Raw genomic sequence first — 57,671 nt, 5'->3', positions numbered from 1 at the left:
TTGAAATCGACGAGATCACCTTTGTGCCACAAACGCACATTGAGATCACCGACGAAGACGATATCGCCAACTTCGAGAAGTTTATGAACATGCTTGAAGACTGCGACGATGTGCAGAACGTGTATCACAATGCCATTGTGAACAAGTAAGCGCAGCAACTAAGCCAAAAAAGAAAAGCCGGATTAATATCCGGCTTTTTTGTGTAAAGGGGCTTTACACTTCTTACGACTCTTCCTTAAACAGGCGACGATAGAGGTGCAACAGTGGCTCGGTATAGCCACTGGGCTGCTCGCAGCCTTTAAATACCAGCTCCAGCGCCGCCTGGAACGCAAGACTTGCATCAAGGGATTGTTCATCCCCAGCCATGGCGAGATAGTTGGGATCACCGGCATTTTGCTCATCCACCACCTTGGCCATGCGCGCCATGGTATTACGCACTTGCTCTTCGCTGCAGACGCCATGATGTAGCCAGTTGGCAATATGTTGGCTGGAGATCCGCAACGTTGCCCTGTCTTCCATCAAGCCCACATTGTTAATGTCCGGTACCTTAGAGCAACCTATGCCTTGCTCGACCCAACGCACCACATAGCCGAGAATTCCCTGGGCATTGTTATCGAGCTCCAGTTGAATATCTTCCGGACTCAGTTGCTGGGTATTATCTATGGGCGGCGTCAACAAGGCCGCTAAAGATTCGGCACCAAGTGTTGGCAAGGATTTTTGCACCGCAAACACATCGACCGCATGATAGTGCAGGGCATGCAAGGTTGCCGCGGTAGGGGAGGGTACCCAGGCGGTATTGGCCCCGGATTGCACATGACCCACTTTCTGTTCCATCATCAAGGCCAGCTTATCGGGAATAGGCCACATGCCCTTACCGATTTGCGCCTTGCCGCTAAGACCGCATTCCAAGCCTATGCTCACATTACGCTTTTCATAGGCATCAATCCAAGGTTGCTCTTTGATCTTGGCCTTAGGTAAGACGATACCGCCTTCCATTGCCGTGTGAATTTCATCGCCGGTTCTATCCAAAAAGCCGGTATTAATAAACACCACCCTGTGTTTGGCGTTGGCAATACAAGCTTTTAAATTAACCGAGGTACGGCGCTCCTCATCCATAATGCCCATTTTAATGGTGTATGGCTCAAGCCCAAGTAAACGCTCCACCTCGGTGAACAGTTGCTCAGTAAAGGCCACTTCTTCGGGGCCGTGCATCTTGGGCTTAACAATATAAATGCTCTTGGTTCGGGAGTTCGCTAATTGACCGCGGCCATGATATTCGGGTAGCGCACACAAAGTTGTGAAGATGGCGTCCATGATACCTTCAAACACCTCGTTGCCGTCGCTATCGAGGATCGCCGGGTTGGTCATCAGGTGGCCGACATTACGAACAAACATCAGGCTGCGCCCGTGCAGGGTTAATTGCGAGCCATCCAGCTTGGTAAAGTGCTGATCCGGGCTCAATGTACGCTCAAGCTGCTCGCCGCCTTTGTTAAAGCTGCAGCTCAGCTGTCCCATCATGAGGCCAAACCAATTGCGATACACATTGGTTTTATCTTCACCGTCGACCGCCGCGACCGAATCCTCACAGTCCATAATAGTGGTGAGCGCCGCTTCCATAATGATGTCTTTAATACCGGCCTTATCATCACGACCAATGCGATGATGCGGGTCGATGGCAATAATAAAATGCAAACCATGATGGCAGAAAAGCAAGGCCGAAGGGCGTTGGGGCTGACCCTGAAAACCAAGCAACTGGGCCGGGTTTTGCAAGCTCACCTGCTGAGAATCCCCCAGGGTCACAACCAGCTCACCATTGTTAATGGCGTACTCGGTACTTTCGATATGCGAGCCGCTGCTTAGCGGCAGGGCCTGATCGAGAAACTGACGAGCATAAGCCATCACCTTAAAGCCGCGCACCGGGTTATAACCACCGCCTTGCTCGGCGCCTTCCTGCTCGGCAATCACATCGCTGCCGTAGAGGGCATCGTAAAGAGAGCCCCAGCGGGCATTGGCGGCATTCAGGGCAAAACGGGCGTTGCTCACCGGCACCACCAGTTGCGGGCCGGCCATGGTAGCAATTTCGGCGTCCACATTGGTGGTTTCTATGCTCACGGACTCGGGGGGATCAACTAAATAACCTATCTCGCGCAAAAACGCCGTGTATTCATCAAGATTATGCTCGGTATTGCCCTGATAGTAGGAATCTATCTGCTGCTGCAGCGTCTCACGCTTGGCCAGTAAGGCTCTGTTGATGGGAGTAAGTCGCTTGATAATATCGGCAACACCGGAGAACAAGGTATCGCCGTCTATATCGGTCTGGGGCAGTACCTCTTGAGTAATAAACTCATAGAGCGTGGCGTCAATAGACAGGCCGCTGTGCGAGATGCGCTGAGTCATGAGCAATTCCTTTAAACGAACAAGTGTTATTTCACTGTAAACGAAAATATGTGAATGTGAACACCAAACCTATTCACTCAGAATATAGCGGTAATAATAACTATAAATTTAATAAATCCTCAAAAAACGGCCTAGGGTAAAAATACAACGCGGCAACCTCTCACATGTTGTCGTTAAACATAACCACCTACTCGTTCAAAGGATACCGACAATGAAACAGTACAACGCACAGATCGACAGTTTAGCGACGCTATGCCAACACAATGGTCAACGCTGGAGCAGCATCAGCCCTGTGTATGCGGCGCGTATGCAACTGCAAAACCGTTTTAAAACCGGTTTGGATATTGCCAAATACACCGCCAAAATCATGCGTGAAGACATGGCCGCTTATGATGCGGATTCGAGCCAATACACTCAGTCTCTGGGTTGCTGGCATGGTTTCACGGCGCAGCAAATGATGATGGCCATTAAGCGTCATCAAAAGACCACCAAACGCAGTTATGTGTATCTGAGCGGCTGGATGGTTGCGGCGCTGCGCTCCGAGTTCGGTCCACTTCCCGATCAAAGTATGCACGAGAAAACCTCGGTTCCGGCACTGATTGAAGAGATCTACACCTTCTTAAAACAGGCCGATGCCCGTGAGCTGGACCACCTTTATAAAGCCCTGGACGCGGCGCAGCAAAGCGGCGCAGACACCTCGGCTATCGAAGCTCAAATCGATAACTTTGAAACCCATGTGGTGCCTATTATCGCCGATATTGATGCCGGTTTTGGTAACGAAGAAGCCACCTATTTGCTGGCCAAGAAGATGATTGAAGCGGGCGCCTGTGCCATTCAAATCGAAAACCAGGTATCCGATGCCAAACAATGTGGTCACCAGGCGGGTAAGGTGACCGTACCGCACGAAGACTTCCTGGCGAAAATCAACGCCGTACGTTATGCCTTCCTAGAACTGGGTGTGGAAGACGGCATTATCGTCGCCCGTACCGATTCATTGGGTGCCAGCTTGACGCAAAAAATCCCGGTCAGTAAAGAGCCGGGCGATCTCGCCAGCCAGTACATCGACTTCCTAGACGCTCAGCCTATTAGCGGCGCCGATGACCTGGAAGACAACGAAATGGCGATTAAGCTTAACGGCCAGCTGTGCAAGCCGGTACGTTTAGACAACGGCCTCTACCAGTTCCGTGCTGGAACCGAGAAAGACCGCGTGGTACTGGACTGTGTCACCAGCTTGCAGCATGGCGCCGACCTGCTGTGGATTGAAACCGAAAAACCGAATGTGCAGCAAATTGCCGAACTGGTAAACCGAGTGCGCGAGCAAGTACCAAACGCCAAGCTGGTGTATAACAACTCTCCGTCATTCAATTGGACATTGAAGTTCCGTGAGCAGGTTTTCGCACAATGGCAGGCTGAAGGCCGCGATCTAAGCGCCTACCCAGATCCAACAGCGGATGCCAAGGTATTAATGGATGCGAGCCTGGATAGCTCGGAGCTGGCGGTTGCTGCCGATGAGCTTGTACGTAACTTCCAGCGTGACGGTGCCCGTGAAGCAGGTATCTTCCACCACCTGATCACCTTGCCAACTTACCATACGGCGGCGCTAAGCACGGATATTCTCGCCGAAGGCTACTTCGGAGAGCTGGGTATGCTGGCCTATGTACGCGACGTTCAACGTCAGGAGATCCGCCGCGAGCAGGCCTCGGTTAAACACCAGGATCTGGCCGGTTCGAACATAGGTGATACCCATAAAGAGTACTTCTCCGGTGAAAATGCGCTTAAGGCAGGCGGTGAAGCCAATACCATGAATCAGTTCTAACCACTGTGTGTTGCAAGCAAAAGGGCCGAATGGCCCTTTTTTATTGGGATCAGCTTTTAACCAGGTCAAGCTATGCCCGAAGCAAAGGGGCACAAAAAGGGCTAAATAGCCCCTCAAATGAGGCCTAAAGCAAAATTTTACCAAGTGTCTTGATATAATTTTTAGGAACAAACCAAGATTTTACTAACTGCTCAGGGGATCCCGGAACATTTTTTTACTAACCCAAACGCCGGGCATTAAAAAAGGCCGTACGAATGACGACCTTTTGGTTCAGTGCAAGTGGTAACTTAGGCTTGATGGCGACGCAGGGGCACCACTGAGTTATCGTCGGAGTCCTCAGACTTTGGGCTATCGTCGCCCTGAGCAAGCGCATTAAGGCGCTCACGTACGCTCTGAGCTTCTTGCGCCGCGGTTTTTTGTGCCGCTTGGTTTAAACGAGCGCGTACGGAATCAAGCTGTTGTTGCTGTGGATCCTGCGGGGCGATATGGTCTACCGACACACCTTCCTGAGCCATCATATCGGCCAGAGAGTCTGAGGGCAGGTTGAGCGCCATCACAGCAATATCCAAGGTTTCTTTACAGCTAATTTTCTCGGCCAGGCTCAACTGCTCAAGCGCCTGCTTAAGCTTAGAGTAATCAAGAAATAGCTGACTTAAATGATTTTGCAGAATCGACTGTGAAGTAAGGTGATCCGGCTTCGACAGTGGCGCAGAGAGTGCGCCCAGCAAGCCTTCTTCACGCATTTTTTCAATCAGTGCGGCGGAGGGCATGTTGAGGTCGGTAAAAACCTGATCCACATTACGCTTGACGCGAATAGCTTCCAGCATGCTTAAGCGCGCAAAGGCACGACTAAGATTATGATGATCCGTTAGTATTGCAAACATAAGCCCTCCTGTTTTGAGTCGCCAGTCTAGCAGACGACTGTTAAACTTTTATTACAAAACCCACACTTCTACACGGCGGTTGCGTTCACGACCTTGTACAGAACTGTTATTGGCAACTGGCAAGGCTTCACCAAAGCCCTGGGTATCGAATACCTGAATACCACGCGCATTCAGTTCGGTGGCTACCGAGCGAGCACGTTGGGTAGATAAGGTTTTGTTTTTCGCGTCGTCGCCGGAATTATCCGAGAAGCCCATTAGTACTACGCGCTTTTGCGGATGCTCTTCCAGGAAGCCCAACAGACGCTGTAAGTCGCGCTTACCCTTGTTATCAAGCTGGCCGCTGCCGAACTCGAAACGGAACGTCAGAGACAGACGCTGGCCTTGGCTGGCATATTGCTTGTACAGCGCAGGAGCCGTTAGTGGTGCCTGTACCTGCTCAACATGGATATTCTGTGAAATGAGACCCGTGTCGGCAACGATTTCCTGACCAGGGTAAGAAATAGCGTAATGAGCAAAGTTCTTAACGAACATATTGGCCGTGGTCGGTGTATACAGATACAAACGACGTGATAACGCATAGTCCTCGGTACCTATGGTAAAGCGGGTAGGGTAGATAGGCGCAGTTTGCTCACCCTCAGAGATAGCCACCGCTTTATTGTGCACTATGTAGTTAAGGCCGATAAAACCGATACTGTGCTCGTCTTGCGACACCAATTGCGATAGTTCAGAGCTTGATTCAAAGCGCTGGGCATTATTGCTTAATTTAGCGCTGTGCTTTTTCAATACCAGGTTTTTAAAGGTATCCCAGGTGCCAGATTTAGCATCACGTGCATACAGGTTAATCGCCGCAGATGCACCGCCTAGCTCACGCCAGTTGCTGATTTTGCCGGAAAAAATATCCGCTAACTGCTGCGTGGTTAAATGGCTGATGGGGTTGTTTTGGTTCACGATCACCGCCAGACCATCCAGGCCGATAATGTGCTCATTACCCACCTGACTGAAGTCACCATATTGTTCTTTTAGGCTGGCCACTTCTTTGTCTTTTACCTTACGCGAAGCCATGGCTACATCGGCCTCGGCCGCCTTCACATCGGCAAAGCCGGTGCTTGAGCCGTGCGCATGCAATTCGATATAGTAAGGTTTATCGGCCAAACGGTAGTGAAGCTCGCGCTCTACCGCCACATCGCCTTGCTGCCACTCAAAGTCGCTCGCACCTTGCTCTGTTAGATAACCTTCGATTAGCGCCGGAGCCAGCTTTTCGCCTATGGTGTTAGAACCATGAATACGAAATGCCAGTTGCGCCTGCACCTCAGCCGGCATTTGGGCAGCAGGGGCTGCGCTTACCGTCGTGGTGTTTTGTGTTTGTACCGGTGCTTGCTCGGTGCTTTGCACCGGCGCCTGTGTCACCACCACCTCGGGCTTGCCCGCAAACATGGTGTAACTGGCCACGCCAAGCGCTATGGCCGCTGTGATTGAAGTAAAGATGAGAGCCAGTGGCTTCTTACCGTCCGTCTTTGGCTCGGCCTGGGTGGCTGCAGCGGCGGGTTGTTTAAGTGCGCTAATAACGGCATTAAGTTCGCTGTCGCCAAGCAAACCCAGTTCGTTAAGTACGAGATCACGGTAATTATCATCATTGATAAATTTTTCCGTAGCGATATCAATGCCAAATTTACTTTGCGCCAAATTTTGCAACTGCTTTAGCTGTGCAATGAAGTTCTGTTGATGTGCTGATGTCATGTGTTAAGCCCATGTTCAATTTTGGGCTAAGAATAAAACAGAAAAATGACAGTTTTATGAAACGTAAAGGGGGTTTACGTTTCTCTCTTTTTATTGATAATCAGACATTTACCCAATAAAAGTACATTTTCAAGGAAAGAGGATGGTGTAAATCTCTGGATGCTTATTTATTGGCAGCGCCCTGGCGTTTGCCACCACCGGCTATCTCGGCGACGTAGGGTTTTTGTATATTGTCTCCGGAGCCTTCCTGCTCCTTGGCATCATGCAGTTACGCCGCCCCAACCAAAACGGCTAGGACGGATAAAAACTAGTCGCAGTGTTTTAGCTCGAGCTCGGCTTTATCCCGCAAGGACTCGGGTAGCTCCTTTTGCACCGCCACACCCAGCTCTTTAAACTCATTGGCTTGTTTAATTAAATTGCCCTTACCGCTGTAGAGCTGTGAAAACGCCTTATCATACGTTTCCCGCGCTTTATCAAGCTGCTTGCCGACCCCTTCCATGGACACCAAAAAGGCGTTGAGCTTGTTGTAGAAACGCTCCGCTCGTTTAGCCAACTCCTGTGTGTGTTTGGATTGATCTTCAAAGCGCCATAACTGCTTCACTATATTCAAACTGGTCAGCAAGGTGGTGGGCGTGGCCACCAGAATATTCTTTTCAATGGCGCGCTGATACAGATCGGGCTGAAACTTAAGGGCTTCGACAAACGCGCTTTCGATGGGCATAAACATGATCACCACCTCGGGCGAATTCAATTGCTCAAGGCGGTGATAGTCCTTGCCAGCCAACTCATTGATACGATCGTTCACCGCCTGCACATGCTCACCCAGAGCCTGTTGGGCTTCGAGTTCGGTTTGCGCGTTAACATAACGGGTGTAGGCATTGAGCGAGGTTTTCGCATCTATAACAATATGACGCTGTTGCGGCAGGTACACCACCACATCGGGGCGCAAACGGCCAACCGGAGAGTCAAAGCTGACCTCACGGCGATAGTCCTGATTAAGGCGCAGTCCCGCACTGTCGAGCACGTTCTCCAACATTAGTTCGCCCCAGTTACCCTGAGTCTTCTTTTGCCCTTGTAGTGCCGTAGAGAGCTGCTGTGCCTGTTCGGTGATCGATTGATTCAGTTTTTGCAGATGTTGCAACTCGGTTTTCAGCGCGGCGCGTTGCTGCAATTCCTGGGCATGAATGTGCTCCATCTTATCGCGAAAGCCTTTGAGTTCCCCTTGCACCGGCTTCAGCAGCTGCTCCATATTTTCCTGGTTAAGGTGTTTAAACTGTTGCGACTTATCTTCAAAAACCTGATTGGCGAGCAGGGCAAATTCCTTTTTCAGGCTTTCCTTGGAGTCCTGCAACAGCGAGAGCTGCTGCTGAAAATGCGTTTCCTTTTGTTCCAGGGTCGCCTTAAGGGATTCGTAGCGGCCATGCAATAAGGTCACTTTTTGCTGCAATTGATCGACCTTTTCGCGCTCGTTTACCACCTGCAGCGCCAGCTCAGTGCTGCGCACCTCGGCACTTTGCACCTTCTGCTGCAGCTCATTATTATTTGCTTGGGCAGCGCGTACACGGCCTTGACTGCGTAACAACAGGATGACGAGGGTAAGCGTAGATAAGGCAAGCACCGCAAGTGCACTTAACAGCGCCGGCGGGCTTTGAGAAAACAAGGCGAACATACTGATCTCGCAATAGTTATTGTTATGAATAAATGATAATACCAATTGTATCAGGAAAGTAATCAATTATAGTGGCGCGGATGTTCGACCTGATGCTCCTGCATTGTCTACTGCCGCCATCCCTGGCGGCTTTTCGACAAGGTGCTCCTGCATTGTCTACTACCGCCGTCCCTGGCGGCAAATTTCAGGCAAAAAAAAGCCAGCGAATCAAGCTGGCCTTAGAATCATAATAATCAGGGAAATCAACATAGGGTGCTTGCATCACAAGCATAATAGTAGAGTCCCGGCTGCCGAGAAAGTTCAGGAAAATTTAAACTTTTTCTTCTTTTTCTAGATTCAACATTTCAAGCAACTGATTATCATCTATTTTTTTATCCGATAATAAACTGCCATTGAGGAACTCATCCACCAGGTGACGCTTCTTCTCCGCCAAGGCCTGTACCTGCTGTTCAACGGAGTCGGCAACGATCAGCTTATAGACAAACACCGAACGATCTTGCCCCATACGATAGGCGCGGTCGGTGGCCTGATGCTCCACCGCCGGATTCCACCAGGGATCGAAATGGATAACCGTATCCGCCTGAGTCAGGTTTAAGCCGCTGCCACCGGCCTTAAGGCTGATCAAAAATACCTGCTTACGCCCTTGCTGGAAGTCATCAACCTGGCGCTGACGATCTCGAGTTTGGCCGGTCAGCAGCGCATAGTCTATGCCCATACGCTGAAGCTGCTCCCCTATCAGGCTGAGCATGGAGGTAAACTGACTGAAGATAATCACATGGTGCTGCTGAGCCAACATCACGGGTAAATGGGTTTGCAGCCAGAGCAACTTAGCGCTGTCGCCCTCATAAGCTGGGTCAACGAGGCGAGGGTGGCAGCAAATTTGCCTTAGCTTTAACAGGGCATCCAAAAACTGCAGCTTGCTTTTGCCAATCCCCTGGGTCGAGACCAGGTGACTGAGTTTTTGATGCAAAGCACTGTGATAGCCCTGGTACACATGAGCTTGATCCTCAAGCATCTCAAGCTGTTTAACTAACTCGGTTTTGCTCGGCAGCTCACTGAGTACATCGGCCTTGGCACGGCGCAGCAAATAGGGACGCACCGCTTCTTTAAGGGCACTTTTTCCGACTTGCTCTAGCTCTAAAAAGTTGGCCTTAAACTGGCTATCGGAACCAAGCAGACCTGGCATGGCAAAATCGAACACCGACTTAAGTTCGAGCAGATTGTTTTCAAAGGGAGTGCCGCTTAGCGCCAGACGGAATTGCCCCCTTAGTTGCTTCACCTTTTGGCTAAGCTGTGACTGCGCGTTCTTAATGGCCTGAGCCTCGTCCAATACCAGGGTGTGATACTCAACCCCATGATAAAAGGCAAAGTCCCTTTTAAACAGGGTGTAGGTGGTGATGATCACCTCATAGCTGGCCAACTGCTGCAACATGGCGGTGCGGTTATTACCAGCGACGACCTGCACCGACAATTGTGGACAAAAGCGCTGTATCTCATTACACCAGTTGCCTATCAAACTGGTGGGGCAAATGATCAGATGAGGATGGCCGGCTCGTGGCTTTAGGGTGCTGAGATAAGCAATCACCTGCAGGGTTTTGCCCAACCCCATATCGTCCGCGAGTACGCCACCCAGACCCTGCAAAGACAGTAATTGCAGCCAGTTTACGCCGGCCTGCTGATACTCTCGCAACTGTACATCGGGTGCGAGTTTCGCCGGTTGCAAAGAGCTCAGGGTCGGCTTTTGCAATAGCAGTTCCAGGGATTTGGCAACCCGCAGTTGCCAATAGGGCAGGCCGGTTAGCTGGGCATATAAGCTGCGAGGGATGGAGCACGTATTCCTGTCTTTACCACTGGCAAAACGCTGCAGATATCGATGCATTTCGTTGGCGACGCTGGCATCTATCACACACAGCTGACCGTCGCATTCTAGATAGCAATAATGGGCACTGTAGTTGGCGTTATTCGCCAGTTGCTCGGCGCTTAAAATAGACACCTTGTTGCCATGGTGCAACTCGAAGCGCACCAAGAAACGGTGCCCCTGTAACTTGTCGATAACCAAGTTTGGGGTGAGCGTATGAGTGCATTTTAGGCGCGCCGTTGGCAACCCTATCACCTCGCCCCCCAAATGCTGTACCTGCTGCTCAAGTTCAAACAACCATTGCTGCTCGCGCAGGGGATCGGGAATGACCACTTGATATTGTTGCTGTAAAGGTCCTTTACAGGGTTCTAGACCTAAATTGGCCAGGCTGGCGCTGGTCGGAGCTTGGCCGTCAACGGCGATTAAATAGGGTGGAGTGGTGCGTATAAAGCGCAGCGAAAAGCCTAGCTTAGGCTTTTTTTTTTCGCCTTCGCTTAAAGACAGGGCGAGCTCACTATCAAGACGCTGAGACAAGGCGGCGATGTCCTGCTCGTTCACTTGTGGGAAGCGGGCTAATTGTTTGATCTGTGTACCAGACAAATGGGTATGCAGGGCGACCAGCTGATTGTTGGCACTATCAAGGTAGTAGGGCGGGGCGGTATTAAACACCCGGTCGGCATTAAAGTCAGGGATATTGGCGACCAGTCGCGCTTTGCCCTCATGACTTTGCCAACGGTATTGCAACGGCTGGGGTTTGCCCAGAGTCAATGGCTGGCGCTGTTTCTCAAAGAATAGACGAGCGCGGCCTAGCAACTGCACTAAGGCACGGGCGCCCCAATGGCCATAAAGCTGGGCCTGTCCAGGAAGATTTTGCGACCGTATCCAGCTGAACAAACGGAAGTCGTCTTCATCGAGTCCTTTGGGGGTAACCTGAGTATGGCTTTGCTGTTCACTTAAGGCTCGGCCCTGGGATTGCAGCCCCGCCTCGGTGTTGGGGGCCATTTTGGCATGCAGTTGCAACTCCCCCTGATACGGATGCAGTTCGAACAACAACACCTGTTGCTGACTTTGCGTAGGCTCGCTATCGTGCTGAGCCAATACGGAAAACCAGTCATCAATTTGATACTGATGGGCAAACTCCCCCTGGCTTTGGAGTTTAAGTTGCAGCAGGGCACAGGCCACATGCTTACAGCGCACCTTGGCCTGGCAACTACAATGAGCTTCTACCTCGGTCTGGGTACCGAAATGAAGCTGGATATGCTGATCATAGGTGGTGCCGTCGTCGTCGAGCACCTGCGCCTCAATACGGCTGTAGTCCTCGTTGCTTTTCACCCATAGCACTTGTTCATCGCGCAGCATTTGTTGGGCACGGCTATACACCCCTTTGCTAAACAGCTGCTTGAGAGCCTGCTCAGACAATGGCAATGGCGCCTGCTCTGCCTCAATCTCGGCAAAGACGGCAAGCAAATCCTCTTTAGTAAACGATGCGGCCATGGTCCAACCCAACTACTGAAATAGGCCAGTATATCGTTTTTGCGCAAAGCGAAAAAGCCCCGCAGCCCGGGTTCTGGCGACATAAAAAAGCCCGGGTCATAACCCGGGCTTAAAAACGACAAGGCAAAACAGCTTAATTGAAACTTTCCAGCACCTTGGCCAGTTGCATAAAGCGCTTCTCGGTCATTACCTTATTATCAATTTTGATCGTTAAGTCGCCACTTTTACTGTGCTTTTGCACCCGCACAAAGTCATTGGCGAGTTTTATATCCTCATTGCGTTTAGCCCCTTGCGGTGCCTCACACAAAAATTTCGTCACCGCTAAGGCAGCCTTATCGTCGCTATCAAAACTGGTTTGCGCAAATTGGGCGCCACAATCGGCAACACGCTCGTTAAATGCAGCAACGTCTTTATCTTGCGCCTGAATCAGCTTCTTAGCCACTTCACGGCCAACATGGTTGGCGGTAGGGTAGAGCGCTAATACGTCCTTAGGAAGGCACTCAAAGGCCTTAATGGCATCGGCAATGGCGGTGTGCGAGACCCCTTCTAACTGAGCGATTTCACGGTACGAACCCTTTTTGCCCTGTTGCTGTAACTCTTCACGCGTCGACGCATAGGCCTGACCCAGCTCCCATAAACTCGGAGCAATATACTGATCCGACGACACCGCAAGGATCTTCGCGTCTTCATCGTTAAAATCACTGGAGCTTAAAACCAAATAATCCGCCGGGGCCAAAATACAGGCCTTACGACGACGGGAGCCGGCTAATACTAAGAGCTCGCCATTGTGCTCCCAGGCCAGTGCCGGGTGTTGGTTACGGCCATCATCACGAATAGCAGGAAGAATGTCGGCCACCGACTTTTCCGTCAACAACGCCTGCACACGACGGTTTTTACCGTAAACCTTGGTGCGTTGCTCGATATCCTGATGCGCAATCACCTGACAGGTGAGGCGTATGGTGCGATTAGGATCGCTAGGAGCTGGCATGCTGATCACATCGCCGGCCTGAGCTTGTGCTAACAACTGATCTAGGCTGCTACTTTCTACCGCGGTTGCAAAAGGGTCAATACGGGTATCGTTCTTACGTTTCTTTGCCATGATAATGCCTTATTGTGCTGCCTTTAGTTGTGATTGTGTCGATGCCCAGTTGGAGCGAATAAGCATTTCTAATTCATCAACCACATCTTTAATGTTTTCCTGGGCCTTAACCAAGGATTCGCGGCTAGCCAAACTGTCTGATGTTTTTTGATCAAAAATGGTGTTAAAGGATGACGAGCTAGCAGTGATCGCACTGCTATGGTTAATGGGATAGCTCATCACCTGACGACCAAACGCCGAGCGTACGTCCTTCACTATGTCACGCTGAGAATGGTTACCCTTAACATAGTTAGTCACCAGGAATTGCATAAAGTCCCAGCCATCGTGGCCAAGAGCGGCAACTGTGTGATAAATCTCACCAAGACGCTTCAGGTATTTATTGTTTGCATCAAAGTCCACGGCTTCTGGATGCACCGGAATAAGCATAGCGGTTGAAGCCATTAATGCGTTATAAAACATAAAGTTAAGAGAAGGTGCTGTGTCGATAAGAATAACATCAAACTGGTCTTGAACCGGTTCAATTACCTTTTCCAACAACTTATGGTAATGACGGGTTTGGTCATAGTCTCCGCTTTCACGCAGTGCGGTGGCCGTTTCATGCTCGAAGTAAAAGTCGTCCATGCCCGATGGCAAAATACGGATATTAGGGATATGGGTTTTTAAAAATGCATCGCTAACAATTCCTTCCCAGGTTTCACCTTCGTCGAGTTCGATACAGTCACGCATCAAGTCGCCAACGGTAATGGGATCGGGCTCACTGGGTGGGAAAAAGCTGGATGATGATCCTTGGGGATCTAAATCAATAATACCAATGCGATAACGTTTGATATTAGTGGTTGCAAGTGCAGCGGCGATGTTAACCATACTGGTGGTTTTACCACAGCCCCCCTTGAGGGAGTTGATAACAATAACCTGTAGCTTATCATCGGCTAAACGATGATCGGGATTGATACCCATGACGTCAGCCATGCTGTAGATGTTCGCCAAGGTATAGGCGTAATGGCCATTGGCACCACGACGAATCTCTATATGATCGAAATCACCCTGGTCATGACGTCGTTTTAGGGTACGGTTGTTACATCCTAGTAGATCGGCGGCTGCCTTTTGGGTATAGGTTCTTAACTCTTTTTCTTCAGATTTAAGGTGAGCTCGATAATGCTGGATACGTCCTTCGAGTGACTTTTCAGCGACATCGGCCGTAGCCTTGAGTAACTGGTAGGTTTTTAGCGCACTTTGTTTTATTGTCATACTTGCATCCCTAAGTTTAAGCCATGAGTATAATGTCCACGACTTTAGCTGTAAACATATATTTTAGGCGACATTGCATGAAAAACAAGAAAGACAATTTGATTGCAAACTTACTATAAGGTAATAACTAGATTAGATTCGTTTAAATATATAGGTATATAAAGGTTAGAACGGAAGAAAGTTAACTTAACTTACTGTTTTATATAAAGATATGAAATATTTTTAGATCAGCATTCTACTTGGTATAGATCTGATTCCTACCAAGTCACGGATCAGTATTTTAAGAAGTAAAAATCTCACTTTCAAGTTATGCACAGCTTGCCCAAGGAGTTATCCACAAAAGTAGCCTTGAAGATCATCTTTTTACTAACTATTTGGGCCTAGTTATGCACATAAAGGGATAACTAAGGTACTGATATGTAGTTAAAGATCTGATCTTTACCTGCTATAGATCAGATCTCTACCAAGCACTGAGCCGGTTATACACAGTGTTGCGGCCTAAGAGCAATATAATGCTCAAAAAATAGGCTGGTTTCGGATGTTAAGAGTCAAAATGGTCGGTCAACGGCATTAAACTTGGTAAAAATCTGATCTGGAAATGATGAGTTAATAAAAATCGGATCCAAAAACCGGCTAGGTTGTGCGTTAAATAGCCTGAGGTTAGTAAAAATGTGATCCCAAACATGAAACTCGAACTCGGATCAGTTTTTTACTAACATAGATGATTAACTTTTTTCGTATTATGTGTTGATATTACCTTTGGCATCGATAGCAATGGAAAATAACAATGAACCGCAAGGTTAATATCTCGGTAGAAAACTTACCGGACTCTTTGCGAGGCCAGATCAATGGCGTTGAAAGTGCAACGGATAATGAAAATCTGGCGTTGTTCACCGACAATAAAGATGTGCGCATTTCGATCGAAAGTTCTGTGCATGGATTAAGAGCCTACTCTAATACCTTCAATCATTATGATCTTTGGGGGCGTTTTGTTCGTTCCGGACATAAAAAGCTGCCTTTGGAAGATGCCCCAAAGAAAACCATTATTACCCGACGCATTTCGGAAAAAGTGGATGGCATACTCTATGATGGTGAAATTAAAATCACCCCAGCGGTAGTTAGTACCCGTCAAGATGGTGAAGAAGTTGAATGTTTAGTATGGCCGTCGGATAGGGAAGAAAAAGTTGAGCGCGCCTTAATTCGGTTGGCGTCAAAAGGCAAAATTGTCAAAATCAACTTTAAATCGGGTATTCAGTACGCGGTTATTTTTTCGATGAATGAATTAGCCCAGGAGCTTAAGGCTGTGGGTCAGTCGATGCCGTATCCACAAATTAAAGAATCCTTGGAAGCTTTGCAAGGGTCCAAGTTGTCATTTAAATATACGGCCACCGATACTAAGAACTCCAATATCGACGATTCATTTTATGAGTCGAATATGAACTTCTTATCGTCACTGCACTTCAGTGGTAAGAAAGGGCAGGGCGGTAATGTTAAATGTGTAGCCTGTCTTAATGCCTTCGTTCATAACATGATCGATAACCTTGAATATAAAGGTTACTACTTTAACCGGGCGCAAGAACTCAAACGAGGTCTATCACGCTGGATGATGTTACGTTTGTATCATTTATGGCGCTACGCGGCACCGGGCAAGACGTATCATTTCCGCTTGCTGTCTATCATGGAAAAGTACGGCAGCATTTATGCCGATGACAAAATAACCGACAACAAGTTAAAAGCTTTGCGCCGTGATATGACCACCACTATGAAAGACCTGATCGATAAGGGGGCCATCTCCGATTACAGCATTTCCAATGTAAAGGATGAGGCAAGCGGGAAAATCATTGATTATGTTTACGAAATGCATCCTTCGGATGAGTTTTGCGAAGAAATTCTTACCTTGAATAAGCAAAACAAGCGTATCGAAATCCAAGGTGGCAAACGTATCGTTGAGAATGCTGAGATCATCGATGAAGAAAGGCTCGAAGAAATAGTCGAAAAGTAATAGCCGACCTTAGTGCCACCTCTTTTATAACAAAGCCCACAGATGTGGGCTTTTTAACATAACCAATTAGCGTGATTGATGTAAGTACTTACTCACCTCTCGCTAGATACAAGCGCTCGACCAGGTATTCGTACTCACGCTTACGAGGATCTTCTTTGGGTTCATAATTTTTAAGTTCGCCAAGTTTTATGTCCGGATTGTCATCAAATACAATAAAAGGCATGGCGCCACTTACATGGTAACGGCGATTATCGGCAAATCGCACATTCACTTCAGGCGTGACTCTTATCGGCCGGCGAATACGTAGTTTTTCATTTTCGCCTAAACTCGAAACCTTGCGTTTTTCCTGCTCAACCAGTTGTTGCCATTGCTGCTGATCAATCATACGTGGATTGGAATACGCACTGCTACGCTCTAACATAGTGAGTGCTAACTTACGAGTTAATGACTTGGTTGAATGTTTTTGCATCCAAGTAAAGCGCACCGAGTAGGGGGCCTGGGATTCAAAGTGGATATGTCGGTAAAATGCCAGGGTCATTAGTCCGGGCACCGCACTATGAACAGCGTCGAAACGGGCGTCATTATTATCTAACGTCAGCACCTTTTGTTTAAACTCCGTTTTTAATTCATTGATTTTTGAAAGATAGGGTTCAAGGTCAGTGAAAGACGCACGGGGCAATAAGATAATTCCCGGATGACGTTTAGCTAATTTACCGCTGAGTTCTCCGTCTTTGTGAAAATCTAAAAAGCTATTTTTTATGTGGCCTAGTGCCGCATCGCCTTGATAGCTCTGCACTTGGATTGCCGCCAGAGGGTTTCGTTCTTGCTCAGGTGTGGGCAAAGGCAATTGAAAATAACTCGCTTGGCGATACTCGGTTTGTGACAATAACTGAACAAAGTCCTGCAGATATTCCTGGGTTAGATCGAAAACACTGCGAAGCTGTAGTTTTATGTTGCTCATAACAATAAAGAACACATCATACAATAATTCACTAGTTTAGCTCGTTACTCCTTTGCCTATCAATAAAATAACGTAATTTCTCAAAAGCTAAGACTAACTAAATTAACAAATAAAGTATGATGTGTTCATTATCGGGCTTTACTCTTTATAAGAGAGCGCTAAAGTTAATTAGACGCATAAATTCAGGATCTCCCAGCGATGAAAATCATGTTCGTCTGCTTAGGCAATATTTGCCGCTCACCAACAGCTCATGCGATTGCTCAAAAGCGTGCAATAGAGCAGGGCTTAACCTACATCACCTTTAGCAGCTCTGGTACCTCTGGGTATCATGTTGGCGAGCACCCGGATGAGAGGGCCATCACTCATGGCGCGCAACACGGTTACGACTTGTCTCGGTTAACGGCGCAAAGACTAACGCAGGACGATTTCTACGAGCAAGACCTGTTACTGACCATGGACGAGCAAAACTACCAGGATGTATTAGCCATGCAACCAAGCGATGCAACCGCATCGATTAAGCGTCTCCTTGATTATCATCCAGACCCCAAGTTTGCCCAGGTGCCCGATCCATATTACGGCGGACAAGCGGGTTTTGATGCTGTCATCGCCATGTGCGAAACGGCCATCGATGCCTTGTTTAGCGAATTAGGTAAAAAGTAGAGATTATGCTGAGGTTGGCTTATTCTCCTCAACAGTATGATGTGTTCATTAATATGCATCCTCGCTCTGCGACAAAAGTAGGGTACTTTATTTTCCCATCTTGCCCTTTTACCCTTGCGCTAGACCCCGCCATTCGGTACTTTCGTGAGTGAGGTACAATTAGGAATGAGGAAAATTGTAAAGTGAAACCTTGGAGTCCAAATAGCTGGAGGGATTTCCCCATAGTCCAGCAACCCACATACCCAGATCAAGGTGTGCTGGCAAACGTTGAAAGCGAGCTAAACAGTGCACCGCCACTAGTGTTTGCCGAAGAAACCCGCAGCCTGTTCAAACAACTGGAAGACGTGTGTGAAGGCCGCGCATTTTTATTACAAGGCGGCGACTGCGCTGAGTCCTTTGCTGACTTTAGCGCCGCCAATATTCGCGATACCTTTAAAACGCTGCTGCAGATGGCGGTGGTATTAACCTATGGTGGCAAATGCCCCGTGGTTAAAATCGCGCGTATGGCCGGCCAGTTTGCCAAGCCGCGTTCGAGCGACGTTGAAACCATTGACGGCGTCAGCCTGCCTTCATATCGCGGCGACATTATTAACAGTTACGAATTCACCGAGCAGGCCCGAGTTCCCGATCCGCAGCGCTTGATGAAGGCTTATCATCACAGTGCATCTACGCTTAACTTGTTGCGTGCGTTTGCTCAAGGTGGTCTCGCGGATTTACACCAGGTAAACCGTTGGAATATGAGTTTCGTTGCCGCCAACCCACTGAAGGATAAATATCAAGAGGTTGCCGATCGCATCCAGGACGCCCTCGAGTTTATGGAAGTCTGTGGCATTAATTCCACCAATGCACCGTCTTTAACCGAAACGTCTTTATATACCTCTCACGAGGCTTTATTACTGGGTTATGAGCAGGCGCTCACACGCCGTGACCACCTATCAGGTGACTGGTACGATTGCTCTGCACACTTTGTGTGGATTGGCGAGCGTACACGCCAGCTTGATCATGCGCATATCGAATTCTTCCGTGGCATTAAAAACCCCATCGGCGTCAAGGTTGGCCCGGGGATGACCCCGGACGAGCTCATTGAGTTAATCGATGCGGTTAACCCAGACAATATTCCTGGGCGTTTGACGCTGATCACCCGCATGGGTGCCGATGTACTGCCGGAGAAACTGCCGGCGCTGGTACGTCGCGTGCAGCAAGAAGGACGCAAGGTGATCTGGAGTTCTGACCCCATGCACGGCAATACCGAAAAGGCCAGCTCTGGGTATAAAACCCGTAGCTTCGACAATATCCTGCGCGAGATCAGCCAGTTCTTCGCCGTCCATAAGGCCGAGGGTTCTCATGCCGGCGGTGTGCATTTAGAAATGACCGGCCAGCACGTGACCGAATGCACCGGCGGTGCCTATGGCCTGTCGGATGACGATTTGGCCCAGCGTTACCGCACTCAATGCGACCCGCGCCTCAATGCCGATCAGGTATTGGAGCTCGGCTTCTTGGTTGCGGACCTGCTAAAAGACGCCCGCAAGTAAGGGTTTAACGAAAGAAAAAGCGCCCAAGGGCGCTTTTTTTATGTCTGTATTAATACTTACGTCGCTGTAACCCCGACTCAGCCATGATCTTGGCGGAGATTTCTTCCACCGAGTGATGGGTTGAATTGAAGTGCGGGATTCGAAAACGCTTATACAGCATTTCCACTTCCCGGGTTTCGATGCGACATTGACGCATGGAGGCATAGCGGGAATTGGCCATGCGCTCATTTCGAATAGCCGCTAAGCGCTCCGGCTCTATGGTTAAGCCAAAGAGTTTATTTTTATAGGGTTGCAGGCATTTTGGCAAAGTGCCGGATTCGAGATCGTCCGGCGTAAAGGGGTAATTTGCCGCTTTAATGCCGTATTGCAGCGCCAGATATAAACTGGTCGGCGTTTTCCCACTGCGACTCACCCCAACCAAAATTACATCAGCCTGCTGATAATCCTTGATATTGGCGCCGTCATCGTTGGCCAACGCATAGTTTACCGCGGCGATACGGAAATCGTAACTTTGCTCATGGATACTGTGGGTGCGATGCACCTTAGGTACCGGCTCTACACCTAACTCAAGCTGCAGTTGATTGCTGAAGGTGCTGATAAAATCGTAGCACACGGCGTTGCTTGCAAGGATGATTTCACTGAGCTCAGGGTTCACAAAGGTAAAGAAAACAATGGGCTTTTCTTTGCTTGTGGCCGCCGCCTGCTCAATTTGAGCCTTTACTTCTAAGGCTTTTTCTTTGGTTTCTACAAAGGGAATAGTCGTGTGTTCAAATTCCATGGGAAAAAGCGACAAAGTCGCATTACCAAAGACCTCGGCGGTAATTGCGGTACCGTCAGAAATATAAAATGCGTTGCGCATAATCATCCTTTTTTTTCGTAATAACCTGATAAACCGTAAGGCTACGGTTTACGCATCAGTGCTTGCCAGTGTAGAATGTTAGCGCCTCATTTAAAAGGTCATTATTTTAATGACCAAACTTACAATTTGTTTTTTGGAGAAAGTTCCGTGCAAGAATACGTTCTCTGGTATCAAGAGCTTGGTATGCAAGATGTGCCGAGAGTTGGAGGCAAAAACGCCTCTCTCGGTGAAATGATCTCAAACCTAGCCAACGCCGGTGTACAAGTACCGGGTGGTTTTGCGACGACATCATACGCATTTAACGAGTTTCTTGAGCAATCTGGATTGAATGCTCGCATCTACGACGTGTTAGATAAACTAGACGTTGAAGATGTCAATGAATTGGCCAAAGTTGGTGCCGAAATCCGTCAGTGGATTATCGACACGCCATTCCAGGATTCATTGGACCAGGCTATCCGCGAGGCCTATGGCCAACTACACGCTGACCCAGCACACGACGTATCCTTTGCAGTACGTTCCTCTGCCACCGCCGAAGACATGCCAGACGCATCATTCGCCGGACAACAAGAAACCTTCTTAAACGTGCGCGGCATCGATGCCGTAATGGTTGCTATCAAACACGTTTTTGCTTCTCTATTTAATGATCGCGCCATCTCTTACCGCGTACACCAGGGTTACGACCATAAAGGTGTAGCACTTTCAGCCGGTATCCAGCGCATGGTTCGTTCTGACATGGCCTCTTCAGGCGTAATGTTCAGCATCGACACCGAGTCAGGTTTTGAAGACGTTGTATTCGTAACATCAAGCTTCGGTCTTGGTGAAATGGTTGTACAAGGCGCGGTTAACCCGGATGAATTCTACGTTCACAAAGGTACTCTAGCCAAAGGTAAACCAGCCGTTGTTCGCCGTAACATTGGTTCTAAAGCCATTCAAATGGTTTATTCACAAGATCAGGAACACGGCAAGCAAGTTGAAATTGTTGACGTAGCCCCAGAGCAAGCCAATACCTTCTCTATTACAGACGAAGAAGTAATGGACCTTGCTAAGCAAGCGGTTATCATCGAAAAACACTACGGTCGTCCAATGGACATCGAGTGGGCAAAAGACGGTAACGACGGCAAGCTTTACATTGTACAGGCTCGTCCAGAAACCGTACGTTCAAACGAAGATGCAAACGTGATGGAGCGCTTCCAGCTTAAGCAAACATCTAGCGTTGTTGCCGAAGGTCGTGCCATCGGTCACAAAATCGGTGCCGGCGTGGTACGCGTACTTAACTCTATCGACGAGATGGACAAGGTACAACATGGCGATATCCTGGTAACCGACATGACCGACCCAGATTGGGAACCGATCATGAAGCGTGCCGCTGCCATCGTTACCAACCGTGGCGGTCGTACTTGTCACGCGGCCATCATTGCCCGTGAACTAGGTATTCCTGCTGTAGTAGGTTGTGGTAACGCCACCGACCTAATCAAAGCGGACCAGGAAGTGACTGTTTCTTGTGCCGAAGGTGACACAGGTTACATCTACCAAGGTCAACTTGAGTATGAAGTACTGACTTCACGCGTAGATGAAATGCCTGACCTGCCAATGAAGATCATGATGAACGTGGGTAACCCGGATCGTGCATTCGATTTCGCTCGTCTACCTCACGCCGGTGTGGGCCTGGCTCGCCTTGAGTTCATCATCAACCGTATGATCGGTGTTCACCCTAAAGCGTTGCTTAACTTCGATGCTCAATCTCCTGAACTTCAGGCAGAAATCAAAGACATCATCGCAGGTTATGAGTCGCCGCGTGAATTCTACATCGCCAAACTGGTTGAAGGTATCGCCACGCTTGGTTGTGCCTTTGCACCTGAGCGCGTAATCGTCCGTATGTCTGACTTCAAATCAAACGAATATGCCAACCTGGTTGGCGGTCAGCAATACGAGCCGGAAGAAGAAAACCCAATGATCGGTTTCCGTGGTGCTTCACGTTATATCAGTGAAGACTTCCGCGAGTGTTTCGCCCTTGAGTGTGAAGCCATCAAGCGTGTTCGTGACGACATGGACTTGAACAACGTTGAGATCATGATCCCGTTCGTACGTACCCTTGCAGAAGGTAAAAAGGTTATCGAGCTACTTGAAGAGCACGGCCTTAAGCGTGGCGAAAACGGTTTGAAAGTGATCATGATGTGTGAGCTGCCTTCAAACGCGCTACTTGCCGAAGAATTCCTTGAGTACTTCGACGGTTTCTCAATCGGTTCAAACGATTTAACTCAGCTTACTCTAGGTCTTGACCGTGACTCGGGTCTGATCGCTCACCTGTTCGACGAGCGTAACCCAGCGATTAAGAAGCTATTGTCTATGGCCATTAAAACAGCCAAGGCAAAAGGTAAGTACGTAGGTATTTGTGGTCAAGGTCCTTCGGATCACGAAGACTTCGCCGCATGGCTGGTACAAGAAGGTATCGATTCTGTGTCATTGAACCCAGATACGGTATTGGAAACCTGGCTATACCTGGCTGAAAAGCTTAAATCGAACTAAGTTCGATTACCGAGTAAGACAAAGAAAAAGGGCGAAATCTTCGCCCTTTTATTTTTTCGCCAATTTGCTATCGAGCAACCGGCACCCCCGCGTAAGGGTAATCTGGCACACCCGTACATATTTACGGGCAAGAGGGTAGTGTACGGCCAGTAGGGTCAATCCGATTAAAAAGAAGATCACCGAAGGCCCAGGCACCACGGCGAATATCAATCCGAGTATAAAACAAAGCGCCGCAGCGGTATTCATCAACCACTTCTTCATACATCACCTACGTAATTGCTTATTAACTGACCATAGCGCATTCACAGCTACAAAGTGATTTCAATTTGTAACAATCTGTATATTCTTCAATTTCTAAGCCCGCTCAGCATGCTATAATGGCGCTGTCCGTTCCTGAGGTTTAAGGCCATGATAGCAAAGTTAAGTGTCGAGCAAGTCAGTTCTGAACTGGTATTACATTACCTAAAAACAATCAAAGCTGAAGGGTTCAGCGGCGATGTCGATGCCAGCTATGGCACCCGACTATTAGCGGCCACCGACAACAGTGTTTATCAAACCATTCCTCAGGGTGTGGTGTTCCCAAAAACCAATAAAGACGTGCAACTGGCATTGAACATTGCCTCGCGCGATCCGTTTTTGTCGCTAACCTTTGGCCCACGCGGTGGCGGTACCGGCACCAATGGCCAGTCGTTGACACCGGGTATTGTTATCGATCTTTCCCGCTATATGCGCGAAATTCTGGAAATTAACGAGCAAGAAGGTTGGGTGAGGGTTCAAGCCGGGGTGATCAAAGACCAGCTAAACGACTTTTTGCGCCCCTATGGATACTTCTTTGCACCGGACCTATCCACCAGTAACCGCGCTACCGTGGGCGGGATGATCAATACCGATGCCTCAGGTCAGGGCAGTCTGGTTTATGGTAAAACCTCGGACCACACCCTGGCACTCAAGGCGTTTCTGGCCGATGGCAGCGAGCTCAATACTCAGGGGGTGAGTGTCGAAAAAGCCAAATTGATTGCCGAACAAGACACAGCAGTCGGTAAGGTTTACAAAACGGTATTGGATGTCGCCAGCAGTAAGCGCGATTTAATTTTAGAAAGATTCCCACGACTGAATCGCTTTTTAACCGGTTACGATTTAGAGCATGTGTTTGATGAACACCTTTGCGAGTTTGATATTGGCCGTGTCCTGACAGGCTCCGAAGGCTCCTTGGCCATAGTCACCGAGGCCAAGCTTAACATTACGCCCATCGCAAAATTTAAAACCCTGATCAATATTAAATATGACAGTTTCGACTCAGCGCTTCGTAATTCGCCATTTTTAGTGGCGGCCGAGGCGACCTCGGTAGAAACCGTTGATAGTAAGGTGTTAAACCTGGCCCGCGAAGACATTGTCTGGCATTCAGTATCGGACTTAATTACCGATGTACCCGGGCAAGAAATGCAAGGCTTAAACATGGTTGAGTTTAATGCCGAGCAAGAAGGGGACATGAAGGACAAGATTGACGCCCTGTGTGCCAAGCTTGACGCCCTTATCGAGAATAAAGAAGCCGGGGTAATTGGTTATCAGCTCACCAATAATGTGGCCGATATACAAAAAATCTATGCCATGCGCAAAAAGTCCGTTGGCCTGCTCGGTAATACCAAGGGCGCGAAAAAGCCTATTGCCTTTGCCGAAGACACCGCGGTTCCGCCGGAAAACCTGGCCGACTTTATTGCCGAGTTCCGTGAATTACTCGACGGTCACCAACTTGATTATGGTATGTTCGGCCATGTCGATGCCGGCGTTTTACATGTGCGTCCGGCGCTGGATATGTGCGATCCGGAGCAGGAAAAAACCCTGCGCCAGATTTCCGATCAGGTTGTTGCACTCACCGCCAAGTACGGTGGCCTGATGTGGGGCGAACACGGTAAAGGGTATCGCAGTGAATACGGCCCGGAGTTTTTTGGCGACGAGCTATTCCAGGAGCTGCGCCGTATTAAATCGGCCTTCGATCCGCACAACAAGCTTAACCCGGGCAAAATCTGCACCCCCCTTGAAAGTAACGACCGCTTGGTGAGCGTTGATGATAAGAAGCGTGGCTGGTTCGACCGTCAAATTGATATTCAGGTACGAGATAGTTTTGCCAACAGCATGAACTGTAACGGAAACGGCTTGTGTTTTAACTATGTGTCAGCTCACCCATGTGTCCTTCATACAAGGCCACTGGCGATCGCCGTTACTCACCAAAAGGCCGCGCCGGATTAATGCGCGAGTGGCTTCGACTACAGGCGGAGCAGGGCGTTGACCTGCTCGAAGAAGAAAAAGTTATCAGCAAAAAAGATGGCCCCACCTGGTGGGAGCGTTTCCTTAATACCCAGAATAAACGCAAGGGTCAGTACGACTTTTCACACGAAGTGAAAGAGTCCATGGACGAGTGCTTAGCCTGTAAAGCCTGTACCACTGCGTGCCCGATTAAGGTCGATGTGCCGACATTCCGTGCTCGCTTTTTGAACTTTTACTACAGCCAATACAACCGCCCATTAAAAGATTATCTGGTTGCCGGCATAGAAAACACGGCACCACTGTTGGCTAAGTTTTCGGCCATTACCAACCCCGTGATCAAATCGTCACCGGTACAATGGGCGATTAAAAAGACCCTGGGTTATGTGGATACACCGACGCCGAGTCATCCAAACCTGGCCCAGCGCACCGCCACTTTAGAAAAATTCGACCTGAATAAACTGGAGCAATTAAGCGAAGATCAGCGCCGCGACTATGTGCTTATCGTGCAAGACCCGTTCACCAGTTTTTATGAGGCCGAGCTGGTTGAAAGCTTTGCCAAGGTTGTGCAGGCGCTTGGCAAAAAACCGATTATCCTGCCATTTAAACCCAATGGTAAGCCGCAACATGTGAAAGGCTTTTTGGATAAATTTGCCCGCACCGCCAAAAACAGTGCGGCATTTTTACAACAGGTTAGTGAATTGGACATCCCCATGGTTGGGCTCGATGCCTCATTAGTTTTGTGTTATCGCGATGAATACAACACGGTATTAGGCGAGCAAAGAGGGGACTTCAATGTCTTGTTGGCCCATGAATGGCTGGGCGAGCAAACTTTTAAACAACAGGTATTTGAACCACAACAAAGCTATGTATTGCTGAGTCACTGCAGCGAAACCACTGCCTTACCGCACAGCGCCAAGGTGTGGCAAACTATTTTCTCGGCCTTGGGATTACAACTGGATCCACAAGCAACCGGCTGTTGTGGTATGGCCGGTACCTATGGCCACGAACTGCAAAACCAGGAAAACAGCAGTGCCTTATATAATCTCAGCTGGAAAGCCAAGGTTGATAACACCGAGCCAGCCCAGCTGTTGGCCACGGGTTTTTCATGTCGCAGCCAGGTAAAACGTTTTGCCCAATATAAACCGCAGCACCCCATCGAGGTGCTGGCCAAGGTGTTGCACTAGTCTCGTTTGGCCAAGCCCTTTTTGCTGAAAGAGTTAGCGATGGGGCGAGTGGTAATACCGTGAATAAAGACGCTCGTCAATATGGTCAGCGTCGCCAACTCATTAAGCAAACCGTCGGCGGAGTCTAACACCATTAAGGTAAAAACGATGGAAGCCAAGCCCCGCGGACCAAACCAGGCCAGGGTAAATTTCTCTTTAAAATTTAACCCGTTAAATACAATTAAACTAAATAGAACGGGGATAACCCGCACCAGGGTTGCGGCGATCAGCGCAAAGGCCAGCTTGCCCCAACTTAGTTCCATGCTCTGTAACTGCCAATAACTGTAAGCCCCGAACAAACACCAAATTAAGTACGAAAAGAACTCGGCAATGTGCTCGCTTTCCTCGATCAGTCTCATATCCTTACTCGGCCGATACAAATAATCAAACAGCAAACCGGCAACAAAGGCGGCCACAAATCCGCTGCCGCCCAATGCTTCAGCCACACTGTAATTGACAATCGCCAATGACAAAATTAAAAATGGGCTGGAGGCCTTTTCAAAAAAATGACGTCGGGCGCTGTATTGTATTAAGTAAGTTGCTGACCAGGTAATAAGCGTTGCAACGACAAGCGCTATCCCAACTTCACGAAACATAAACTCCAGCATCTTCATTGTCGGTTGCCAACTGCCCAGTTGCCAGGACAAAAACAAAAATAGAAAAATCGGCACACACAGGCCATCGTTCAATCCACTTTCAACATTAATGGCTTCACGAAGTTTTAACGGCACCGCTTTGGCTTCTAAGATCCCTTTACTCAAGGCGGCATCGGTTGGCGTTAAAATAATTGCCAATAACGCCAAGGCCAATAAACTCATTTCTGGAAAAAGCAGGTATCCGGCTAGCACGGTCGCGCAGAAGGTAAGTGGCAGGGCAACAAATAAAAGCAACACGGGATATTTGTAGGCGCGTTTTAAAATGGCCAATCGGGTTTTCGCCGCGTCGGAAAATAATACCACCGCCAAGGTTAGTTCGACTAAAGGCAGCAATTTTTCCAAGGGTTGGCCGATTTTAAATTCCGCTAAGAACATAGCCGCAACGACCACGCCGGTCAGCACAAAGTACATGGGACCGGTGAGTTCGGCCCGGGCCAACTGGCGAAATGATATGGAGTAGATAAAAAATGCCAACGCCAACAAGATTGCGATGTAATATTCCATGGCTTATCCTCACGGCCTGCCTAAAGCATGCTTAAAGCTTACGTTTAACGCCTGACTTAGCTCGTTCTTTTATATTAGTCTGAATATAAATTTGATCTGTGGTTGCCAACTTAGCATGACCCAAGTCTTCAGATAAATGTTTTAATGGTCGGGTTTGCGCATCGTGGGTCGCCCCGGTATGGCGCAGCCAGTGTGCGGTTGCCGCCGTAAGTTTTTCTGCCTCTTCGGTAAAACCATCGTGATGAAGTGCTGCGGTGGCCAAATCAAAACTTTGTTGTACCAAACGACGAATTTGTCTGACCGTCATACCACCTTTGCCGCGCAATTTATGAATGAGCGGGTAGGGCTCATCGACCCGAGGCAAGGCACTGAGACCGCGAAATAAACGGTAGCGTTTTAAGTAGGCTGTAAAACTGTCACTTAGCGTCACATCTCGTAACTTATTGCCTTTGCCCATGACTCGCAAAAACCAAAAGCCATCGGCGTCTTGCCAAAAATGCGACATAACCGGTGACCAGTTGGGGCGCTCCGACAATTCGGAAATACGTAAATATAAACCCTTTAAACAGGCCAGAGTAAAGAGGTTACGCTCGAGTTGCGGATCGTCTTCGCAACGCTCTTCGGTCACCCGCAGTACATATTCCCATTGCAGATCGCTTAGTGTATCTGGTTGATTTATTTGAGATTGCACTACCAGATACGGGCAGTTCTTTTTAACCACGGGAACAAAGTTGGTGAAGGAACGCTCTTCTAAAATGGCGAATTTATAAAAAACATTAAGCGCAGTAAAGGTAGAGTTTAGGCTTTGCTGACTGGGCTTGGTTTCCTTGGCCATAAAGGGGCGCCACTTCGGATTGGCCATGCGCTGACCAAGATGCTGTTTAAATCGCCACTGCACCGAGTCCGAACACCAGTCGCTGCTGGGCTCAACCACAAAATCGATATAGTGTTCAATATCTTCGCGCTTTAATGCCAGCACCGAGGCGCCTTTGAGCAGCCAAGACCAAAGGGCAAAACGCTCAATTTCATTGCGAAAACGGGTGAAAGTGGCGTCGGATTTGCGGCCATGAACATACAAATATTGGTAAATAAATGATAAATCTTTCGAAATTTCAGCAAGGTTTAAGCTTTGTTGGTCTATAAATAAAGCTAGTTCGGGATATTCGCTGTTTAAGGTGCCATCTTCAAGATGGGCTATTTGATAGCGTAATTGCTTAAACGTATCAACTAAAGGGGTAAGCATAAGATAAATAACCAAAATATTTATAGTCTTAGCTTATCATAAAGTCCGATACTGTCTAGTATTGGACATTAAAGAAGGAGTACTCCATGAAAATTAGAGCGTCATTTGTTCACATCATGCTACTAGCGGTTGCCGTGCTTGCCTTAAATGGTTGCGCCACCTCCAGCAATGCCAGTCCGCAAGCAAAAAGAGAGATGGTACAAAGCATGCGCAGCGAAACATTGCAAACCTTGTATGTGCGCAAACCCGATGTGCAAAACCAAATTGCTACCAGCGCCGGTTATGCGGTATTCGATAATGCCAACGTCAATGTTCTGTTTGCCAGTTTCGGCGGCGGCTACGGTGTGGTAAAAAATAACCGCACCGGTAAATGGACCTATATGAACATGGGCGAGGCGGGTTTAGGCCTGGGCCTGGGTGTTAAAGATTTTAATGTGGTGATGGTGTTTCATACCGAAGCGGCATTAAACCGATTTATTGATCATGGTTGGGCGTTTGGCGGCAATGCCGATGCCGCAGCGAAGCATAAAGACAATGGCGGCGCGGTTACCGCCGAAGCCATTGTTGACGATGTGACCGTTTATTCGCTCACCGAAACAGGATTAGCCTTGCAAGCAGTGTTAAAAGGGACTAAATTCTGGGTAGATAATGAGCTAAACTAACATTTCTAAAGTCTTATGGTTGGAAAGTGGTCTATTTTTGATTAAATAGGCCGCTTTTTTTTGTTTTATCCTTTTTCATTCAGCGCCTTAGCGCTTCCCGTTCAGATACTTTACCCGCATTCTATAGAATTGCGCATCGTTTAACATAATATAAATTATAGGTTATTTGGTTTGAAAGGTACTAGTTTGGCTATTCTTGAATTTGATCACGGTCACTCAGGTTGAGATTTATGGGTTCAATGAGATTCTCCCTTTTAGAATTAGCCCTACCTCCATCTAAATGAAAATGAAGGGAAATTTATCCCTATCTATAATTTCTTTCTTCCAATAGCATCTTAGCATCGGAAAAATATTTTCACTCAAAGCAAGCTCCCGATTCTCGACACACAAACTCGCTATCGAATCGATTTTCCCCCCAACACATTACGAATTGGCAAACATCTAATTCTAAGATATCGCTAGTTACCTGTTTTATATGAAAATTAATAGAACTATTTGATAGAAAACAGCTCTAAAAATTGCAATTAATAAATGGACGTCAAAAGTTAAGCTGATGCTCATTCTTTGCGATGTTAGCCACATTTAGTCCACCCATTATGCGGGTAATGGCTTTAAACGGATGTCACTAATTATGGTGCCACCATCATTTAAAAGAAGGGAAACTCAAATGAAAGCAACTTTTCTAACTTTACTTTTAATCTGCGCTTGTTTTAATACTTATGCGAGCGAAGCACACGAAGGAATTATAAAATACAGCGAAAAAGACATTAAGGAATTAAAAATAAACTCAGTAAAATCATTAATATCAAATCACTTTGACACTAAAAATATTGATATAAAAAGCATTGAAAAGGTTATATTTTTAGCAAATGGTTTTGAAAAAGAAATGTCAGAAAAAGAGAAAGACGCCAGCGTTATTTCTGCTGAAGTTGTTGAAGTTCTAGTTAAAGGTAATGTCTTATTAATTAATTGTACTAGTTCAGACCTGATCTGACACTTCGATTTGAAAAGAAGAGAGTTTCCCGTTTTGATGTTGGTGTCGAATCAAAATCAAACACAAAGGAAACTCTCTATGCTTGAGTCTAACAATCCCATCATAAAACACAAAGCCGGTTTGCTGAATCTAGCAGAAGAACTGGGCAATGTTTCAAAGGCCTGCAAGGTTATGGGCGTATCCAGAGATACGTTCTATCGTTACCAGCAATCAGTCGAAGAAGGTGGCATTGATGCCTTAATCAACCAGAATCGAAAAGTCCCCAACCGCAAGAACCGTGTTGATCCTGACATTGAGGAAGCCGTTAAAACGTATGCTGTCGAACAGCCTGCGCATGGCCAGGTTCGTGTGAGTAATGAGCTTAGGAAACGTGGTGTCTTCGTCTCGGCCAGCGGTGTTCGCTCTGTGTGGTTAAGACACGACCTGGAGAACTTTAAGAAGCGCCTGAAAGCTCTGGAAGCGAAAGTGGCTGAGGAAGGAATCATCTTAACGGACGACCAGGTTGCCGCATTAGAACGGAAGAAACTGGACGATGAGGTTAGCGGCGAAATAGAAACGCATCACCCAGGTTACCTGGGTTCGCAAGACACCTTCTACGTTGGCAACCTGAAAGGCGTTGGACGCATCTATCAGCAAACCTTCGTTGATACTTACAGCAAGGTCGCCTTTGCGAAGCTCTACACGACTAAAACGCCGATTACAGCGGCCGATGCACTGAACGATAAAGTACTGCCGTTCCTCGCCTCTCAGGAGCTGCCTATGCTGAGAATTTTAACGGACAGAGGCACTGAATACTGCGGCAAACCCGAGCAGCATGACTACCAGCTCTACTTAGCGATCAATAATATCGATCACACGAAAACCAAAGTGAAATCACCGCAAACCAATGGTATCTGCGAACGCTTCCATAAAACGATTTTACAGGAGTTTTATCAGATCACCTTCCGGAAGAAATTGTATGCGTCGATCGACGCCTTACAAAAAGATCTGGACGAGTGGATGGAATACTACAACAATGAACGAACTCATCAGGGAAAAATCTGTTGCGGTAGAACGCCGTTGGAAACATTACTTGATGGAAAACGAATCTGGGCTGAAAAGAAATTAACCCAGATTTAATCTGACAGACACCAGTTTAAAACGGGCGACTGTCAGATCGAGTCTGAACTACTACAAATTAATACTATTGCACACAAAGCTGCTAACAAGTAACTCAACTGAAACTGCTAATCGTTGGCTCATTTTAGTCAACAATTAGCAGCGCCTTAGTTAAGCAATATAATTATTCCAGTCTCCCCTTACGCTTTTAGTTCCCTATTTGTCATGCTTCTTATTGTGACAGTTGATAAGACCAGGATAAACAGATAAAAACCTCCTATAGATCCGCCACTATTGCTAGAAGATTGAGGAGGACCTACAACCTCGCTTCCTACATGTAGTTTAACCTCAACCCTTCTCGATTCCTGACCATAATCATCAACTATGTAATACCAGAAGGCATCTTCCCCCTCAAAGTTCAAATCAGGTCGATACTCTAAAACATCATCAACGTAATAAAGGCCGCCATTTTTAGGCAGAATGTAAATTACAGCTTTAAAATTATCGCCATCGGGATCAGAGTCATTTGCAAGAATATCTAATTCTATGTTCGTATTTTTATTTAAATAATACTTATCTGGTTCTGACCAAGGTAGTGAATTCAGGTTGCGGTTGGAAAAATCAATATTCACTTCTACAACTTCAGATGCATCGCCTTCGTCGTCAACCAACCTGTATTTAAAAGAGTCCGGTCCAATGTAGCCTTGATCACGCTGGAGCACCCAAAAGCTGTTCAAAGAAAAATTTGAATGTTTTGGCTCTTCTACTATTTCAATATGACGCGCGGCTAAATTGGAATCATCATCATCATTTAATAAAGGGTTGAAGCGGTCGTACATGGAAACGGTCTTGAGGGTATCAGCGTTGGCTGTGGGGCGCTTGTTTACATAAATATTCAATCTACCGATATTTGATTCACCTAACTCATTAAGAAAGCTAAACTTAATAATTTCAGGCCCAAATGAACCAGCATTGGGTATGTAGCTAAACCCCTCCGGTTCAACAGCAATATTTCCCAATTTCGACTCAGTTAATATTTTAAATTTACTATGAACATTGTTAAGACTAACAGGGAATTTAAAGTGATTTTTTAAATCGTGCCGAATAACGTAACTTCTTTCGGCTGCATGCTTATTTTCATTAGTTAGCTTCCATAACTCATTCCCATAACCACCATGATCAGCTTTGAAATATACATTACCAAATTCATCGTTAATAATTTCGTCAAAACTAATTTCTTGTTTCCGAAACTTTGTAGTTAGAAGTTCTTTTTCACCAGAAATCAGGCTCACTCTTTTCAATGAATCTTCTGAAAACATTGAATAATAGTATATATAGTCTTTGTAAAACCGAATATCATGCCAACCAACTCTACCAAGTACAGCAAAAAGCTTATCCACACCTTCATTAAAATCATGACGATAGATATTTCCTGTTTCATACTCGATCTGATAGAGAGCATTATTATGATAAAAAAGCTTAGTGTTTAATAATGGTGTAAATTCAGAAACACTATCTTTCTCAGTGTTGTAGATGAACTTTTTTGAATTTATTTCGATTAATTTATTCTTACCCGAATACATTAAAAATCGTATAAAGTCATTCTCATTCAATAAACTTTTAAGTTGCGTATCTAAAAAACCTTCACCCTTGAATAATCGCCCCTTCATTGAAAGCCATTCGCCTTGACCAACATAGGAATAAAAACGCCTTGATTCATTTTCGTTTGTCTCATAAACTTCGTAGCTAAAATCTTCATTCAGCACTACAAAGTCTTTTTTTCTTCTTATATATGCTTTTTCACCATAAACCTCAATATCGTAAATTTCATTTAGTTCATCATATAAAATAGATTTCCTTTTAAAACCCAACGCAGGCCCTTTAAAATAATCAAGACTATAATCACTCCCTATTAAATAGCCATCGGAAAAATTTGATACTTTACCAATATGGCCACAACCTGTCTCCCGGCGTTTACCGGTATCAATATCATAGATCATCAGTGAGATTTCCCAACATCTATCAAAGGGAGGCCTGCTGTAATAGATTTTATTTAGTATTTGAGGTTGAACGAAGGTAGTGTCTGTATCGATTATATCTTCAACCATCGTGGATACATTACTAGAAGGATCATAGGACCATAACTGGCGTCCATTGATAGTCTTAGCGTTAATGTAAAGGCGATTTTCGATCACCTGAATTCTGTAGATGTCCGAACTGGCAGTTTCTATTGTCTTGTCTATGTCCTCAATGAGTGACTCGCTTTTATTCTCTAAATCGAGCACGTGAGGTTCCATACCGAGATCCCAGGTTTTTTGGGCGTAAACTAGCTTCTTATTTGCTGCAGCACCATAGCTGAGCCCCGTATATCCAATCTCGGCTTTCGGGTCAAAAACATGTAGAATTTCACCCTTAACTGAGCCAAACTCTACATACAATAGTTCAGCTCTATTTTTGAAAGGTGAGGTCCTTAAAAAACAAGCTCCTTGTAGGCAGCCGGTAGCTCTAGATCGAGGTCTTATACTTGAACCACCACTTTGAGGAAATTCTATTAACTGTCCCTCTATGTAGATCTCACTAGAGTGTTGAAATATAACTCGCCCATCAATGATAGTACTGGTTACAGTTGGGTCGTACGGGGTGCTGTATTTGATTCCCTCGGGGTCGTATCGTATAGCCCTTAAGTCACCGCTTTGTTGTTCAGTTACAAAATAGATTGACGAATCATTTTGGAAGAGCATCTGTATTCTATCGCCTTCTAATTCAACTTCGTCTCTTATGTTCTTAACGCCTGACGACTCTATGTCACAAAAGTACAAGTTCAGGTCATTCGGTGCATGAAAATATATTCGTCCATGCGTCGTCCGGAGCTTCGCTACACCAGACTCCCAAAAACAAGATGAGTGCTTATTATTTTCTTCATCGAAGAAATAAAAATAATTATCTTGATAAGATGCAATAATGGAGTCATCATTTTCAATTATACCCACCCTTTTCCAATAATCACTTCCTTCATTTTTAATTCGTTCAATTAGAATTGTGTTTTCGCTTGTGCCATCGCTTTTATAGAGAAGTATATCGCCATTTTCACCAATACTGAAAATGACATTATTTTGAAATTGTTTTGAGACGAAACTATATGATTCAGAATACTTATTTCCTAACTCGCTGATAACATGCGTGCCTGTCACTGTACCATCGGATACCCACAATTTTATTGGATGTGAATCTTCTACAAAGAGAACTCCGTTGTTAGTCACATTAGACCTGCCAAGATCAAATGAAGTATTAATATCTGCTAATTTCTCATTTTTTCCCGATACAGTGTCATATGAATACAAACTATTCACATACTGTTCACTCCTGGCAAAAAATAATACCTTTCCCTTATAGATCTTGAACCCATTCGGATTAGAGTTACTATTTACCAGCTCTTTATTATAATCTTCAACCAAAGATAATGGCAATTCAGCTTTAACTGAATTAATTGTAGACAGCAAAATTATAAAAGCCACAATCCTAACCATATAAAAACCTCCTATTCTTAATTTAAAACCTATAATTTAATTTTTCTTTTTAATTGATACCAAAATAAATAAAAATGAAAACCTTTCAATCACTCAGTACTTTTCATATCAATAGAAAAATCAAAAAAGATCTTTGTATATAAAATACATCAAGCAATCAACGCTTTATCTCAAAGAAAAATTTAATTTTAAAAGCATGAATGAAAGAGTCTATACAAAATAAAAACCTACCACCCTTTAAGACTGCGATATTATTATGGTGGTTAGGCTTTATTGATTTCCCTAAGACCCGCTAGCAATAGCATAAGTACCCAACAAGGTAAGGAGCCAAAAAACCGTGCCAATAGTTAGCCAAATATAATTAAGGAAAGTTAATTTATCATTAGTACTACCGCTCACATCATCACTTGCATAGTTTGCGAGTGACTGAGCTTTACATAGACACCAACAGGTAACCGGTAATAACAAGAAGCTCATATATAGAGATAAAGGAAGTAGGTAGCCATTTTCTACGAATTGACCGCTTATATTGCTCGTTATTGTCGCGATGATAAATATTGTTGCTAGGTAGCCTATACTTTTTGGTGCGTTACCTTTTTTCATTTCATACTTCATTTCAAAGAGGGAAAATAAAGAATGGGCAAAAAAAACACAAAAAATTGCTCTCATAATGGGCCACATGTCTTCATTGGTACTTCGTTTATAATTATTCCAGTGTTTGAAGAACCAATAAACAGCATACAATCCAAACGTGCCTATGTATAAAAAGAGGAACTTTTTTGGTGACACGGTATAAAATTCCATTTCAGTTGCTTGAACTTTTTCTACTTGATGCAGCTCAATGCGTTGTTCCATTTTAAGTCCTTTTTAGAGCAAATTGTAAACGACCTAATATCGAGCGATTACGTCGCTTTTATCTTTTACCTATTATTAACAATTTTTTTATCACTTACTAGAACTAAACCAGGTTAGTTTTCTCCGTTTTGTGCTAATAAGCGAATCTGAAACAGCACATTGTGTGCCCAGGTTGATTATCCAGACTACCTCTACAGACTTCCTCTGATGGTCTATTCTTTTACTCGTACACGCGCAGTACGTACAGATACTTCCCTCATCTTAAGGATCAAATCAATGAAGATAGTCACTTACACCATGGTATCAGCAGTACTTTTAGCGTCGTCGTTTGCTGTCGCGGCAGAGGCAAAAAATCCACAGCAGGCGTGCTGGGGCCAGGCAACCAAGGTCTTTGCACAAACCGGTGTTATGGGTGAGCACAGCAGTGAGCAACCTACACCGAGAATGGGTTTACGCAATTTAGCGCGCTTATTATATGAAGCCGGAATTATCGATGATGACACTATGGAAGCCTTGGGCCAATTTGTCGCCGATGAACTTGGTCTTTCCATAGACGCTTGTATGTACTAGCTAGGTTGCATTGGTCCGCTGCTCATGCAGTAGATTAAGCCATTTAACTGCTCACATACGACCGAATCATAAATAAATAGCCACCAGCGTTACTAGGTCCTGGTGGCTAAATTGCAAAACAGCCCTTCTCTACTCCAGCCCCTTGCCCTACACAGCTAACAGCAATAAACGCACACACTGATTGAGTTAATTGTAGAAACATAGATAATATAACAAAAACAATAACAACAACTTAACAATGAGTTCTTTCCAAGAAACATATGACCAGGATATTAAAAACCTGGAACAGCAATGGCTGAGTGAGCGACGTACGGCCTGCGGCCTAAATAGCGATAACAATAAAGACGCCAAAGCGCTGGCTTTTTCCGGTGGCGGTATCCGCTCGGCAACCTTTAACCTCGGTGTACTACAGGCATTGGCGAAAAATGACCAACTGAAACAGTTCGATTATCTGTCTTCGGTGTCCGGCGGCAGTTACATCGCCACTTCCTTTACCTGGTTTAAATCTCGCTTCCCCAGTCGGTTCCCCTTTAGTACCAATTGCCATGATCGGCGCTCAAGCGATATTCTCGGTTGGTTAAGGGCACACAGTAGTTTTCTAACCCCAGGATTTGGCGTCAATAAAAGCTCGCTGTTAACGGCTATCTTAACCGGGACCCTGATCAATCTGTTGATCATGGTGCCCGTACTGCTGCTGCTACTCTTTTTGTTAAGTTATGAATTTTCTACAAACCTCTCTGCACTGGCCATACATCCTCCCTTTAACGGTTTTTCGTTATTACGTGCCGCTGGCCTTATAACCTTGATAGCCAGTTTTGGGGTGATGTTAATAACCGCCATCAGCACGGGCTTTGAGTCTACGCGGGCGAACCACCGCACCGAGACGCTCAGATATTATTTGAGTAACCTCTTCCCCTTTGCCCTAGCGCTGCTAGCTTTTGGCTATATCCCTATATTTCATAAGTTTTTTGAGCGATTTGCGGAATGGCTGGTGCATACCAGCTTTAGTATTTCTTTGCTTGGCATCCTCATTACCCGCTATGCGGCACACAGAAACGGCCGTGCCGATATTAAATATTCGCTGACCAGCGTACTAATAGATTTAGGCCTGCTGCTGACCTGTTTTGGTTTTGTGATGATCAGTTATCACTTCGCCGTGCAATGGGAATTGTTACCCACCATTTTTTATCCCTTACTGTTTTTGTCGCTGTTCTTGGTATTGGGCTGTAATATCAATGCCGTATCTATGCACGGCTATTACCGAGACAGGTTAAGAGATGCCTTTATGCCCTGTCATTTGAGCAAGCAAGATGTGAACGAAGAGATATGCCAGCAAACTTCCAGTTATGATCAGCAACTTCTCTTGGGCCAGCTCAAAGCCACGGACGCGCCGTTTCCCATTATTAATTGCAACATTGAATTGCTGGGCTCCACCAATGCGAAATATAAGAACCGCGGCGGCGACTGCTTCACTCTGACCCCTTTATATTCTGGCTCTGACAGCACTGGGTATAGGGCGACTCAGGATTACATGGGAGGTAAGTTGGACCTGGCCAGCGCCTGCGCCATTTCGGGCGCAGCCATCGCCACCAATACGCCGATGACCCGCTCTAAACAGCTGAACTTTATCATGTCACTGCTGAATCTGCGTTTGGGCTGCTGGTTGAAAAACCCAAATAAACCCACCAAGCCGGCAAACTTCTTCAATAAGCCCTGGTGGTATCTATACATGTTCAAAGATATGTTCGGCCAGGGCTTGAACGAACAACAGTCCTATATTCACCTCTCCGATGGCGGCCACTTTGAAAACCTAGCCTGCTACGAGTTGATACGCCGTAAATGCAAACTCATCGTTTGTTGTGACGCCGGTGCCGATCCCAACTACCAGTATCAGGACCTGGCCAGGCTCATTAAGCTGGCTCGGGTCGATTTTGGCGCCAAACTTGCCATTGATGTCAGCGCCATTAATCAAACAGAGGCTACATCCAATATTGCCTGGTCGGAAGGTAAAATTTCCTATGACGATGGCAGCTACGGACGCTTTATCTATGTGAAGGCCAGCATGATCCAGCAGGTAAATGAAGAGCTGAAGAGTTATAAACGAATAAACCCGGATTTCCCACACCAGAGCACCAACAATCAATTTTTTGATGAAATGCAGTTTGAAGCCTACCGGGAGCTGGGCTTCCAACTTGCTCATCAAATGCTTAAGTCGGTCGACTTAACGACCACAACCACCAGCGGAGAGCTATAATGTCCAGTTTTTTATGTTCTAACTTTGAAATAGTCTGTGATCAACTGGGCTACCCGGAAGGTCCCGTCTATATGCAAGACGGTAGCGTGTTGCTGGTTGAAATTAAAAATCAGCAATTAACCCGGGTTTCCCCCAAGGGTGATAAATCGGTCGTTGCCAAAATAGCCGGTGGCCCCAACGGCGCAGCCATAGGGCCTGATGGTCAGGTCTATATCTGTAACAGTGGTGGCTTTGAGTGGCTACCGGTGCCCCTGCCAAAACAAACCTTGTTTATCGGCACCGGGAAGTCGGCAGACTATAAAGGTGGCAGCATAGATAAGGTCAATTTAGCGACGTCCAAGGTAGAGACCTTATATACGAGTTGCCATACCGGCCGGCGCTTAGATATGACCAAGATGCAGTGGCAGGACCAGCCCCTTACCCCCGAGTTTAAGCTGCGCGGGCCAGACGATTTGGTTTTTGATACCCAAGGTGGTATGTGGTTTACCGACTGGGGCAAGGACGATGGCCGAGCCCGAGATATCACGGGTATTTATTATGCCGCTCCGGACGGCAGCGCTATCAAACAAATGGTCTTCCCGTTAAATGCACCAAACGGCATCGCCCTGTCTCCCGATGGCAAGCGTCTGTACACGGTGGAAACCTATACACGACGACTGCTGTACTGGGAGCTGTCGGCCCCCGGTGAAATTGCCCCAAACCCCAACTCGCTCGATGGCACTTACCTGCTGACAGGCTTTGAAGGCCAGGCTATTTATGACTCCATGGCGGTCGATGAGCTGGGTAACCTGTATCTGGCCACCATGCTACCGCAAGGCAATAACCCCTTTAGCAATGGCGGTATTACGGTGGTGTCTCCCGAGGGAGAGGTACTGGAATATATCGAGATCAATCTGGGTGAAGGTCTGTTTGCGCCGCTGCCCTCGAATATCTGCTTTGGTGGCGAAGACAATAAAACCGCTTATGTCACCTTGGGTGCCAGCGGCATGTTGGTAAAAGCACAAATGAAAAATTCCGGCTTAACATTGGCGTTTAACGGCTAGTTCGGGAATAACTCGGTGGAGGGGCTCTCCCCTCTTCCTTCTAACCTTGGTTAATACAATGACATTCATAAAAATAACAAAACGTATCCTGCTCTATGTGACGGGTGTAATCGTACTGGCTGGCCTTAGCCTATTTGCCTTGGTGCATTATCCCGCCTCGCAAATCCCGGACTATGTGCCGACAGAAGAAACCCGCTATCTGGATCAGGGCTGGGGGCTCGAGGCACATTCACCCGAACGTCAAACCTACTATTACACACCACAGGGCACCAGCTTAAAGGGCATAGAATATGACTGGCTGGCGCACCTGGAAATGCCCTGGGGCGAGACGCGATTTGCTGACCCAGGACATTTAAAGGCCTATGGCTTTATCGTAGATGACACCCCAAGTCCTGAAAACCCCTATCAATACCCCTTGGGCTTTACCAAACACTTCGACCAGGCATCGGGCAGCGAACTGCTGGATTTAAGCTGCGCTGCCTGTCATAACGGTCAGCTCAACTACCGAAAAGACGGCAAACATTATGCACTGCGCATCGATGGCGGCCAGGCCATGCATGCCTTTACCACCATGAAACTGGGTCACTTTGTGCCAACCCTGGTGGCGTCGATGACCAGTACCTATCTCAACCCGCTTAAATTTGATCGCTTTGCTACCCAGGTACTGGGCGAGCAATATAACGACCACAACAAGGCCGTCCTCAGGAAAAAATTCGGCAAAGTCTTAATGCGCTTTTTAACCCAGGGCTTTAACGATACCAGTAAAGGCTTGTATCCGGTGACCGAGGGCTTTGGCCGCACCGATGCCCTGGCGCGCATCGGCAATACCGTTTTTGGCGATAATCTGTCGGCAGAAAATTATCATAAGGCCACCGGCCCGGTTAACTACCCGCCGCTTTGGAATATCTGGAAATTTAACTGGGTGCAATATGGCGCATCGGTAAAGCAGCCCATGGCGCGTAACATGGGTGAAGCACTTGGGGTCGGCGCGCACATTGCACTGACCGACAGCTATGGCAATCCATTACCTCCTGAGCAGCGTTTTGATTCCTCCGTGTTGCCCGAGCAAATCTTTACCATAGAAACTACCTTGCAAAAGCTCACGCCACCGCAGTGGCCGGAAGATATTTTTGGCTCGGTAGATAAAATCAAAGCGGCCGAGGGACAACAGCTGTTTCAGCGCCATTGCGCCGGTTGTCATGGTCCACACCCGGCCAGTGACCTGGTTAAACAAATCGAAACGCCATTAAAAGGCAAAGACCAACCGCTGTGGATAATGAGCGAGCTCGCCGTTAATGAAGTCGGCACAGACCCCAATGCCGCCTATAACTTTCTAAACTACCGCTTCGACCTCAGTAAAACGGGCTTAAGTAACAGCGAAATTGCGCAGAAAGTCCGGGCAATGAATATCAGGCAGTTACAACGACTGGCCAAGGTGCTTCTTAACTCGCCGCGCCTTGAGCAGTTTTTGCAACAACCTCAGCCACAAGCCGAGGCGTTAACCTTAACGACCAACTGGATAAGCGACCATCCGCAGCAATACCAGGATATAGAGCAACGCTTTAACAACTGGCAAAACAAGTACGCCAAATTAGCGGATCTGGATAAGCTCATTGCTGAGCAAGGCGATAATGATGTTCAGCAAGACATCAAAACCGCCCTTATCCAGCAACAGCTGCGCTCCTTGGACGATGCGTTAGCCAAGCTCAGTGTGGACACGCTCAGTCTGGGTGAAGCACTCAACATTACCGGCATCTATTTAAGAGAGAAGTACTATCAAGACAAAAACTTCTCGCCGCAAAAGCAAGCCTGTATGGACGGCTTTGGCGCCTTGGATTTGCCGCAACAAAAAATGATCTACAAGGCCAGACCCTTAGAAGGCATTTGGGCCACACCGCCGTTTTTACATAATGGTTCGGTACCCAATATCTACCAACTGCTCTCGCCTGTGTCAGAGCGCGATAGCCAATTTTGGGTTGGGCAAAGGGAGTACGATCCCGTGCATCTAGGTTATGTGACCGAAAAAGAAGCGGGCCATGCCTTCTTGTTTGATACCCAAAAAGACGGCAATAAAAATATCGGACATGAATTCAGGGATGGCTATATTCCCTACCAGCCGGGTAATCCGCCCCAATATGGTGTCATCGGCCCGGCCTTAACGCCGGCACAGCGCCTGGCCATTATCGAGTATTTAAAAATACATAAAGACTCCCCTGATGCCGAGCACCCAAGCACGTCAGCAGCAAACCCATCAACTCAGTGCGAAGGCCTGTAGAGGAACAAGATGAAAAAACTGATAGTCTTTTGCCTAACCGGCGTCATTGCGCTGATCGCGGTGTTATTTGTCATTAACCAGGACAAAAAGCAAAGCAGCCTGGGGATTGTTATTCCAGCCGATGAGCAAACCCATATCGCCGATATTATTTCATCGGCGGTACAAATGGTGGATCGCAGCCAGGCGGCCACGGCGCCTGCCCCATACCACAGAGATGTCCATGCGAAAGCCCACGGATGTGTGAAAGCAACCTTCAGCGTTGCCGAACTCACGGATGCGCGCTTAAGGCATGGGGTATTTGCCGAGCCGGGTCAATATCAGGCCTGGGTTCGTTTTTCCAGCGGCGATACCCGACCCCAAGCGGATGGCGTCAAAGATGCCAGGGGCATGGCCATTAAAGTCATGGGCGTTGACGGTAAAAAGCTGCTGCCGCTGGAGCAGGATGCACAAACCCAGGACTTTGTTATGATCAACAGCGATGTGTTTTTTATTAAGGACGTCGCCGAATATGCCAAGTTTATGCAATACCAGGCACAAGGCAGCAAGTTTGGTTACTTTTTCAATGACTTTAACTGGAACATTTTTAAGTGGCACCTGAGGTCGCTCTACCTCGGCGCTAAAACCCTCAAGACGGCGCCGGACAGCCTGCTAACCGAGCAATATCATAGTCTCTCGGCCTATCGTCTGGGCCAAGAGCAGTTTATGAAATACAGCGCCAAGGCCTGTACGAGCAACACTGCCATCGCCGTAAACCGAGATAAGCCCAACTTTTTACGCCAGGAACTGAGCAAAAACCTTGGTCAAACCGGCGCCTGTTTCGACTTTATGGTGCAACTGCAAAATACGGATAAGTACATGCCGGTGGAAGACACCACGGTAAAGTGGCAGAGCGAGGACTCACCCTTTATTAAGGTCGCACGGGTTGAGATACCCGAGCAGCACTTTGATACCCAGGAGCAAAATAAGTTTTGTGAAAACCTGTCTTTTACCCCTTGGCATGCCGTAAAGGCGCTGGAGCCTGTCGGCGGGATCAACCGCTTACGCAAAGCGGTGTACAACGGCGTCTCCCGTTATCGCCATGATAAGAACGGCCAGGAGATGTTCGAGCCAAAGGGCTGGTGCCTCAAGCTCGACGGCAGTGAGTGCGAAGCCGAGTAATGCTAGCTAAACGCTAGAGCGGCTTCTTTGTCCTGGCCATGGTTTATGACCTTATTGCGTCCTGTTTCTTTGGCGCGATACAAGGCGTTATCGGCACAGGTAAGCAAGCCCATCAGACAAGGGGTGTCGGGTGTTTTTTCCGCGGCGCCGATACTCACGGTAAAGGTCAGCGGCGCCTCGTCGGGAAGCTCGATTTGAATCGCGCTAATGGCGTGGCGCAGGTTTTCAGCCACTGCCAGGGCACTGCTAATATCGGTTTCCGGCAGCACCATCACAAACTCTTCGCCACCATAGCGCGCCAGTGAATCACTGGCTCTCAGGTTCGCTTTTAGCGTTGCGGCCACTTGCTTTAACGCTTCGTCGCCGACCAGGTGACCATACACATCATTAATCTTTTTAAAGTAATCAATATCCAGCAGCAGCAACGACAAAGGGTGCTCATAGCGCTTGGCGTTTTCGAATAGCTCTTCGCCAATCATCATGAACATGCGACGGTTGTTGATCCCCGTTAGCGCATCGGTTGCGGCGATGGCCTTTAACTCTTTTTGGTAAAGATCTATGTTGTGGCTGAGTAAGGCCATGATGAAATAGGTTTCAATCATGGTTACGTAGATCACCGAATAAAATAACAGGCGTTCGGATTGGCCATCGAGCGAAATAACGGGCGCCGTGTCCCCCGCCTCGGAGCATAAATAAAAGAGAATGCCGCCAGCTAAACTAAAGATAAATTTTTCCACTCGATCGTTTTCGTTAAAGAGCAGAAAAACCCCCGGGGTGATAATGAGATAATAAAAATGAAAACCAGCGCCAACGCCAAAGGTATACACACTAAAGAGGTAAACATGCGCCATCAGTACGGTAAAAAACCACACCTTGGCCCCTCGGTAGTAGCGTTTATGGGAGAACAACAACCCCAAGCCGTAACAGGCAACAAACACCAAGTTAATAGCGGCTACTGAGGTCTGGTTTAAAGAAAGAAGAAAGTACAGAGCGTACAACAGGGCAACCACACAGGTCACCACGGTAACCAGGTTGGTGGTTTGCACCTTAGTTGCTTCAACGTGTTCAAGGCGGTCCGTGCCTATGTTTATAAAACCCAGGTGAACAAGTTTTTTTATCATAGGGAGTTATTTTTACCGGCGGCGCTGTGGCCACACTTTATTGTTGTTTGCTTATTCTGCCATAGCCTTTGATGATTTGTTACTGAATATAGCAAAAAGTTTAACGCCTTTTTTACCTGGCTTGGTGGCCTGTTTCCCTTCCAAAGGGGTAATTCGTCGCTACTTGCACAGCGCCGATTAATACACCCAGGGGAGCAGGCGATATTTAACCCGCCGCGCATACTCACTGTACCCCAATAACTCCTTGTGCAAAGTTGTATCTTCTAATTGGGTTCTTATTAGGGTAATAACCGTGGCAAACGCCGTTGGCAACAAGGTCCAAAGCGAATCAAGCGCCAGCACTATGCCAAATAGCGCTAATACACTGCCGGCATAACCGGGATGGCGAATAAAGCGATAGGGGCCGGTATCACACACCACATGGCCTCGCTCAGTTTGAATGCGCACTACGCTGATAAAGAAGCGGTTCTCTACCAAGGCCCAGGTAGCGATGCCGTAGCCAAGGGCAACCAAAATAAAGCCCGACCAATTAAGCCACAGGGGAAACGCAGCGGACCACTGAAACCTGTGGTCCAGAGCGGCCACTATGATCATCGGGAAACCTATGCTTATGGCCATTAAAGGGGCGAGTACCTTGTCCCAGGGTTTGGCTTTTTTAATGCTCGCGAGGCTTTTTCTTTGTGCCACTAATCCGGGGTTCCTTTTCTCCGCCAGCATATGGCCGCCAACGCCAAAAGCAAACACCAGCGCCGAATAGACCCAGGCCTGCCACCAACCAAGGTCAAAACTGCACACAAATAGAATCAGAGGGAAGGAAAGATACAGCAAGATCAAATCGAGCCATTGACGCAGGGACATGCTTTTAAGCGCAACATTATTGGATGAATTGGCTGACATATGCGCCCCAAAATGAGTGTTGAAAGCGAGACTAACCGAGCGAGTTAAGTAATACGCTTACCCTGCTAATCCGTGCACATGGCGTATTCGGCGACCCCATCTCGAATGCGTTGATAACAGCCGCAGGGGTCGTTATCCACACTGCATTGGCCAACCACGACGCTGCCTTCGGCCACAAAGTCACCCACAACTAGGCAATGGCCCTGACAATCCGTGCCCGTGGTACACTGCTTGCCCGCATCCGGGTAAGTGTAAATGCAGGCGGGGATGGCATTCATGCACACGGTTTTTATCACCCCGCCCTTTTCAAGGCAGGCGAGGACATCAATGCGTGACAGGGCATCGGCGCGCATTTGCTCCAAGGTACCGTCCGGGCTCTCATTCGCGGCAAACAAGCCTGACGAAAATAATAAGGCAATAGTGAGTATCCAGTATTTCATAATTCCAACGTCTAATTATCACTGCGGCGTCGGGCTCTGTGTGTAAGCGTTGAACCCGGACGCAATTATTCGGCGAACCTTTGCTAATTATAGATTCAAATACTAATTGTCACTCGAATTACAGGTGCTAAGTCGTTACTATTTAGCAAACACATTATTCGAGAAAAAACCTTAGATGATCGAACAAGAAATAGCCCAGGTAGAGCGCTACTACCAGATGGCGATAGATTTCCTTGTGGCCTACAGCGCCCAACTGGTATTGGCCTTGATATTACTGGTGTTTGGCCTGTGGTTGGCGCAACGGGTGAGCCGCTGGATATTTACCCTGATGCAGGGCCACAAAATTGACATCACCCTGTCCACCTTTACCAGCAACATGGTTCGGGTCCTACTCATTGTGACCTTTGTGGTCATCGCCCTAGGTAAGGTAGGAATAAGCGTCACGCCTTTCGTCGCCGCCATAGGTGCCGCCTCTTTGGGCGCCGGCCTCGCCCTGCAAGGCATGCTGTCAAACTATGGTGCGGGTCTGGCCATCATTGCCACCCGTCCTTTTGTGGTGGGTGACACCATTACGGTTAAGGGAGTCACCGGTCAGGTGAGCGCGATCGAGCTCGGCATGACCCATTTACGCGATGAAGATGAAGTGGAGATCACCATTCCCAACAAGCATATTGTTGGCGAAATCATTCATAACTCCTTCGATTATTCGCTCGAAGAAGGCACCATTGGCATTGCCTATGATGCCGACTATGAACAAGCAGAAGCGCTGATCCTAGAGGTGCTTGCCTCGCAGGGCGAAGTTGCACAGACCCCCAAACCTCAGGTAGGTATCAACGAATTTGCCGACAGCAGTGTGGTGCTTTTATATCGCTATTGGGCGCCGACCAAGGCCAAGGTAGCCACCCGACTGGAAATCAACAAGGCGGTCTTTAAGGCCTTACAGCAGGCCCATATTGACATCCCCTTCCCCCAGCGTGTGGTTACCCTCAAGCACGAAGCCCAATCTTAAGTTTTTTAATCACGGGCACGCCTAGTCGTGCCCGCACTCTTAGACACTGCCACCCTAGCCCGCACCAATAGGCTATACTCATAGCAAATAAAAAGTGTTTAAAAACAGGGCGTAAATATGTTCTTCGGTTTAATGTCGGCAAATATCCACAATAAAGTTCCTCTCGCCGTGGCCATGCTGCTGCTTATTGCTATTGCACTGATGGTGATAATGCTTGCAGACAAGCCCGCGGATGTTGGCCCTGTAGCCAGCGCCGAGGTTAACCCCCCGCTCACGCCCTCGCAGGCGCGCTTAAAAGAGACCCCGGATCTGCTTAGCCCCGACTTTATCGCGACCAAGGGCAGTCATTGTGAAAAGTATTATCTCATTTATAAGCAGGAGCCGACCCAGCACAACGAAGTGCTGGCCAGGCAGGTTTGCCGTAATTTTAATTGAAGCCGGGTACACAGACACAAGGGTACTTTTGGCCCCGGCCCCAGGCTAAAACATCAATATACAACTCAATACAAACTCATGTATGATTATGAAGTTATGAATTAAATGTTACTGTCGAGCCAAAATGATGAACGGGAAAGATAATAACTGGATCCTTGTAGTAGATGACGACACCGAGTTGGCGCAACTGGTGGCGGGTTTTCTTGAAACCAACGGCTATAAAACCAAAATTGAGCACAACGGCCTCAAAGCGGTGCAAACCATTATCACCGAGCAGCCGGCCCTGGTGGTGCTCGACGTTATGCTGCCAGATATGGACGGCCTGTCAGTTTGTCGCCAGGCACGCTATGGTTACCCTGGTTTAGAGGGCACCTACGACGGCCCTATCCTCATGCTGACCGCGCTCGACAACGACATCGATGAAGTAGCGGGCCTTGAAACTGGTGCCGACGATTATCTGGCCAAACCGGTACGCTCACGTGTCTTGCTTGCCCGGGTGCGTGCCCTGCTGCGCCGTAACCCCCATGAGGCGCCTGCGCCAATGCCAAGCAGCGAGCCTCAGCCCGAAGAAAAGGCAGAAGACGAAGCCTTGATCAAATTTGACGACCTGGTGATAGATAAAAAATATCAAAGCGCCGAAAAAGATGGCAAGGTGGTGGATTTGACCACCGCGGAGTTTGAATTGCTAGCCTTATTAGCCAGCAACCCCGGAGTGATCTGCGACCGGGAGTTTATTTCCGAGCATTTTGCCAAGCTAGGTTATGAAAGCTCCAACAGAACCATAGACTTGCGCGTGTCACGGATCCGCAAAAAGCTTGGCGACGACAACAATCCTTCGACTAGAATTAGAACTATCCACGGTAAGGGTTATCTCTTCGTAGGAGATAGATAATACGATGCGCTTTAAACTGTTATTACTACTCTGTTTGCTTCTAGGTACCGGGCTTTGGCTTAGTACCTCGGTGCAGGGTAGTGATAACGAAGAACAAAGCAGCGTTGCCCAACTCGAAGCGCAACTGCCTCAGGCCAAGGGCAGAGAAAAAGGCGAGATTTTAACCGAGCTGGTGGAAGCCTACCGGGATAACAATCCTCCGCTTAGCTTGGAATATGCACAGCAGGCCTTGTCGAGTTTTGCCAAGTACCCGGATGAAAAGCGCCATATAACGGTCCTCAATAATATGGCCTGGGCTCATATTACCCTGGGGCAGTACGAACAGGCACAGGCTCGCACCAATCAAAGCCAGGCCCTATCAAAAGAAGTCGATTATAAACGCGGTCTTTATGTGTCTGTTACCATGCAGGGGATCATCTATTGGCGCACCGCCGATTACCAATCGGCATTGAAAAACTTTGAACAAGCCCTCGAAATAGCCAAGGAACAACAAGATACCCGGGGTATCGCCAATACCACTAATTATATCGCCATCATTCACCAAACCCTGGGCGAGCCAAAAAAAGCACTCGAGTATTTTCAAAGTGCCTTTGAGATGCAGCAACAAATAGGCGAAGAGAAAAGCATCGCCGTGTCTCTCAATAACCTCGCCAATATTCACGGTACCAGTGGTAACTATAGTTTAGCCCTTGATTACCAATTAAAATCACTGACCATTCGCGAGCGTATTAACGATGTTCCCGGTCTCGCTCAAGTGCTCGGCAACATTGGCCTCACCTACTTCTATCTCGAAGACTATGATATGGCGCTGTCTTACCTACAGCGGGCACTGGGTTATTACGAAACCTTGCAGGACAAGCTTGGCATTGCCGAAATGCTCACTAACTTGGGGGCCGTGCACCAACGTAAACATCAATTCGATGCCGCACTGCATCAATATCAATCCGCCCTGGCACTTGCCCAGGAATTGGATGATGTCGCCATGATGTCACGGATCAAAATTGATATCGCCAGCGCCTATATAGAGTTAGGCGATGCGGATTTGGCTCAGGAGTACGCCGAGCCGGCACTGCAAAAAATTATCAATCTAAAAATTATCCCCCTGCAGGCGAATGCGTTATTGGTCAGTGCGAAAATAGCCAAGCTTAAAGGTGAGACCACCCAAGCGATCCATTTAACCAATCGCTCTATAGAGGTGGCTACGGATGTTGAAGATAAGCGCATGGTGCGCGATGCCTATCAGTATCTTTATCAAATTTATAAGGACAGGGGCGATCTGGCTCAAGCCCTTTATTACCTGGAATTGTTTAAACAGGTCAATGATGAGATGTTTAACTCCGAGAGCGATCAACGGGTCGCCTTCTTGTTAAGCCATTTCGAAGCGGAAAAAAGAGAACAGCAAATCAAACTCTTACAAGCGGATCAAAGTTTAAAGCGCAAAGAGATTGAGCAGCAAAGGTACACCCGCAATGTCTGGATTGCCTCCTTGTGTGCCAGCTTCGCCTTTATTCTATTGTTCGTTAACCGCATGCATCAAAATAAGATAAACCGCTCGTTAAATGAAAACATCAAATCCCAGCGCGAGTTGATCCAAGCGGTTGCCCATGAATTTCGAGCGCCTTTGGCGCGAGTGCAATTGGCCTTCGATATGTTGGAAGACTCTCTGGTTGCCGACAACACCAAGTTATTGAGCACCAAGATTAATGATGGCCTGACCGAGCTGGAAAAACTGATCAAAGAAGCGCTGGACTTTATCCAGCTTGAAAACAAGTCGCGGGCACTGCACACCAGCGAGCTAAAACTTGGCAACATGCTCTCGCGCTTGCTTGAGTCTCATGTCGACCTCTATCCGGACATACATTTCGAATTGACCGAAAAAGGCGCACAGCCTTGTCTCGTGCATGCCGACAGCCATCAGCTTAACCGAGCCGTTTCCAATATTGTTCGCAACGCCGCCCGCTTTGCTGAAACCCAAGTGCATGTCACCTTGAATAATCAATCTCAACATTATGAGATCTGTATTGAAGATGATGGCCCGGGTATCCCGGTTGCCGAGCGACAGCGTGTTATCGAACCCTTTGTGCGCCTCGACCTCAGTCGTTGTCGTGATTCCGGCGGTGTCGGCCTGGGCCTGGCACTAGCGAAAAAAATAAGTGAAGCTCATGGTGGTAAACTGATCGTTGGCTCATCCACGCTAGGTGGCGCCAAACTTACGATTCGTTGTCCGAAAAAGCCGCCACCGAGTAATAATGCCTGAGCACCTGAGTTTGGGCGACGCTTAGCTCTTTAAAACAATGCTCTCCTGCTACTTGCAGCATAAACAGTGCACCGTCTAGGTGCTGTCAAGGTGCCAATCTCCTCGCACTCACAGTCCCCTTTTTAGCTAACAACCGCTTTGATATACAAGTTTGCTGTTTTTTAATGTTAATTTTATCGCTGCGTCTGATCGAACAATTTCCATTATTTTCCGTTACTTATCATCCAAAAGCAGGATTTTTTAGACAGTTTTTTGTCATTACTGTGTATAAAAAGTTAAATTTATTTGATCTTTAGTGTCTATATGTATATAAATGTATATGTTGAGTCATTGAAATGATTCCTCATTCCTCTTCGAGGGAAGGGATCACGTTATATTTTTTAGCAAGTTCAAATATTTATGCCTGAGCACCAGAAGCCGCAAAGATAAATAGCATTGAACACCAACTTGTAGGTCATACGCGTTTTCGCGGTGTACGGACAACACCAAGGTAACGCCACCCCCTACACACATTGGAGCAAAGTTATGAAAGTAACAAAAATAGCGAGCGCCTTAGCGGCATTAACACTTAGCGCAGCAGCAAGCGCACAAGCAGACGATTCTCGTTTCGTAATCCAGGTTGATAACAACAGTAAAGGCGTTATCAAAGCATTAGCCGTTCAGTCTGGCGCAGAAATTAAAGTAGACGGCGAAGGTTTCTTTGCTGCTAACTTCCCAGGCATGGACCTTTCTCAGGTTAAGGGTGTTCTTAATAACCCACATGTAAAACTTATCGAAAAAGACCAAATCCGTAAGCCATTTGCGTTATACAACGACGATGCTGGTAACCCTATGACCAGCCAGCTTACACCTTACGCTGTATACCAGTCACAAGCTAACCAGGTACCTTTTATTGCCGGCGCCGGCATGAAAGTATGTGTTATCGACTCAGGTCTTGATAAGTCAAACCCTGACTTTAACTGGGCCGGTATCACGGGTGATTATGACCCAGGCACAGGCGATTGGAATGTAAACGGTGGCCCACACGGCACCCACGTAGCCGGTACCATTGGTGCCAGCGATAACGAATTCGGCGTTGTGGGTATGGCCCCAGGCGTTGAAATGCACATTATCAAGGTATTCACCGAGCGCGGTTGGGCTTACTCATCAGATCTTGCCCATGCTACTAACCTATGTAGCCAAGCCGGTGCCAATATCATCAACATGAGCCTAGGTGGCGGCGGTAGCAACAACGTCGAAGCCAACGCCTTTGCCGAGTTCAGTGCCAATGGTGGTCTTATCGTCGCTGCAGCGGGTAACGATGGTAACTCAGCTGCGTCTTATCCTGCAGCCTACCCTGCGGTAATGATGGTTGGCGCCAACGACGCCGATAACAACATTGCACCGTTTTCTCAGTTTCCAAGCTGTACAACCGGTCGCGGTAAGCGCGCTACCTTCGATGAAACCATCTGTGTTGAAGCAACGGCCGGCGGTGTTCAAACGCTTTCTACCTACCCAGCGGGCATGGCGGATATTGCGTCGCTAAGCGCTGACGGTACTTTCTATGCTTCTGCAGGCATGGAAAACGATGGTGAAGCGACGGCTGCAGGCTATTTCATGGGCACGGCAGAGTCAGTAGACGCCGGTGCACAGGGCCATATCTGTGTTATCGACCGCGGTAACATCAGCTTCCACGATAAAGTAGCAAACTGTGAAGCCTCTGGCGGTGTTGGCGCGGTTATCGTTAACAACGTTGACGGTGTACTGTATGGCACCCTGGGTGATATGAACAGCACATCTATCCCTGCAATTGGTGCAGACCTTGCTGACCGTGATGCATTTTTGAATGCCGCTTCAATCTCAGTAAGTGTTACTCCTTCTGCTTACGGTTACATGAGCGGTACGTCTATGGCTTCACCAGCGGTAGCCGGTGTTGCGGCGCTAGTTTGGTCAAACCACACCGAGTGTAGTGGTGAGCAAATCCGTGACGCATTGAAGATGACCGCCGAAGACCAAGGCGCAGCCGGTCACGACGTATACTTCGGTTACGGTATCGTTAAAGCCAAGGCCGCGCACGATTACCTAACGCAAAACGGCTGTGGCAACACCCCAACTCCGGGTGAGCTATCACTTAGCGCCACACATACCTTTGCCAAAGGTAAAAACCAGGTAGAGCTTGTTGCCCTGGGTGCGTCTTCGGGTAGTGCTGATATCTACCGTGATGGTGCCAAGATTGCCACTGTTGCTAATGGCGCGCAGTACAACGATACCTTCTCACGTAAGGTAAGCGGCACATTCACTTACAAAGCCTGTGACCAAAACACCACAGACTGTACTGCTGAGCAAGTAATCTCTTTCTAAGCAGAAACCCTTTTCTAGTTGGACCTTAACCAAAGCAGTGTGCTCATCCCCATTGAGCCGCTGCTTTTTTCTTTTTAGCCCCCACTATTTTCCCATTTAACGCCCCCATACATACAAGGCCCGCCCATGCCAAGGGCCACACAAGTTCAGTGCGATACTCCAGGCGCGGCAATAAAGTACAAGCCAGCGCGGGCATACTACGACTCATGTCTATAATGTCATACCGCCCTTAATTACAGCCCCATCAGCTGCCACAGTGAGCGACTGGGCTTTGAGCACACCGCTCCCCTGTCTCATTGTCCCTAAGGCAAGACAGAGCGCCTGTCGCCCAGACTCAGTTTTTTGTATACAGCGTATACATCTTCTTTGGTTGGCTCTAAGTGCATTAGGCTGAAATACAAGTTTATATACAATTGAGCAATTTCCAGGCGCCTCTCAGACCTGGCAAAGCTCTCTGCCACCCGTGCATAAATAACGCGCAACACTGCATAAATACTGGTTTTATAGGACATTTGTCCTGCTAACAATTCTATTGCAATTTGCACATCAATAGACAAAAACACGAAATTCTTCCGATGAATAAAAAATAATTTGTCATTTTCCTGTAATAAAAACCTCTTTTAAATCATACCGCTGCATACTTCCTATACATTTTTTATAAATAAATGTGAATTTTTTACGTCATTTTTATTGATCATATACAAACGAAGGTATATAACTATATACATTCGCATACAAGAAGTGCGAGCGTGCGACTTACAGGGAGAATGAAGTGGGTACGTACAAATGAACCAACCATAAGTTAAATTTACAAACAACAGGAGATCAGATGATGAAAACGCCCAAGAAGTCATCTTCCAAACTAATCAAAACACTAGTAGGTACTACACTACTAGCTGGTATCAGTCCTGTTGCTTTAGCAGTAGCGCAAGCGCCACACAAAGCAGCACCAGAATACGATCAACAAACTGTTATCGTTAAGTTCAAAGAAAGAGTAGCTAAGAAAGAGCGTAAAGAGCTTTCTCGTAACCTTGGCGTATCTTTCAAAGATAAAAACAACGACGGTGTTGATGACCGCCTACGCAACATTGCTAACGGTCGTCTTGCGGTACTAGATCTTGGTAAGGGCCGTTCAGTAGATGCTGTATTGGCTAGCCTTAAAAACCACCCACTTGTAGAGTACGCTGAGCCTAACTTCATCGTTAAGCACCAAGCTGTTCCAAACGACCCTAGCTATGCAAACCTTTACGGCATGCAAAAAATCTCTGCCGAAGCGGCATGGGATTACACCATCGGTGATGCATCAGTAATCGTGGGTGTTATCGACACAGGTTTCGATTTCCAACACCCTGATCTTGTAAATAACATCTGGCGCAACCCTAACGAGATCCCTGGAAACGGTATCGATGACGACGGTAACGGTTATATCGATGACATCCACGGTATCTCAGCCATCCTAGACAATGGTAACCCTCAAGACACAGGCCTTCACGGTACTCACGTAGCCGGTACTATTGGTGCTCAAGGTGACAACAACCTAGGTGTTGTTGGTGTGAACTGGCGTACCAGCATGGTAGGTTGTAGCTTCCTGGGTTCAGGTGGTGGTACCCTTGCCGACGGTGTTCAGTGTATCGACTATATGATCGGTCTTAAAAATGCCGGTAACAACGTTCGCGTTCTTAACAACAGCTGGGGTGGCGGTGGTTTCACGCAAACGCTTAAAGATGCAATCACGGCAGCCAACAACGCCGATATGCTATTCGTAGCGGCAGCAGGTAACGATTCATCTGATATCGATCCAGGCGGTTTCTACCCTGCAGGTTATGACGTACCAAACGTAATGGCCGTTGCTTCTACCGACAGCCAAGACAACCTATCTGGTTTCTCAAACTTTGGTGACGAGCTAGTACACATTGCCGCTCCTGGTCACTTCATTGTTTCAACCGTTCCTGGTGGTGCATATGACACACTAAGCGGTACTTCAATGGCCACGCCTCACGTAGCCGGTGCAGCAGCGCTTCTATTATCTGGTAACCCAGACCTAACTACTGCGCAGCTTAAACAGGTTCTAATGAGCACGGGTGATGACGTAGCCGCATTACAAGGCAAAACCATCAACGGCAAGCGCATGAACGTGTTTAATGCCTTGGCTGATTCAGGCGGTACAGGTCCTTCATTCTTTATGAATGCAACGCCTTCGTCTGCAACGGTTAACCAAAGCGAAAGCCAAGACTTCGTTATCGACCTGACCGCTGCCGGTGGTTTCTCAGGCGATGCGACTCTAAGCCTGTCTACTGTTCCAGCTTTAGATGCACAAGTGCTATTTAGTCAAAACCCTGTTGCTGCTGACACAGCCACAACTATGACTATCAACACTACAACTGCAACTGCTCCTGGTACGTACCAAATGACGGTGACTGCGGTAGACGGTGATATCACTAAAACATTACCTCTAACGCTACGTGTATGGCCTGAAGGCAGCACGTCTACGAGCTTCAGCAACAACGAAGCGGTATTGATTGCCGACGATGCACCAGAAGCACCAGCTGAGAGCGTAATCAATGTACCTCATGAAATGATTATCACTGAGGTTGCAGGTCACGTTGACATCACTCACGACAACATCGCTGACCTAGTGATCAAGCTAGTAGCACCTAACGGTAAAGAGTCTGTACTTCGCAGCTTCGAAGGCCAAGCGGGTAACCGTCTTGAGATGGACTTTGTAAACTACGACCACGAGCTTGATAACGCCCTAGGTAACTGGACGCTACAAGTAGAAGACCACAACAACAACAACGCCGGTATTCTAAACAACTGGACGTTGAAGCTAAGCGGCGCGCCTTTAGGTGCTACTGACTTCGCTCCTAACGTGTCTATCGCAACTCCTGAAAACAACAGCGCCTTCCTTGTTGGCGAAACTGTAAGTTTCTCTGCAAATGCAAGCGACACTGAAGATGGCGACCTAACTTCAACTGTTGTATGGACGTCAAGCGTGGATGGTGTTATCGGCAACGGTGCAAGCTTCACTAAGTCTGACCTATCTGCTGGCGACCACGTAGTAACGGCTTCTGTTACCGACTCAGCGGGTCAAACGACTAACCAGAGCATCGAGTTCTCTGTAGCAGCTGCCAACACTACGGTAAGCGGTTCTAACAACACAGCCATTGCACTTCCTGAGTGGGGCGGCCGTGTATTCACTGAAATCGACCTACCTACCGGTGTTGCTATCGATGCGCTAGAAGTGTCTGTAAACATCTCTTACGATTCAGTTCAATACTTGAACGTTTGGTTACAGTCTCCTGCTGGTACTCTAGTGAAGCTAGTAACTTGGCGTGATTTCTGGAATAAAGACCTTATCCATACCTTTACTCCAGTAGAATTCGCAGGTGAGTCAAGCAAGGGTAAATGGCGTCTATACGCAGAAGATACGTCAAGCTACACCATGAACGGCGTACTTAACAGCTGGAGCATCTCAGCATCTAACGGTGACGCGATACTTCCACCACCGGCTGAAAACCAAGCGCCTGAAATGACTATCAATGCACCTATGGGTGGCACTAGCTTCAACCTAGGCGACAGCATCACCTTCGACGGTACTGCAATTGACGCAGAAGATGGCGACCTAAGCGCAGGTATCAAGTGGTACGATAACTTCAACGGCCTAATCGGTACTGGTGCACTATTCAGCATCGACACGCTTGGCGCTGGTGACCACATCGTGACTGCAGTGGCTACTGACTCGCAAGACGCGTTCGACCAGGCACAAGTAAGCTTCACTGTGGTAGACGCTCCGGCTAACGTAGCACCTGTAGCTGACTTCAGCTTCGCCGCTACTGACCTGGACGTACAGTTCACTGACCTATCTGGTGACACTGACGGTGCGGTAACAACTTGGTCTTGGGACTTCGGTGACGGCGCTAGCTCAACTCTAGCTAACCCTTCACACAGCTACACAGCTGCGGGTACTTACACCGTAACCCTAACTGTAAGCGATGATGACGGTGCCGAGCACTCAATCACTAAAGACGTAACTGTGACTGAGCCTGTACCAGAGCCAACAATCTTTGTACAAGGTGACGCTGAAACTTCTGGTGACCGTGTAGTAGCAAGCCTATCTTGGACTGCACAAACTGCAACTGAGTTTGATGTATACCGTGACGGTGCACTAATTGACTCAGGTGTAAGAAAGACAAGCTACACAGATCGCTTTAACTCTACTGCGACTAGCTTCACTTACCAAGTATGTGAAACTGGCGCTACTACCAACTGTTCTTTAGAAGAAACCATCGTGGCTTCTCCTAAGTCAAAAGGTAACGGTAAACGTAAGTAAGCTGTAAACCCTGGGAAGGCTCTCTAGAGCCTTCCTTTTTCTTCTTAATTTACGTTTAACATAAGAGCGTAAATCAACAAGAGAAAATAGGGATGGTTATTAATATTCGAAAACCTGGGAGCTTTATTGTGGCTAATCTTTCAACCCTGATCCGCTATCCACTGATAGCAACCGCAACCCTAGCCTGTTTGCTGGCAAGCGACGCTGACGTTAATGCAGCACACAATATGGATATGAATGACAGCTATGCGCTGCACACCACAGGCTCGTCAATCGGCTCTCAATGGCAACTTAGCAACCCTCTTTTTCCAAACAACCCGCTGCGTTTCGCATCGCGCACCCAACTGCCTTATGCAGCCAAAAGCATAGATACCTTGGTTGGCGAGAGCATTTCAGGTGGTACACCGACAGCAGCCAACAAAGAACCTAAATTAGACCCACAATTCAATTTGCATTGCGCCAGCTCGGTACTCACCATCAACGCCGGCGAGACCGCCACATTCAACTGTAACAGCCGTATCGTCGATGGTTTTAGCGGCACATTGCGACTCTCACTCGCTTCTTCGTTACCCGGGGCAAAACTGTCGCACCGCGAAATCAACGCGGGCATCCCTTTTACCCTGGAAGTGCCAACCAAAAACAAAACTCAGTGGGGTGATTATGTCTTTACCCTCACCGCCCACAAGGATAGCCAGCTAAAACAACAGGCCGTAACCTTAAAGATTCTGCCCCCGGGCGTACAAACCTACAGCTTTAACAATGCTAGCGAGATGACCATAGTCGATAATGGCGCCACAGCTCAAGAGAGCGAGATTTTTGTGCCGCATCATCTAAGCACCTTCTCTTTAGAAGTGGAGCTGACCGTTCGCCATAGCTGGCGC

The 57,671-nt window shown here is 47.5% G+C and carries 38 protein-coding genes and 1 pseudogene (1 of these 39 running past the window's edge); 22 read left to right on the top strand and 17 right to left on the bottom strand.

Annotated features, from left to right (window positions below; all coding sequences use genetic code 11):
* On the top strand, window positions 1-149 hold the end of the coding sequence (locus C2M36_RS06970) for a YebC/PmpR family DNA-binding transcriptional regulator (RefSeq protein WP_105254694.1). It extends 577 nt beyond the left edge of the window; the window shows 149 of its 726 coding nt (coding positions 578-726); its start codon lies beyond the left edge, outside the window; it ends in the stop codon at window positions 147-149.
* Between the two features lie 73 nt (window positions 150-222).
* On the opposite strand, the gene C2M36_RS06965 is transcribed toward C2M36_RS06970, so the two are convergent.
* Window positions 223-2,397: a malate synthase G gene (locus tag C2M36_RS06965; RefSeq protein WP_105254302.1), complete on the bottom strand. Its 2,175-nt coding sequence runs from the start codon at window positions 2,395-2,397 to the stop codon at window positions 223-225.
* A gap of 211 nt (window positions 2,398-2,608) precedes the next feature.
* Here C2M36_RS06965 and C2M36_RS06960 point away from each other — a divergent pair, with 211 nt between their 5' ends.
* Window positions 2,609-4,213: an isocitrate lyase gene (locus C2M36_RS06960; RefSeq protein WP_105254301.1), complete on the top strand. Its 1,605-nt coding sequence runs from the start codon at window positions 2,609-2,611 to the stop codon at window positions 4,211-4,213.
* A 287-nt stretch (window positions 4,214-4,500) separates the two neighbouring features.
* On the opposite strand, the gene C2M36_RS06955 is transcribed toward C2M36_RS06960, so the two are convergent.
* The 6 genes from C2M36_RS06955 to C2M36_RS06930 form a co-directional block, all read right to left on the bottom strand.
* Window positions 4,501-5,097: a hypothetical protein gene (locus C2M36_RS06955; protein ID WP_105254300.1), complete on the bottom strand. Its 597-nt coding sequence runs from the start codon at window positions 5,095-5,097 to the stop codon at window positions 4,501-4,503.
* A gap of 51 nt (window positions 5,098-5,148) precedes the next feature.
* Window positions 5,149-6,834: a phosphate ABC transporter substrate-binding/OmpA family protein gene (locus C2M36_RS06950; protein WP_105254299.1), complete on the bottom strand. Its 1,686-nt coding sequence runs from the start codon at window positions 6,832-6,834 to the stop codon at window positions 5,149-5,151.
* Window positions 6,835-7,141: 307 nt separating this feature from the next.
* The gene (rmuC, locus tag C2M36_RS06945) at window positions 7,142-8,503 is read right to left on the bottom strand and encodes a DNA recombination protein RmuC (RefSeq protein WP_105254298.1); all 1,362 of its coding nucleotides are present in this window, start codon (window positions 8,501-8,503) and stop codon (window positions 7,142-7,144) included.
* Window positions 8,504-8,813: 310 nt separating this feature from the next.
* Window positions 8,814-11,855 carry a DEAD/DEAH box helicase gene (locus C2M36_RS06940; protein ID WP_105254297.1) on the bottom strand — a complete coding sequence of 1,014 codons (3,042 nt, stop codon included), beginning with the start codon at window positions 11,853-11,855 and terminating at the stop codon, window positions 8,814-8,816.
* Window positions 11,856-11,988: 133 nt separating this feature from the next.
* Window positions 11,989-12,954 carry a ParB N-terminal domain-containing protein gene (locus tag C2M36_RS06935; RefSeq protein ID WP_105254296.1) on the bottom strand — a complete coding sequence of 322 codons (966 nt, stop codon included), beginning with the start codon at window positions 12,952-12,954 and terminating at the stop codon, window positions 11,989-11,991.
* A gap of 9 nt (window positions 12,955-12,963) precedes the next feature.
* Window positions 12,964-14,202, bottom strand: a complete 1,239-nt coding sequence (locus C2M36_RS06930) for an AAA family ATPase (protein ID WP_105254295.1) — start codon at window positions 14,200-14,202, stop codon at window positions 12,964-12,966.
* Window positions 14,203-14,989: 787 nt separating this feature from the next.
* Here C2M36_RS06930 and C2M36_RS06925 point away from each other — a divergent pair.
* The gene (locus C2M36_RS06925) at window positions 14,990-16,204 is read left to right on the top strand and encodes a replication protein A (protein ID WP_105188883.1); all 1,215 of its coding nucleotides are present in this window, start codon (window positions 14,990-14,992) and stop codon (window positions 16,202-16,204) included.
* An 88-nt stretch (window positions 16,205-16,292) separates the two neighbouring features.
* On the opposite strand, the gene C2M36_RS06920 is transcribed toward C2M36_RS06925, so the two are convergent.
* Window positions 16,293-17,165: a DNA replication terminus site-binding protein gene (locus C2M36_RS06920; RefSeq protein WP_105254693.1), complete on the bottom strand. Its 873-nt coding sequence runs from the start codon at window positions 17,163-17,165 to the stop codon at window positions 16,293-16,295.
* A gap of 198 nt (window positions 17,166-17,363) precedes the next feature.
* On the opposite strand from C2M36_RS06920, the gene C2M36_RS06915 reads away from it, so the two are divergent.
* On the top strand, window positions 17,364-17,825 hold the full coding sequence (locus C2M36_RS06915) for a low molecular weight protein-tyrosine-phosphatase (RefSeq protein WP_105254294.1): 462 nt from the start codon (window positions 17,364-17,366) through the stop codon (window positions 17,823-17,825).
* A gap of 182 nt (window positions 17,826-18,007) precedes the next feature.
* Window positions 18,008-19,357 carry a class II 3-deoxy-7-phosphoheptulonate synthase gene (locus tag C2M36_RS06910; protein WP_105254293.1) on the top strand — a complete coding sequence of 450 codons (1,350 nt, stop codon included), beginning with the start codon at window positions 18,008-18,010 and terminating at the stop codon, window positions 19,355-19,357.
* A gap of 49 nt (window positions 19,358-19,406) precedes the next feature.
* On the opposite strand, the gene ppsR is transcribed toward C2M36_RS06910, so the two are convergent.
* Window positions 19,407-20,216: a posphoenolpyruvate synthetase regulatory kinase/phosphorylase PpsR gene (gene ppsR / locus C2M36_RS06905; RefSeq protein ID WP_105188886.1), complete on the bottom strand. Its 810-nt coding sequence runs from the start codon at window positions 20,214-20,216 to the stop codon at window positions 19,407-19,409.
* A 147-nt stretch (window positions 20,217-20,363) separates the two neighbouring features.
* Between ppsR and ppsA the strand changes: the two genes are divergently transcribed.
* Window positions 20,364-22,742, top strand: coding sequence for a phosphoenolpyruvate synthase (gene ppsA / locus C2M36_RS06900; RefSeq protein WP_105254692.1), 2,379 nt, complete (start codon window positions 20,364-20,366; stop codon window positions 22,740-22,742).
* A 48-nt stretch (window positions 22,743-22,790) separates the two neighbouring features.
* On the opposite strand, the gene C2M36_RS06895 is transcribed toward ppsA, so the two are convergent.
* Complete coding sequence (locus tag C2M36_RS06895; RefSeq protein WP_105254292.1) at window positions 22,791-23,003, bottom strand: PGPGW domain-containing protein; 213 nt, start codon at window positions 23,001-23,003, stop codon at window positions 22,791-22,793.
* A 147-nt stretch (window positions 23,004-23,150) separates the two neighbouring features.
* Here C2M36_RS06895 and ydiJ point away from each other — a divergent pair.
* Window positions 23,151-26,191, top strand: a pseudogene (gene ydiJ / locus C2M36_RS06890) (D-2-hydroxyglutarate dehydrogenase YdiJ).
* Here the strand turns inward: ydiJ and C2M36_RS06885 are convergent.
* Both C2M36_RS06885 and C2M36_RS06880 read right to left on the bottom strand, forming a co-directional pair.
* Complete coding sequence (locus C2M36_RS06885; RefSeq protein ID WP_105254291.1) at window positions 26,188-27,390, bottom strand: cation:proton antiporter; 1,203 nt, start codon at window positions 27,388-27,390, stop codon at window positions 26,188-26,190. The pseudogene ydiJ and the gene C2M36_RS06885 sit on opposite strands and share 4 nt — an antisense overlap.
* 31 nt (window positions 27,391-27,421) lie before the next feature.
* Window positions 27,422-28,633, bottom strand: coding sequence for a tyrosine-type recombinase/integrase (locus tag C2M36_RS06880; protein WP_105254290.1), 1,212 nt, complete (start codon window positions 28,631-28,633; stop codon window positions 27,422-27,424).
* A gap of 86 nt (window positions 28,634-28,719) precedes the next feature.
* Between C2M36_RS06880 and C2M36_RS06875 the strand changes: the two genes are divergently transcribed.
* The 3 genes from C2M36_RS06875 (at window position 28,720) to C2M36_RS06865 (ending at window position 31,408) form a co-directional block, all read left to right on the top strand.
* Window positions 28,720-29,295 (top strand): YSC84-related protein, encoded by a 576-nt coding sequence (locus tag C2M36_RS06875; protein ID WP_105254289.1) that lies wholly within the window; start codon window positions 28,720-28,722, stop codon window positions 29,293-29,295.
* 667 nt (window positions 29,296-29,962) lie between these two features.
* The gene (locus tag C2M36_RS06870; RefSeq protein ID WP_105254288.1) at window positions 29,963-30,289 is read left to right on the top strand and encodes a hypothetical protein; all 327 of its coding nucleotides are present in this window, start codon (window positions 29,963-29,965) and stop codon (window positions 30,287-30,289) included.
* A 78-nt stretch (window positions 30,290-30,367) separates the two neighbouring features.
* Complete coding sequence (locus C2M36_RS06865) at window positions 30,368-31,408, top strand: IS481 family transposase (protein WP_105254287.1); 1,041 nt, start codon at window positions 30,368-30,370, stop codon at window positions 31,406-31,408.
* 179 nt (window positions 31,409-31,587) lie between these two features.
* On the opposite strand, the gene C2M36_RS06860 is transcribed toward C2M36_RS06865, so the two are convergent.
* The gene (locus C2M36_RS06860; protein ID WP_158678869.1) at window positions 31,588-34,902 is read right to left on the bottom strand and encodes an Ig-like domain-containing protein; all 3,315 of its coding nucleotides are present in this window, start codon (window positions 34,900-34,902) and stop codon (window positions 31,588-31,590) included.
* Window positions 34,903-35,196: 294 nt separating this feature from the next.
* On the bottom strand, window positions 35,197-35,769 hold the full coding sequence (locus C2M36_RS06855) for a hypothetical protein (protein WP_105254285.1): 573 nt from the start codon (window positions 35,767-35,769) through the stop codon (window positions 35,197-35,199).
* A gap of 276 nt (window positions 35,770-36,045) precedes the next feature.
* Here C2M36_RS06855 and C2M36_RS06850 point away from each other — a divergent pair, with 276 nt between their 5' ends.
* The 5 genes from C2M36_RS06850 (at window position 36,046) to C2M36_RS06830 (ending at window position 43,069) form a co-directional block, all read left to right on the top strand.
* Window positions 36,046-36,339 (top strand): hypothetical protein, encoded by a 294-nt coding sequence (locus C2M36_RS06850; protein WP_105254284.1) that lies wholly within the window; start codon window positions 36,046-36,048, stop codon window positions 36,337-36,339.
* A 238-nt stretch (window positions 36,340-36,577) separates the two neighbouring features.
* On the top strand, window positions 36,578-38,593 hold the full coding sequence (locus C2M36_RS06845) for a patatin-like phospholipase family protein (RefSeq protein WP_105254283.1): 2,016 nt from the start codon (window positions 36,578-36,580) through the stop codon (window positions 38,591-38,593).
* Window positions 38,593-39,636, top strand: a complete 1,044-nt coding sequence (locus C2M36_RS06840) for an SMP-30/gluconolactonase/LRE family protein (protein ID WP_105254282.1) — start codon at window positions 38,593-38,595, stop codon at window positions 39,634-39,636. The genes C2M36_RS06845 and C2M36_RS06840 overlap by 1 nt, the downstream gene beginning before the upstream one ends.
* 58 nt (window positions 39,637-39,694) lie before the next feature.
* On the top strand, window positions 39,695-41,911 hold the full coding sequence (locus tag C2M36_RS06835) for a c-type cytochrome (protein WP_105254281.1): 2,217 nt from the start codon (window positions 39,695-39,697) through the stop codon (window positions 41,909-41,911).
* 9 nt (window positions 41,912-41,920) lie between these two features.
* Complete coding sequence (locus tag C2M36_RS06830; protein ID WP_105254280.1) at window positions 41,921-43,069, top strand: catalase family protein; 1,149 nt, start codon at window positions 41,921-41,923, stop codon at window positions 43,067-43,069.
* A 2-nt stretch (window positions 43,070-43,071) separates the two neighbouring features.
* On the opposite strand, the gene C2M36_RS06825 is transcribed toward C2M36_RS06830, so the two are convergent.
* From C2M36_RS06825 to C2M36_RS06815, 3 genes are all read right to left on the bottom strand, one after another.
* Window positions 43,072-44,190 (bottom strand): GGDEF domain-containing protein, encoded by a 1,119-nt coding sequence (locus tag C2M36_RS06825; RefSeq protein ID WP_105254279.1) that lies wholly within the window; start codon window positions 44,188-44,190, stop codon window positions 43,072-43,074.
* A 177-nt stretch (window positions 44,191-44,367) separates the two neighbouring features.
* On the bottom strand, window positions 44,368-45,087 hold the full coding sequence (locus C2M36_RS06820; RefSeq protein WP_105254278.1) for a methyltransferase family protein: 720 nt from the start codon (window positions 45,085-45,087) through the stop codon (window positions 44,368-44,370).
* A gap of 65 nt (window positions 45,088-45,152) precedes the next feature.
* Window positions 45,153-45,527 (bottom strand): hypothetical protein, encoded by a 375-nt coding sequence (locus C2M36_RS06815; RefSeq protein WP_105254277.1) that lies wholly within the window; start codon window positions 45,525-45,527, stop codon window positions 45,153-45,155.
* Window positions 45,528-45,702: 175 nt separating this feature from the next.
* Between C2M36_RS06815 and C2M36_RS06810 the strand changes: the two genes are divergently transcribed.
* The 7 genes from C2M36_RS06810 to C2M36_RS06775 all read left to right on the top strand — a co-directional run.
* Window positions 45,703-46,536 carry a mechanosensitive ion channel family protein gene (locus tag C2M36_RS06810; RefSeq protein WP_105254276.1) on the top strand — a complete coding sequence of 278 codons (834 nt, stop codon included), beginning with the start codon at window positions 45,703-45,705 and terminating at the stop codon, window positions 46,534-46,536.
* 117 nt (window positions 46,537-46,653) lie between these two features.
* Window positions 46,654-46,971 carry a hypothetical protein gene (locus C2M36_RS06805; RefSeq protein WP_105254275.1) on the top strand — a complete coding sequence of 106 codons (318 nt, stop codon included), beginning with the start codon at window positions 46,654-46,656 and terminating at the stop codon, window positions 46,969-46,971.
* Window positions 46,972-47,095: 124 nt separating this feature from the next.
* A complete protein-coding gene (locus C2M36_RS06800) occupies window positions 47,096-47,863 on the top strand; it encodes a response regulator transcription factor (RefSeq protein WP_234399110.1) in 768 nt (255 codons plus the stop codon).
* 4 nt (window positions 47,864-47,867) lie between these two features.
* A complete protein-coding gene (locus C2M36_RS06795) occupies window positions 47,868-50,120 on the top strand; it encodes a tetratricopeptide repeat protein (protein ID WP_105254273.1) in 2,253 nt (750 codons plus the stop codon).
* A gap of 525 nt (window positions 50,121-50,645) precedes the next feature.
* Complete coding sequence (locus C2M36_RS06790; RefSeq protein ID WP_105254272.1) at window positions 50,646-52,460, top strand: S8 family serine peptidase; 1,815 nt, start codon at window positions 50,646-50,648, stop codon at window positions 52,458-52,460.
* 829 nt (window positions 52,461-53,289) lie between these two features.
* Complete coding sequence (locus C2M36_RS06780) at window positions 53,290-56,790, top strand: S8 family serine peptidase (RefSeq protein WP_105254270.1); 3,501 nt, start codon at window positions 53,290-53,292, stop codon at window positions 56,788-56,790.
* Window positions 56,791-56,918: 128 nt separating this feature from the next.
* Window positions 56,919-57,671, top strand: a 753-nt coding sequence (locus tag C2M36_RS06775; protein WP_158678868.1) for a hypothetical protein, incomplete at its 3' end; no start/stop codon positions are given.

Origin of the sequence: Pseudoalteromonas sp. T1lg75 (assembly GCF_002964705.1) — a bacterium.
In the GTDB taxonomy this organism is placed as follows: domain Bacteria; phylum Pseudomonadota; class Gammaproteobacteria; order Enterobacterales; family Alteromonadaceae; genus Pseudoalteromonas.
The sequence above is the reverse complement of the archived record's forward strand: the minus strand, read 5'-3'. Positions and strand labels throughout refer to the sequence as shown.

Coding starts and splice junctions, on each gene's coding strand:
- C2M36_RS06880 (WP_105254290.1), bottom strand. CDS start 28,633: ATGCTTACCCCTTTAGTTGATACGTTTAAGCAATTACGCTATCAAATA.
- C2M36_RS06875 (WP_105254289.1), top strand. CDS start 28,720: ATGAAAATTAGAGCGTCATTTGTTCACATCATGCTACTAGCGGTTGCC.
- ppsR (WP_105188886.1), bottom strand. CDS start 20,216: ATGCGCAACGCATTTTATATTTCTGACGGTACCGCAATTACCGCCGAG.
- C2M36_RS06825 (WP_105254279.1), bottom strand. CDS start 44,190: ATGATAAAAAAACTTGTTCACCTGGGTTTTATAAACATAGGCACGGAC.
- C2M36_RS06815 (WP_105254277.1), bottom strand. CDS start 45,527: ATGAAATACTGGATACTCACTATTGCCTTATTATTTTCGTCAGGCTTG.
- C2M36_RS06895 (WP_105254292.1), bottom strand. CDS start 23,003: ATGAAGAAGTGGTTGATGAATACCGCTGCGGCGCTTTGTTTTATACTC.
- C2M36_RS06865 (WP_105254287.1), top strand. CDS start 30,368: ATGCTTGAGTCTAACAATCCCATCATAAAACACAAAGCCGGTTTGCTG.
- C2M36_RS06810 (WP_105254276.1), top strand. CDS start 45,703: ATGATCGAACAAGAAATAGCCCAGGTAGAGCGCTACTACCAGATGGCG.
- C2M36_RS06885 (WP_105254291.1), bottom strand. CDS start 27,390: ATGGAATATTACATCGCAATCTTGTTGGCGTTGGCATTTTTTATCTAC.
- C2M36_RS06820 (WP_105254278.1), bottom strand. CDS start 45,087: ATGTCAGCCAATTCATCCAATAATGTTGCGCTTAAAAGCATGTCCCTG.
- C2M36_RS06920 (WP_105254693.1), bottom strand. CDS start 17,165: ATGAGCAACATAAAACTACAGCTTCGCAGTGTTTTCGATCTAACCCAG.
- C2M36_RS06800 (WP_234399110.1), top strand. CDS start 47,096: ATGATGAACGGGAAAGATAATAACTGGATCCTTGTAGTAGATGACGAC.
- C2M36_RS06795 (WP_105254273.1), top strand. CDS start 47,868: ATGCGCTTTAAACTGTTATTACTACTCTGTTTGCTTCTAGGTACCGGG.
- C2M36_RS06780 (WP_105254270.1), top strand. CDS start 53,290: ATGATGAAAACGCCCAAGAAGTCATCTTCCAAACTAATCAAAACACTA.
- C2M36_RS06965 (WP_105254302.1), bottom strand. CDS start 2,397: ATGACTCAGCGCATCTCGCACAGCGGCCTGTCTATTGACGCCACGCTC.
- C2M36_RS06925 (WP_105188883.1), top strand. CDS start 14,990: ATGAACCGCAAGGTTAATATCTCGGTAGAAAACTTACCGGACTCTTTG.
- C2M36_RS06915 (WP_105254294.1), top strand. CDS start 17,364: ATGAAAATCATGTTCGTCTGCTTAGGCAATATTTGCCGCTCACCAACA.
- C2M36_RS06840 (WP_105254282.1), top strand. CDS start 38,593: ATGTCCAGTTTTTTATGTTCTAACTTTGAAATAGTCTGTGATCAACTG.
- C2M36_RS06845 (WP_105254283.1), top strand. CDS start 36,578: ATGAGTTCTTTCCAAGAAACATATGACCAGGATATTAAAAACCTGGAA.
- C2M36_RS06935 (WP_105254296.1), bottom strand. CDS start 12,954: ATGGCAAAGAAACGTAAGAACGATACCCGTATTGACCCTTTTGCAACC.
- C2M36_RS06830 (WP_105254280.1), top strand. CDS start 41,921: ATGAAAAAACTGATAGTCTTTTGCCTAACCGGCGTCATTGCGCTGATC.
- C2M36_RS06805 (WP_105254275.1), top strand. CDS start 46,654: ATGTTCTTCGGTTTAATGTCGGCAAATATCCACAATAAAGTTCCTCTC.
- C2M36_RS06855 (WP_105254285.1), bottom strand. CDS start 35,769: ATGGAACAACGCATTGAGCTGCATCAAGTAGAAAAAGTTCAAGCAACT.
- C2M36_RS06930 (WP_105254295.1), bottom strand. CDS start 14,202: ATGACAATAAAACAAAGTGCGCTAAAAACCTACCAGTTACTCAAGGCT.
- C2M36_RS06850 (WP_105254284.1), top strand. CDS start 36,046: ATGAAGATAGTCACTTACACCATGGTATCAGCAGTACTTTTAGCGTCG.
- C2M36_RS06950 (WP_105254299.1), bottom strand. CDS start 6,834: ATGACATCAGCACATCAACAGAACTTCATTGCACAGCTAAAGCAGTTG.
- C2M36_RS06960 (WP_105254301.1), top strand. CDS start 2,609: ATGAAACAGTACAACGCACAGATCGACAGTTTAGCGACGCTATGCCAA.
- rmuC (WP_105254298.1), bottom strand. CDS start 8,503: ATGTTCGCCTTGTTTTCTCAAAGCCCGCCGGCGCTGTTAAGTGCACTT.
- C2M36_RS06790 (WP_105254272.1), top strand. CDS start 50,646: ATGAAAGTAACAAAAATAGCGAGCGCCTTAGCGGCATTAACACTTAGC.
- C2M36_RS06835 (WP_105254281.1), top strand. CDS start 39,695: ATGACATTCATAAAAATAACAAAACGTATCCTGCTCTATGTGACGGGT.
- C2M36_RS06955 (WP_105254300.1), bottom strand. CDS start 5,097: ATGTTTGCAATACTAACGGATCATCATAATCTTAGTCGTGCCTTTGCG.
- C2M36_RS06940 (WP_105254297.1), bottom strand. CDS start 11,855: ATGGCCGCATCGTTTACTAAAGAGGATTTGCTTGCCGTCTTTGCCGAG.
- C2M36_RS06870 (WP_105254288.1), top strand. CDS start 29,963: ATGAAAGCAACTTTTCTAACTTTACTTTTAATCTGCGCTTGTTTTAAT.